Source organism: Pseudomonas shirazica (assembly GCF_015168335.1).
In the GTDB taxonomy this organism is placed as follows: Bacteria; Pseudomonadota; Gammaproteobacteria; order Pseudomonadales; family Pseudomonadaceae; genus Aquipseudomonas; species Aquipseudomonas asiatica.
Window position 1 is genome coordinate 1985462 of sequence record NZ_CP063456.1, and the last position, 57671, is coordinate 2043132.

General features: G+C 65.2%; 44 protein-coding genes and 1 pseudogene (2 of these 45 running past the window's edge). 20 read left to right on the plus strand and 25 right to left on the minus strand.

Annotated features, from left to right (window positions below):
- From IMX18_RS09185 to IMX18_RS09210, 6 genes are all read right to left on the minus strand, one after another.
- Positions 1-335: the 5' end (the start) of an amino acid ABC transporter ATP-binding protein gene (locus IMX18_RS09185; protein WP_013972988.1), read on the minus strand. Its footprint begins 448 nt before the window's first position; the window shows 335 of its 783 coding nt (coding positions 1-335); the start codon lies at positions 333-335; the stop codon falls past the left edge of the window.
- 22 nt (positions 336-357) lie between these two features.
- Positions 358-1602 (minus strand): NAD(P)/FAD-dependent oxidoreductase, encoded by a 1245-nt coding sequence (locus IMX18_RS09190; RefSeq protein WP_102083637.1) that lies wholly within the window; start codon positions 1600-1602, stop codon positions 358-360.
- A gap of 16 nt (positions 1603-1618) precedes the next feature.
- Positions 1619-2329, minus strand: coding sequence for an ABC transporter permease (locus IMX18_RS09195; RefSeq protein WP_054573559.1), 711 nt, complete (start codon positions 2327-2329; stop codon positions 1619-1621).
- Positions 2326-3045: an ABC transporter permease gene (locus IMX18_RS09200; protein WP_054573558.1), complete on the minus strand. Its 720-nt coding sequence runs from the start codon at positions 3043-3045 to the stop codon at positions 2326-2328. Before IMX18_RS09200 ends, IMX18_RS09195 begins: the two co-directional genes overlap by 4 nt.
- A gap of 171 nt (positions 3046-3216) precedes the next feature.
- The gene (locus tag IMX18_RS09205) at positions 3217-3969 is read right to left on the minus strand and encodes a transporter substrate-binding domain-containing protein (RefSeq protein ID WP_085720654.1); all 753 of its coding nucleotides are present in this window, start codon (positions 3967-3969) and stop codon (positions 3217-3219) included.
- A 22-nt stretch (positions 3970-3991) separates the two neighbouring features.
- On the minus strand, positions 3992-4864 hold the full coding sequence (locus tag IMX18_RS09210; protein ID WP_015270693.1) for a MurR/RpiR family transcriptional regulator: 873 nt from the start codon (positions 4862-4864) through the stop codon (positions 3992-3994).
- A 143-nt stretch (positions 4865-5007) separates the two neighbouring features.
- Here IMX18_RS09210 and IMX18_RS09215 point away from each other — a divergent pair, with 143 nt between their 5' ends.
- The 9 genes from IMX18_RS09215 (at position 5008) to IMX18_RS09255 (ending at position 21575) form a co-directional block, all read left to right on the plus strand.
- The gene (locus IMX18_RS09215) at positions 5008-6033 is read left to right on the plus strand and encodes an Ldh family oxidoreductase (protein WP_015270692.1); all 1026 of its coding nucleotides are present in this window, start codon (positions 5008-5010) and stop codon (positions 6031-6033) included.
- Between the two features lie 225 nt (positions 6034-6258).
- Positions 6259-7455, plus strand: a complete 1197-nt coding sequence (locus IMX18_RS09220; RefSeq protein WP_015270691.1) for an amino acid aminotransferase — start codon at positions 6259-6261, stop codon at positions 7453-7455.
- A gap of 345 nt (positions 7456-7800) precedes the next feature.
- The gene (locus tag IMX18_RS09225) at positions 7801-9081 is read left to right on the plus strand and encodes a serine/threonine transporter (protein WP_061304985.1); all 1281 of its coding nucleotides are present in this window, start codon (positions 7801-7803) and stop codon (positions 9079-9081) included.
- 164 nt (positions 9082-9245) lie between these two features.
- The gene (tpx, locus tag IMX18_RS09230) at positions 9246-9746 is read left to right on the plus strand and encodes a thiol peroxidase (protein ID WP_015270689.1); all 501 of its coding nucleotides are present in this window, start codon (positions 9246-9248) and stop codon (positions 9744-9746) included.
- A 463-nt stretch (positions 9747-10209) separates the two neighbouring features.
- Positions 10210-11532: an MdtA/MuxA family multidrug efflux RND transporter periplasmic adaptor subunit gene (locus IMX18_RS09235; protein ID WP_015270688.1), complete on the plus strand. Its 1323-nt coding sequence runs from the start codon at positions 10210-10212 to the stop codon at positions 11530-11532.
- Positions 11529-14627: an MdtB/MuxB family multidrug efflux RND transporter permease subunit gene (locus tag IMX18_RS09240; protein WP_013972978.1), complete on the plus strand. Its 3099-nt coding sequence runs from the start codon at positions 11529-11531 to the stop codon at positions 14625-14627. The genes IMX18_RS09235 and IMX18_RS09240 overlap by 4 nt, the downstream gene beginning before the upstream one ends.
- Positions 14624-17731, plus strand: coding sequence for an efflux RND transporter permease subunit (locus IMX18_RS09245; protein WP_015270687.1), 3108 nt, complete (start codon positions 14624-14626; stop codon positions 17729-17731). The genes IMX18_RS09240 and IMX18_RS09245 overlap by 4 nt, the downstream gene beginning before the upstream one ends.
- Positions 17728-19215 (plus strand): efflux transporter outer membrane subunit, encoded by a 1488-nt coding sequence (locus IMX18_RS09250; RefSeq protein ID WP_217190132.1) that lies wholly within the window; start codon positions 17728-17730, stop codon positions 19213-19215. The genes IMX18_RS09245 and IMX18_RS09250 overlap by 4 nt, the downstream gene beginning before the upstream one ends.
- Positions 19216-19484: 269 nt before the next feature.
- Positions 19485-21575, plus strand: a complete 2091-nt coding sequence (locus tag IMX18_RS09255; protein WP_015270685.1) for a putative bifunctional diguanylate cyclase/phosphodiesterase — start codon at positions 19485-19487, stop codon at positions 21573-21575.
- Here IMX18_RS09255 and IMX18_RS09260 read toward each other — a convergent pair.
- Both IMX18_RS09260 and IMX18_RS09265 read right to left on the minus strand, forming a co-directional pair.
- A complete protein-coding gene (locus tag IMX18_RS09260; protein WP_013972974.1) occupies positions 21572-21832 on the minus strand; it encodes a DUF1652 domain-containing protein in 261 nt (86 codons plus the stop codon). The two genes, IMX18_RS09255 and IMX18_RS09260, sit on opposite strands and share 4 nt — an antisense overlap.
- 274 nt (positions 21833-22106) lie before the next feature.
- Positions 22107-22754 carry a DUF1345 domain-containing protein gene (locus IMX18_RS09265; protein WP_015270684.1) on the minus strand — a complete coding sequence of 216 codons (648 nt, stop codon included), beginning with the start codon at positions 22752-22754 and terminating at the stop codon, positions 22107-22109.
- 301 nt (positions 22755-23055) lie between these two features.
- Here IMX18_RS09265 and pgm point away from each other — a divergent pair, with 301 nt between their 5' ends.
- From pgm to IMX18_RS09285, 4 genes are all read left to right on the plus strand, one after another.
- A complete protein-coding gene (gene pgm / locus IMX18_RS09270) occupies positions 23056-24693 on the plus strand; it encodes a phosphoglucomutase (alpha-D-glucose-1,6-bisphosphate-dependent) (protein WP_217190131.1) in 1638 nt (545 codons plus the stop codon).
- A 78-nt stretch (positions 24694-24771) separates the two neighbouring features.
- Entirely contained in the window at positions 24772-25284 is a 513-nt protein-coding gene (locus IMX18_RS09275; protein ID WP_015270682.1) for a sigma-70 family RNA polymerase sigma factor, read from the plus strand.
- Positions 25281-26225 carry a FecR domain-containing protein gene (locus IMX18_RS09280; protein WP_100413480.1) on the plus strand — a complete coding sequence of 315 codons (945 nt, stop codon included), beginning with the start codon at positions 25281-25283 and terminating at the stop codon, positions 26223-26225. Before IMX18_RS09275 ends, IMX18_RS09280 begins: the two co-directional genes overlap by 4 nt.
- 66 nt (positions 26226-26291) lie before the next feature.
- The gene (locus IMX18_RS09285) at positions 26292-28697 is read left to right on the plus strand and encodes a TonB-dependent receptor (RefSeq protein WP_100413481.1); all 2406 of its coding nucleotides are present in this window, start codon (positions 26292-26294) and stop codon (positions 28695-28697) included.
- Between the two features lie 100 nt (positions 28698-28797).
- On the opposite strand, the gene IMX18_RS09290 is transcribed toward IMX18_RS09285, so the two are convergent.
- Both IMX18_RS09290 and IMX18_RS09295 read right to left on the minus strand, forming a co-directional pair.
- The gene (locus IMX18_RS09290) at positions 28798-29214 is read right to left on the minus strand and encodes a RidA family protein (protein ID WP_015270679.1); all 417 of its coding nucleotides are present in this window, start codon (positions 29212-29214) and stop codon (positions 28798-28800) included.
- A complete protein-coding gene (locus IMX18_RS09295) occupies positions 29214-30533 on the minus strand; it encodes a flavin-containing monooxygenase (RefSeq protein ID WP_015270678.1) in 1320 nt (439 codons plus the stop codon). The genes IMX18_RS09290 and IMX18_RS09295 overlap by 1 nt, the downstream gene beginning before the upstream one ends.
- Positions 30534-30906: 373 nt before the next feature.
- On the opposite strand from IMX18_RS09295, the gene IMX18_RS09300 reads away from it, so the two are divergent.
- Together IMX18_RS09300 and argE are read left to right on the plus strand one after the other, a co-directional pair.
- Entirely contained in the window at positions 30907-31584 is a 678-nt protein-coding gene (locus tag IMX18_RS09300; protein ID WP_013972966.1) for a DUF1028 domain-containing protein, read from the plus strand.
- A complete protein-coding gene (gene argE / locus IMX18_RS09305; RefSeq protein WP_100413482.1) occupies positions 31577-32737 on the plus strand; it encodes an acetylornithine deacetylase in 1161 nt (386 codons plus the stop codon). The genes IMX18_RS09300 and argE overlap by 8 nt, the downstream gene beginning before the upstream one ends.
- Before the next feature lie 324 nt (positions 32738-33061).
- Here the strand turns inward: argE and IMX18_RS09310 are convergent, their stop codons facing one another.
- The 3 genes from IMX18_RS09310 to IMX18_RS09320 form a co-directional block, all read right to left on the minus strand.
- Complete coding sequence (locus IMX18_RS09310) at positions 33062-34330, minus strand: carbohydrate porin (RefSeq protein ID WP_191472570.1); 1269 nt, start codon at positions 34328-34330, stop codon at positions 33062-33064.
- Positions 34331-34456: 126 nt separating this feature from the next.
- On the minus strand, positions 34457-36874 hold the full coding sequence (locus IMX18_RS09315) for a glucose/quinate/shikimate family membrane-bound PQQ-dependent dehydrogenase (RefSeq protein WP_024087275.1): 2418 nt from the start codon (positions 36872-36874) through the stop codon (positions 34457-34459).
- Between the two features lie 243 nt (positions 36875-37117).
- The gene (locus IMX18_RS09320) at positions 37118-37468 is read right to left on the minus strand and encodes a cupin domain-containing protein (protein ID WP_015270673.1); all 351 of its coding nucleotides are present in this window, start codon (positions 37466-37468) and stop codon (positions 37118-37120) included.
- Between the two features lie 117 nt (positions 37469-37585).
- Here IMX18_RS09320 and IMX18_RS09325 point away from each other — a divergent pair, with 117 nt between their 5' ends.
- Together IMX18_RS09325 and IMX18_RS09330 are read left to right on the plus strand one after the other, a co-directional pair.
- Positions 37586-38491: a LysR family transcriptional regulator gene (locus IMX18_RS09325; protein ID WP_054573545.1), complete on the plus strand. Its 906-nt coding sequence runs from the start codon at positions 37586-37588 to the stop codon at positions 38489-38491.
- A gap of 105 nt (positions 38492-38596) precedes the next feature.
- Positions 38597-39796 carry an MFS transporter gene (locus tag IMX18_RS09330; protein ID WP_054573544.1) on the plus strand — a complete coding sequence of 400 codons (1200 nt, stop codon included), beginning with the start codon at positions 38597-38599 and terminating at the stop codon, positions 39794-39796.
- A gap of 170 nt (positions 39797-39966) precedes the next feature.
- Here the strand turns inward: IMX18_RS09330 and IMX18_RS09335 are convergent, their stop codons facing one another.
- A complete protein-coding gene (locus tag IMX18_RS09335; RefSeq protein WP_004376275.1) occupies positions 39967-40578 on the minus strand; it encodes a LysE family translocator in 612 nt (203 codons plus the stop codon).
- A gap of 106 nt (positions 40579-40684) precedes the next feature.
- Between IMX18_RS09335 and IMX18_RS09340 the strand changes: the two genes are divergently transcribed.
- Entirely contained in the window at positions 40685-41659 is a 975-nt protein-coding gene (locus IMX18_RS09340) for a GlxA family transcriptional regulator (RefSeq protein WP_100413537.1), read from the plus strand.
- A gap of 151 nt (positions 41660-41810) precedes the next feature.
- Here IMX18_RS09340 and IMX18_RS09345 read toward each other — a convergent pair whose 3' ends face one another.
- From IMX18_RS09345 to IMX18_RS28470, 8 genes and pseudogenes are all read right to left on the minus strand, one after another.
- Positions 41811-42662, minus strand: coding sequence for a CAP domain-containing protein (locus IMX18_RS09345; protein WP_015270669.1), 852 nt, complete (start codon positions 42660-42662; stop codon positions 41811-41813).
- Between the two features lie 219 nt (positions 42663-42881).
- The gene (locus tag IMX18_RS09350) at positions 42882-43493 is read right to left on the minus strand and encodes a cell wall hydrolase (RefSeq protein WP_015270668.1); all 612 of its coding nucleotides are present in this window, start codon (positions 43491-43493) and stop codon (positions 42882-42884) included.
- Between the two features lie 35 nt (positions 43494-43528).
- Positions 43529-44446 (minus strand): AEC family transporter, encoded by a 918-nt coding sequence (locus tag IMX18_RS09355; protein WP_191472574.1) that lies wholly within the window; start codon positions 44444-44446, stop codon positions 43529-43531.
- 251 nt (positions 44447-44697) lie between these two features.
- On the minus strand, positions 44698-45561 hold the full coding sequence (locus IMX18_RS09360; protein WP_015270667.1) for a LysR family transcriptional regulator: 864 nt from the start codon (positions 45559-45561) through the stop codon (positions 44698-44700).
- Between the two features lie 108 nt (positions 45562-45669).
- Positions 45670-46518: an ABC transporter permease gene (locus tag IMX18_RS09365; RefSeq protein ID WP_015270666.1), complete on the minus strand. Its 849-nt coding sequence runs from the start codon at positions 46516-46518 to the stop codon at positions 45670-45672.
- Positions 46515-47531: an ABC transporter substrate-binding protein gene (locus tag IMX18_RS09370; RefSeq protein WP_217190130.1), complete on the minus strand. Its 1017-nt coding sequence runs from the start codon at positions 47529-47531 to the stop codon at positions 46515-46517. Before IMX18_RS09370 ends, IMX18_RS09365 begins: the two co-directional genes overlap by 4 nt.
- Positions 47532-47636: 105 nt before the next feature.
- Positions 47637-48392: a methyl-accepting chemotaxis protein gene (locus tag IMX18_RS28465; RefSeq protein WP_371034575.1), complete on the minus strand. Its 756-nt coding sequence runs from the start codon at positions 48390-48392 to the stop codon at positions 47637-47639.
- A 150-nt stretch (positions 48393-48542) separates the two neighbouring features.
- Positions 48543-49781: pseudogene (locus IMX18_RS28470) on the minus strand (methyl-accepting chemotaxis protein); the annotation flags it as partial.
- Between the two features lie 512 nt (positions 49782-50293).
- Here IMX18_RS28470 and IMX18_RS09380 point away from each other — a divergent pair.
- A complete protein-coding gene (locus tag IMX18_RS09380) occupies positions 50294-51613 on the plus strand; it encodes a Na+/H+ antiporter family protein (RefSeq protein ID WP_013972950.1) in 1320 nt (439 codons plus the stop codon).
- A 13-nt stretch (positions 51614-51626) separates the two neighbouring features.
- Here the strand turns inward: IMX18_RS09380 and IMX18_RS09385 are convergent, their stop codons facing one another.
- The 3 genes from IMX18_RS09385 to IMX18_RS09395 form a co-directional block, all read right to left on the minus strand.
- Positions 51627-52634: a FecR family protein gene (locus IMX18_RS09385; protein ID WP_217190129.1), complete on the minus strand. Its 1008-nt coding sequence runs from the start codon at positions 52632-52634 to the stop codon at positions 51627-51629.
- 268 nt (positions 52635-52902) lie between these two features.
- Entirely contained in the window at positions 52903-54672 is a 1770-nt protein-coding gene (locus IMX18_RS09390; protein WP_015270662.1) for an acyl-CoA dehydrogenase C-terminal domain-containing protein, read from the minus strand.
- Between the two features lie 135 nt (positions 54673-54807).
- Positions 54808-56430 (minus strand): acyl-CoA synthetase, encoded by a 1623-nt coding sequence (locus IMX18_RS09395; RefSeq protein WP_015270661.1) that lies wholly within the window; start codon positions 56428-56430, stop codon positions 54808-54810.
- A 194-nt stretch (positions 56431-56624) separates the two neighbouring features.
- Between IMX18_RS09395 and IMX18_RS09400 the strand changes: the two genes are divergently transcribed.
- Positions 56625-57671, plus strand: partial view of a sensor histidine kinase gene (locus tag IMX18_RS09400; RefSeq protein ID WP_217190128.1) — the 5' portion only. 360 nt of this gene lie beyond the right edge of the window; 1047 of the gene's 1407 nt are visible here — the first part of the coding sequence; its start codon is at positions 56625-56627; the stop codon falls past the right edge of the window.

Here is a 57671-nt window from a genome sequence, read left to right on the forward strand (position 1 = left end):
CTCATGTGCGGGAACAGGTTGAAGTGCTGGAACACCATGCCGATGTCGCTGCGCACCTGCGCCGCTTCGCGGGTGGTGGCCGCCAGGTCGATGCCATCCACCTTGATGCTGCCCTGCTGGGCCACTTCCAGGCGGTTGATGCAACGGATCAGGGTCGACTTGCCCGAGCCGGACGGCCCGCACAGCACGATGCGTTCGCCTTCGCGCACCTGCAGGTCGATGTCGCGCAGCACGTGGAACGCGCCGTAGTGCTTGTTCAGGCCTTCGATGCGGATCAGCACCGGGCGCGGGTCGGGTTCGGGGGCAAGGGTGGCAAGGCTCAGTGGTGCGGTCATCTTGTTGTTCTCCCGCAGGGGTTCAGTCGAAACGGGTCGCGCTGTAGGGCGCGGGGTCGGTGAAGGGGCGTTCGCCGGTGACCAGTTCGGCCACCAGCCGGCCGCTGACCGGGCCCAGGGTGAGGCCGTGGTGGGCGTGGCCGAAGTTGAACCACAGCCCTGGGTGGCGCGGCGCCGGGCCGATCACCGGGCGCATGTCGGGCAGGCACGGGCGGCGGCCCAGCCACGGGGTGTCGTCCAGGCGCTCACCCAGGGCCGGGAACAGCTTGCGCGCCAGGGCTTCGCAACGGCCCAGCTGGATCTGGTTGCCCGGCGCGCTGCTGGCGTCGAACTCGATGCCGGTGGTCAGGCGCACGCCGCGGGCCATTGGCGCCAGCACGTAGCCGCCCTGGGTGTCGCAGATGGAATGCTCCAGTTGCGCGCCGTCACGGGTGCTGTAGTGCATGTGGTAGCCACGCTTGATCGCCAGCGGGATCTGGTAGCCAAGGCCGCTGAACAGGTCGGCTGACTGCGGGCCGAGGCAGGCCACCACCTCGTCGGCGGTGATCGGGCCGCGGCGGCTGTCGACCCGCCATTGGCCGTCGACCTGGCGCAGGCTGCGCGCATCGCCATGCAGGAACTGCCCGCCGCGCTGCGTGAACAGGGTGGCGTAGCCGCGGGTGAGGGCGCCGGGGTTGTTCACGGTCTTGGGGTCGAGCCAGTGAATGCCGCCGACCACGCTGGCGTCCAGCTGGTGCTCGCGGGCCTGCAACTGCCCGCATTCGAGGATTTCGAACTGCAGGCCATATCGGCTCAGGCCCTTGGCGTCGGCCTTGGCCTGCTCGAACAGCGCCGGGTCACGGAACACTTCGATCCAGCCTTTGGCCTGCACCAGCCCTTCCAGGCCTGCGGCAGCAATGAATGCGTCGTGCTCTTCGACGCAGCGTTGCACCAGTGGCAGCATATCGGCGGCGGCCCCGGCCAGGCGCCCGGGGGCAGACTGGCGCCAGTAGCGCCACAGCCAGGGTGCGGCCTTGGGCAGGTGCAGCAGGCTGTAGCGCACATCGGGCTGGCGGTTCAGGCCGTAGCGCAGCAGCGCGCCCAGTTGCCGCGGGAAGGCATAGGGGATCACGCTGGAGCGCTCGATCAGCCCGGCGTTGCCGTGGCTGGTGCCGCTGCCCGGTTCGTCGCGGTCGATCAGGATCACCTGGCGCCCGCGGGCCTGCAGGTGCAGCGCGGTGCTGACGCCGACGATGCCGGCGCCGAGGACAAGGGTCTGGCAATGCATGGAACGTATCCTTCGGTCAGTTCAGGTGGCGGCCCAGGCGGGCTTCCAGGTGTTTCAGCAGGCGCCGCACCAGTTCGACGATCAGCAGGTAGAGCACGGCGGCCCACAGGTAGATCTGGAAGTCGAAACTGCGCGAGAAGGCCAGTTTGGTCACGCCCATCAGGTCGTAGATGGTCACCAGCGAGGCGATCGCGCTGGCCTTGATCATCAGGATCAGTTCGTTGCCCAGCGGGCCGATGGCCACCAGCAGCGACTGCGGCAGGATCACCTTGAAAAAGGTGGTCGAGCGCTTCAGGTTCAGCGCCCGCGCCGCCTCATGCTGGCCGGGGGCGACGGCCATCAGGCTGCCGCGGAAGATCTCGGCCTGGTAGGCGGCGGTGTTCAGGGTGAACGCCAGCAGGGTGCAGAACCACGCCTCGCGGAAGAACCACCACAGGCCGACGTCCTGCCAGAAGCCTTTGAGCGAACCCAGGCCGTAATACAGAAGGAACAGCTGGGCCAGCAGCGGCGAGCCGCGGAAGAAGTACACATAGCCGGCGGCCATGCGCTGCAGCAGCAGGCTGCGCGACATGCGCGCCAGGGCCAGCAACAGGCCGAGCACCGCACCCAGGCTGAAGGAAATCGCCACCAGCTTGGCCGTTACCAGCAGGCCATCGAGGAAGCGCGGGCCGTAGCGTTCCAGCAGGTCGGGGTCGAGTATCAGCGCCAGCAGTTGTTCGAAGCTCATGCGCGTGCTCCTTGCAGGTGGCGGTTGCTGCGCCGTTCGATGAAGGCGAACACGCGCCCGGAAATGGCGGCGAACAGCAGGTAGCCCAGGCAGGCGACGCCATAGAAGAACATCGGCTCCTTGGTCACGCTGACGGCCAGGTTGGTCTGGCGCATCAGGTCGACCAGCGAGATGGTGGAGACCAGCGAGGTGTCCTTGAGCAGCGACAGCCAGTTGTTGGACAGGCCGGGCAGGGCGATGCGGGTCAATTGCGGCAGCAGCACCTTGAAGAAGCCGGTGCGCTTGCTCAGGCCCAACGCCGAGCAGGCTTCCAGCTGGCCCTTGGGCAGGGTCTTGAAGGCTGCCAGCCAGATCTCGCTGGAGAACGCGGCGAACACCAGGCTGAAGGCGATCATCGCGGCGAGGAAGGTATTGATCAGGAACTCACCCTGGTAGCCCATGGCTGCGAGAGTCTTCTGTGCGGCGATCTGGCAGCCGTAATAGATGATCAGCAGCGTCAGCAGTTCGGGCAGGCCACGGAACACGGTGGAGAAGGTGGTGGCCCAGGCTCGCGGCAAGCGCTTGCGCGAGCGTGCTGCAAGGGCGACGACCAGGCCCAGCGGCAGGCCGATGGGCAGGCAGGCCAGGGCCAGGGAAACAGTGACCAGGGCGCCGGCCAGCAACGCCTGGCCCCAGCCTCCACTGGCGAAGGACAGCAAGGATAATTGATCGAGCATGACAAACCCCTAGGATGGGCAATGCGGACTCTTTGTAGGAGCGGCCTTGTGTCGCGAAAGGGCTGCTTAGCAGCCCCAGGATCTATGCCGCAGCAGGGATTGCCGGGGCCGCCTTGCGGCCCTGTCGCGACACAAGGCCGCTCCTACAGAAATTGCGCAGTTTCCTGAAGATCAGTTGTAGATATCGAAAGCGAAGTACTTGCTGGCGATCTTCTGGTAGGTGCCGTTGGCCACGATCTGTTGCAGCGCGGTGTTCAGGCGTTGGCGCAGGGCTTCGTCGTCCTTGCGCACGGCAATGGCGGCATCGGCCTTGGTGTCGGCCACGTCACCGAGGATCTTGCAGCAGTCCCCGCCGTTCTTGGTCATCCACTCATGCAGCGGGAATTTGTCGGCAATCACCCCGTCCAGGCGGCCCGCGGCCAGGTCGGCGTTGGCTTCGTCCATGGTCGGGTACAGTTTCACGTCGGCACCGGCCTTGGCGTAGACGTCTTCGGCGTAGATGGCCTGGGTGGAGGACGACTGGGCGCCAACGGTGTAGCCGTCGAAGTTGGTCTGGGCGTCGGTGATCTTGCTGTCCTTGGCCACGGCGACAGTCAGCGGGGTGCGGTAGTAGTGGTCGGTGAAGGCGATTTTCTTGCGCCGTTCTTCGGTATTGATCATCGACGCGACCACTGCGTCGTACTTGCGTGCCATCAGCGCCGGGATGATGCCTTCCCAGTCCTGGGCCACCAGCGTGCACTCGACTTTCATCTGCTCGCACAGGGCATGGGTGATGTCGATGTCGAAGCCGTGCAACTGGTTATTGGCGTCGACATAGTTGAAGGGCGGGTAGGCGCCCTCGGTGGCGAAGCGCAGGGTTTCGGCACTGGCGGCACCCGACAGCAGCAGGGCACACGCACCCACCAAGGCCATGGTCTTTTTCATCTCGCACCTCATTGCACTCTTGCTATTGTTGTTTTCCCGTCGACCACGAGGTGTAGCCGACGAATTCGTTATGTAGAGCGGCAGTTGCTTCCAAGCGCTTTTCAACATCCGGCCCGAGCTTCTTGCAGACCTCGTTGACCATCAGGTGCACCCACGACAGCATGGTCGAGGTGGACTCCCAGAACAGGTTGAACTCGGTGGGGATGCGGAACACCTCGTCGGCGTTGGCATCGGCCCAGTCACAGAAGGTGTCGGTCACCAGGGTGACCGCTATGCCAGCCTCGCGCGCCTTCTGGCACAACAGCAGGGCATGGCGGGAATAACGGCGGGCTTCGAACACCACCAGGGCGCTGTCTTCGGCGCGGCCCAGCAATACTTCGCCAAAGTGCCCGGCACTCATATCCACCAGCTGCACGCCATCGCGCAGGTACTGCAGCAGGTGGCTCATGCACATGGCGATGCCACGCTCGGTCTGGAAGCCGGCGATGAACACCCGCTGCCTGCTTGCCAGGCGCTGGGCGACGCTGTGCCAGGCGCTGCTCTGGCGATACTCGTGCACGCGCACCAGGGCGGCGATTTCCAGCTCCAGGCTGCCGGCGTTGTCGCTGGCGTCCTGGTTCTGGCGGTAATCTTGCAGGCGGTCGCCCACCAGCCACGGGCCATCGCCCAGGTCGTTTTGCAGGTCTTGCTTCAACGCCTTGAGATGGGCATAACCCAATGAGCGGCAGAAACGGCCGACGCTGGATTCGCTGACGCCCAGCTTGGCGGCAATGCTGGCCGAGGTCTGGAACGGCAGTTCCTGCAGATTGGCGAGCATGTAGGTGGCGATCTTGCGGCCCGAAGCAGCGGCCCCTTCGAGGCTGTTTTCCAGGCGTTGCTTGATCGGTTGGCTCATGCTGCGGCTCCAGGGGTAAGGCTTGCGAAAGAAAATGGCTGTTTTCTGTCATCAAGTCAACATTTGACAGATAGCTGTCACATGCAGGAAAGTTTTTGTCGTTGCAACGCTGTAGCCATTCCAATTCCAACAAGGAGCTTCAGATGTCCGCACCTTCCACCAGCACCGTCGTGCGTGTGCCTTTTACCGAGCTGCAGGGCCTGTTGCAGAGCATTTTCCAGCGCCATGGCTGCAGCGAAAGCGTGGCCCGGGTGCTGGCCCACAACTGCGCCAGCGCCCAGCGCGATGGTGCCCATAGCCATGGGGTGTTCCGCATGCCCGGCTATGTTTCGACATTGGCCAGCGGCTGGGTCGATGGCCAGGCCACGCCGAAGGTCAGCGACGTGGCGCCCGGTTATGTTCGCGTCGATGCCGCAGGCGGCTTCGCCCAGCCGGCGCTGGCGGCGGCCCGTGAGCTTCTGGTGGCGAAGGCGCGCAACGCTGGCATCGCCGTGCTGGCGATCCACAACTCGCACCACTTCGCCGCGCTGTGGCCGGATGTGGAGCCTTTCGCCGACGAAGGCCTGGTAGCCCTGAGCGTGGTCAACAGCATGACCTGCGTGGTGCCGCACGGCGCCCGCAAGCCGCTGTTCGGCACCAACCCCATCGCCTTTGCCGCACCTTGCGCCGAACATGACCCGATCGTCTTCGACATGGCCACCAGCGCCATGGCCCATGGCGACGTGCAGATTGCCGCGCGTGCTGGCCAGCAATTGCCGCAGGGCATGGGTGTGGATGCCAATGGCGAGCCGACCACCGACCCCAAGGCGATTCTGGAAGGCGGCGCCTTGCTGCCATTTGGCGGGCACAAGGGCTCGGCCTTGTCGATGATGGTCGAGTTGCTGGCGGCGGCGCTGACCGGCGGGCATTTCTCCTGGGAGTTCGACTGGTCGGGGCACCCGGGGGCGAAGACGCCGTGGACCGGGCAGTTGATCATCGTCATCGACCCGAACAAGGCCGAGGGCGAGCGGTTTGCCCAGCGCAGCCGCGAACTGGTCGAGCAGATGCAGGCGGTAGGGCTGACGCGCATGCCGGGCGAGCGGCGTTACCGCGAGCGCGAGGTGGCCGAGGAGGAGGGGGTGGCGTTGACCGAGCAGGAATTGCAAGGCCTGAAAGAGCTGCTTGGCTGACCCGGCCTCTTCGCGGGCGCGCCCGCTCCCACAGTGATAGCACCGCCCTTGAGACCTGTGCAGTACCTGTGGGAGCGGGCATGCCCGCGAAGAATCCAGCACCAATCCTCAGCCATGCAATGTTGCATAGACAACCTTGCACAATAGTTGATGTTCCTGAGCCCGCACTCCGGGTATGCTCAGGGCTGCCTTTTCGAACTGTCCTGATCCAAGGAGCTGCACGCTGTGTTCAAACATGTCGATGCCTATGCCGGCGACCCGATCCTCTCGTTGATGGAAACCTTCAAGGCCGACCCGCGCGCCGACAAGGTCAACCTGAGTATCGGCCTGTACTACGATGAGGCCGGCGTGGTGCCGCAACTGGCGGCTGTGGATGCGGTGGAGAAACGCATCGCCGGCCAGGACCACGAAGCCTCTCTGTACCTGCCGATGGAAGGCCTGGCCAGCTACCGCCAGGCGATCCAGGCGCTGCTGTTCGGTGCCGATCACCCGGCTGTTACCGGCGGGCGTGTGGCCACCGTGCAGACCGTAGGCGGTTCCGGCGCCCTCAAAGTCGGCGCCGACTTCCTCAAGCGCTACTTCCCGCAGTCCGAAGTCTGGGTCAGCAACCCGACCTGGGACAACCACCGCGCCATCTTCGAAGGCGCCGGCTTCAAGGTGCACACCTACCCGTACTTCGACCAGGCCACCCGTGGCGTGGACTTCGACGGCATGCTGGCCACCTTGCAGACCCTGCCGGCCAACAGCGTGGTGCTGCTGCACCCGTGCTGCCACAACCCCACCGGCGCCGACCTGGAACAGCACCAGTGGCAACAGGTGGTTGAAGTGGTCAAGGCACGCCAACTGATCCCGTTCCTCGACATCGCCTACCAGGGCTTCGCCGAAGGCCTGGTGGAAGACGCCTACGCCATCCGCGAAATGGCCCGCGCCGGCGTGCCGTGCCTGGTCAGCAACTCGTTCTCGAAGATCTTCTCGCTGTACGGCGAGCGTGTCGGCGGCCTGTCGGTGGTCTGCGACGATGAAGCCACTGCCCAGAGCGTGCTCGGCCAGCTGAAGGCTACCGTGCGCCGCAACTACTCCAGCCCGCCCAACTTCGGCGCCCAGCTGGTTGCTGGCGTGCTCGGCGATGCCGCCCTCAATGCCCAGTGGGCCGAGGAAGTCGAAGTGATGCGCAAACGTATCCTCGACATGCGCCAGGCGCTGGTCGATGCCCTGGCCGTGCTGCTGCCAGGCCAGGACTTCCAGTTCTTCCTGCGCCAGCGCGGCATGTTCAGCTACACCGGCTTCAGCGTCGAGCAGGTGCGCCGCCTGCGTGACGAGTTCGGCGTGTACCTGATCGACAGCGGCCGCGTATGCATGTCCGGCCTGCGCCCGGCCAACCTGCAACGGGTTGCCGAAGCCTTCGCCGCCGTCCAGAAGTAACACCGTACCAGGCCGCTTCTGTGGGGCGCGGCCTTTGTAGGAGCGGCCTTGTGTCGCGAAAGGGGGCGCAGCGCCCCCAACGTTTGCAACTTCGCCGCGAATATTGCCGGGGCCGCTTTGCGGCCCTTTCGCGACACAAGGCCGCTCCTACACCTGTCAAATCCCTCCTCCAGTCCACGGGCACAACCCGCTTGTAAAGACAAGTGCAACCGCTCCTCGGAAAAGGGCTTCGCAAGTGCAACCTTTCCGTGCACAATCGCGCTCCCTTTTTCGGTTGAGTTGGGCGAAACGTCTATTTCGCCATTCTCAGCCTGTTGCAGTCTTGCGAGTGGAGCTTCACCCGGAATGAATGAGCAGGCCCCAAGCGTTGAACAACGCTTTGCAGAATCGACCCCCGCCACCCTCGGCAGCTGGTCGCGTCACGACACCACCTGGATGCTGGGCCTGTTCGGCACAGCGATCGGCGCCGGAACCCTGTTCCTGCCGATCAACGCCGGCCTTGGCGGCTTCTGGCCGTTGCTGATCCTGGCCATGCTGGCCTTCCCTATGACCTATTTCGCTCACCGCGGGCTGACCCGTTTCGTCCTTTCCGGGCGCAATGACGGCGATATCACCGAAGTGGTCAAGGAGCACTTCGGCATTACCGCCGGCGCCTCGATCACCGTGCTGTACTTCTTCGCGATCTTCCCGATCCTGCTTATCTATAGCGTGGCGCTGACCAACACCGTGTCCAGCTTCATGGAGCACCAGCTTCACATGCAGCCGCCGCCACGGGCCATCCTGTCGTTCGTGCTGATCCTCGGCCTGCTGGCCATCGTGCGCTGCGGGGAGCAGGCCACGGTCAAGGTCATGAGCCTGCTGGTCTACCCGTTCATCGTCGCCCTGGCATTGCTGGGCCTGTACCTGGTGCCGCACTGGACCGGTGGCATTCTCGACAGCGCCACCCAGGTACCACCAGCTTCGGCCTTCCTGCACACCCTGTGGCTGGCGATTCCGGTGATGGTGTTCTCGTTCAACCACTCGCCGATCATCTCCGCCTTTGCCGTCGACCAGAAGCGCCGCTACGGCGAGCATGCCGATGAGCGTAGCGGCCAGATCCTGCGCCGTGCCCACCTGCTGATGGTGGTGATGGTGCTGTTCTTCGTGTTCAGCTGCGTGCTCACCCTGAGCAGCGCCCAGCTGGCCGAGGCCAAGGCGCAGAACCTGTCGATCCTGTCGTACCTGGCCAACCATTTCAGCAACCCGACCATCGCGTTCGCTGCACCGCTGATCGCCTTCGTGGCCATTGCCAAGTCGTTCCTCGGCCACTACATCGGCGCCAGCGAAGGCCTGAAGGGCATCATCACCAAGGCTGGTGCACGCCCGGCGGGCAAGACCCTGGACCGGGTGGTTGCCGCGCTGATGCTGGTGGTGTGCTGGATTGTCGCCACCCTCAACCCGAGCATCCTCGGCATGATCGAGTCGCTCGGTGGCCCGATCCTCGCCGTGTTGCTGTTCCTGATGCCGATGTACGCCATTCGCCGCGTGCCATCCATGCGCAAGTACAGCGGTGCTGCCTCCAACGTGTTCGTGGTAGTGGTCGGCTTGGTTGCGCTGACCTCGGTGGTATACGGCCTGCTGGGCTGATACGTCATCCGCAAAAGTAATGCCCGGGGCGCTTGTAGCCACCCGGGCATTTTTTTGTCCACAAGAATTGTCCGGTAATAGAACAATTTCACTGTCCCCATAGGCACCCGGCCGCCTTCATGCTTAACTCAGTGTCCTTTTCAAACCCGCATAAGGATTTCGTCATGGCTCAAGTGACTCTCAAAGGCAACCCGGTTCAGGTCAACGGCGAGCTGCCGAAAACCGGCGCCCAGGCTCCGGCTTTCTCCCTGGTCGGTGAAGGCCTGGCTGACAAGTCGCTGAAAGACTTCGCCGGCAAGCGCAAGGTGCTGAACATCTTCCCGAGCGTCGACACCCCGACCTGCGCTACCTCCGTGCGCAAGTTCAACGCCCAGGCCAACGATGTGGCCAACACAGTGGTGCTGTGCATCTCCGCCGACCTGCCGTTCGCCCAGGCACGCTTCTGCGGCGCCGAAGGCCTGGACAACGTGAAGAACCTGTCGACCCTGCGTGGCCGCGAGTTCCTCGAAAACTACGGCGTGGCCATCGCCGATGGCCCGCTGGCCGGCCTGGCTGCCCGTGCCGTGGTGGTGCTGGACGAAAACGACAAGGTGCTGCACAGCGAGCTGGTTGGCGAAATCGCTGATGAGCCGAACTACGACGCAGCTCTGGCTGTGCTGAAGTAAGAGTTGTGTGGGGCAGGGCGGGCGTCGATCGCCTGTGCCGGCCTCTTCGCAGGTAAACCCGCTCCCACCGGTACTGCACAATGCTTCAGGACTGCGCGGTACCTATGTAGGAGCAGCCTTGTGCTGCGAAGAGGCCATTACTGCCACAGAGTCTCTTTTGCCGTGCCGGCCCCTTCGCAGCACAAGGCTGCTCCTACAGGTAGTGCACTGCACCTGTGGGAGCGGGTTTACCCGCGAAGGGGCCGGCACAGGCAGCCGAAACCCTTCAGCCCGCCACCCACCGCTCCAGGCAACACCCTGTAAACGGCCCGGAACGCTTTCCGGGCCGTTTTCATTTAAAGTTCAACCCCTTGGCAACGTCAGGCAAAGGTAAACCTCTGGTAAAGGCGCTTTGCTAAAACGATGCCAGTGCTTATCGTTCATTCTCCCCAAGCCGTCATTCCGAACAAGGTTCGTTCAACCCATGCAAGTGTCCAATTCCCGCTCCCCTCGTCGCTGGCTCGTCGGCCTGCTGATCCTGCTGCTGGTGGCTGCACTGGCCTGGTGGCTGTGGCCCGCAGCGACGCCTGCGCATAAAGAAGCCGGTGGCGGGCGCGGTGGCAAGGGCATGGGCATGATGGGCGGTCGCCCGGGCTTCGGCGGCTCCAGCGACCCGGTGCCGGTGCGCGTCGAGCCGGTGCGGGTGGGCGACTTCCCGCTGTACTACAAGGCCCTGGGCACAGTCACCGCCACCAACACCGTCAACGTGCGCAGCCGCGTGGCTGGCGAGCTGGTCAAGATCCACTTCAAGGAAGGCCAGCAGGTCAAGGCCGGCGACCTGCTCGCCGAAATCGACCCGCGCCCGTACCGCATTGCCCTGCAGCAGGCCGAGGGCACCCTGGCGCAGAACCAGGCGCAACTGAAGAACGCCCAGGTCGACCTGGCCCGCTATAAAGGCCTGTACGCCGAAGACAGCATCGCCAAGCAAACCCTCGACACCGCCGAAGCGCAGGTGGCACAGTTCCAGGGGCTGGTGAAGACCAACCAGGCGCAGGTCAATGACGCCCGCCTGAACCTGGACTTCACCCAGATCCGCGCGCCGATCAACGGCCGCGTAGGCCTGCGCCAGCTCGACCTGGGCAACCTGGTGGCGGCCAACGACACCACCGCGCTGGTGGTGATCACGCAGACCGAGCCGATCAGCGTTGCCTTCACCCTGCCGGAAACCGAGTTGAGCACCGTGCTGGAACGCTACCGCAGCGGCGCCAGTCTGCCGGTCGAGGCCTGGGACCGCAGTGACAGCAAGCTGCAGTCCACCGGCGTGCTGGGCAGCATCGACAACCAGATCGACACCACCACCGGCACCCTCAAGTTCAAGGGCCGCTTCGAGAACAAGGACCTGGCCCTGTTCCCCAACCAGTTCGTCAACGTGCGCCTGCTGGCCGACACCCTCAAGCAGGTGACCATGGCCCCGGCGGCGGCCATCCAGTTCGGCAATGACGGCTCCTTCGCCTATGTGGTCAATGACCAGAACACGGTCAACATCCGCAAGCTCAAGGTCGGCGCCAGCGACGGCGAGAACAGCGTCATTCTCGAGGGCCTCAAGGCCGGCGACCGCCTGGTGCTGGAAGGCACCGACCGCCTGCGCGAAGGCACCAAGGTGGAAGTTGTCGAAGACAGCTCGCAGGTGCCGACCACCCCGGGCCAGCACCTGCAAGGCCAGGAAGGCAAGGGTTCGGCAAGCACTGGCGATGTGCAGCCCGGTGAAGCACAGCCTGGTAGCGCAGCAGGCAAGGCGGGCGCATGAACCTCTCGCGTCTGTTCATCCTGCGGCCGGTTGCCACCACGCTGAGCATGCTGGCCATCGTCCTGGCCGGCCTGATCGCCTACAAGCTGTTGCCGGTTTCCGCGTTGCCGCAGGTGGATTACCCGACCATCCGGGTCATGACCCTGTACCCAGGCGCCAGCCCGCAGGTCATGACCAGCGCGGTTACCGCGCCGCTCGAACGTCAGTTCGGCCAGATGCCAGGCCTGGAGCAGATGGCCTCGACCAGCTCCGGCGGCGCCTCGGTGCTGACCTTGCGCTTCAACCTCGACATGAACATGGACGTTGCCGAGCAACAGGTGCAGGCCGCGATCAACGCCGCCAGCAACCTGCTGCCCAGCGACCTTCCGGCGCCGCCGGTGTACAACAAGGTCAACCCGGCCGACACCCCGGTGCTGACCCTGGCCATCTCCAGCAAGACCATGCCGCTGCCCAAGCTCAACGACCTGGTCGATACCCGTGTGGCACAGAAGCTCGCACAGATCAGCGGTGTTGGCATGGTCAGCATCGCCGGTGGCCAGCGCCAGGCGGTGCGGATCAAGGTCAACGTCGATGCCCTGGCCGCCAACGGCCTGAACCTGGAGGACGTACGCACCCTGATCGGCGCTTCCAACGTCAACCAGCCCAAGGGCAACTTCGACGGCCCGACCCGGGTGTCGATGCTCGACGCCAACGACCAGCTGCGTTCCCCTGAGGAATACGCCAACCTGATCCTGGCCTACAACAATGGCGCGCCTCTGCGTCTGAAGGATGTTGCAGAAATCGTCGACGGCGCCGAAAACGAGCGCCTGGCTGCCTGGGCCAACGAAAACCACGCCGTGCTGTTGAACATCCAGCGCCAGCCGGGCGCCAACGTCATCGAAGTGGTCGACCGCATCAAGGCCCTGCTGCCGTCGATCACCGACAACCTGCCGGCCGGCCTCGATGTGTCGGTGCTCACCGACCGCACCCAGACCATCCGCGCCGCGGTCAAGGACGTGCAGCACGAACTGCTGATCGCCATCGCCCTGGTGGTAATGGTCACGTTCGTCTTCCTGCGCCGTTTCAGCGCCACGCTCATCCCGTCGATCGCCGTACCGTTGTCGCTGATCGGCACCTTCGGCGTGATGTACCTGGCCGGTTTCTCGGTCAACAACCTGACCCTGATGGCCCTGACCATCGCCACCGGTTTCGTGGTCGACGACGCCATCGTCATGCTGGAGAACATCTCCCGGCACATCGAGGAGGGCGAGACGCCCATGCAGGCGGCGCTCAAGGGCGCCCGGCAAATCGGCTTCACCCTGATCTCGCTGACCTTCTCGCTGATTGCGGTACTGATCCCGCTGCTGTTCATGGCCGATGTGGTCGGCCGCCTGTTCCGCGAGTTCGCCATCACCCTGGCGGTGGCCATCCTGATTTCCCTGGTGGTATCGCTGACCCTCACGCCGATGATGTGCGCGCGCCTGCTCAAGCGCGAGCCCAGGGAAGAGGAACAGGGCCGGTTCTACCGCGCCAGTGGCGCCTGGATCGACTGGCTGATCAGGCACTACGGTAGCGCCCTGCAGTGGGTGCTCAAGCGCCAGCCGTTGACGCTGCTGGTGGCCGTGGCCAGCCTGGCGCTCACCGTATTCCTGTACATGGTGGTGCCCAAGGGCTTCTTCCCGGTACAGGACACCGGGGTGATCCAGGGCATTTCCGAAGCGCCGCAGTCCACCTCGTTCGCCGCCATGAGCGAACGCCAGCAGGCGCTGAGCAAGGTGATCCTGCAGGACCCGGCGGTGCAGAGCCTGTCGTCCTACATTGGCGTCGATGGCGACAACGCCACGCTCAACAGCGGCCGCCTGCTGATCAACCTCAAACCCCATGGCGAGCGTGATGTCACTGCCAGCGAGGTGATCAACCGCCTGCAGCCACAAGTCGATCGGCTGGTGGGCATCCGCCTGTTCATGCAGCCGGTGCAGGACCTGAGCATCGAGGACCGGGTCAGCCGGACCCAGTACCAGTTCAGCCTCTCGTCGCCCGACGCCGACCTGCTGGCGCAGTGGAGCGGCAAGCTGGTGCAGGCGCTGCAGCAGCGCCCGGAACTGGCCGACGTGGCCAGCGACCTGCAGGACAAGGGCCTGCAGGTGTACCTGGTGATCGACCGCGACATGGCCGGGCGCCTGGGCATCAGCGTGTCGCAAATCACCAACGCCCTGTATGACGCCTTCGGCCAGCGTCAGATCTCGACCATCTACACCCAGGCCAGCCAGTACCGCGTGGTGCTGCAGTCGCAGGATGCGGCGGTGATCGGCCCGCAGGCGCTGGAGTCGATCCACGTCAAGGCCACCGATGGCGGCCAGGTGCGCCTGTCGGCGCTGGCACGCATCGAGCAGCGCCAGGCCCAGCTGGCCATTTCCCACATTGGCCAGTTCCCGGCGGTGACCTTGTCGTTCAACCTGGCCCACGGCGCTTCGCTGGGCAAGGCGGTGCAGGTGATCGAGCAGGTGCAGAAGGACATCGGCATGCCGCTGGGCGTGCAGACTCGCTTCCAGGGCGCGGCGGAGGCCTTCCAGGCATCGCTGTCGAGCACCTTGCTGTTGATCCTGGCGGCGGTGGTGACCATGTACATCGTGCTGGGCGTGCTGTACGAGAGCTACATCCACCCGGTGACCATCCTTTCGACCCTGCCGTCGGCAGCGGTCGGCGCCTTGCTGGCCTTGCTCATCAGCGGCAACGACCTGGGCATGATCGCCATCATCGGCATCATCCTGCTGATCGGCATCGTCAAGAAGAACGCGATCATGATGATCGACTTCGCCCTCGAGGCCGAGCGCCAGCAGGGCATGAGCCCGCGCGATGCCATCTACCAGGCGGCGCTGCTGCGCTTCCGGCCGATCCTGATGACTACCCTGGCCGCGCTGTTCGGCGCCGTGCCGCTGATGCTCGCCACCGGTTCCGGTGCCGAGCTGCGCCAGCCGCTGGGCCTGGTGATGGTCGGCGGGTTGCTGGTCAGCCAGGTGCTGACGCTGTTCACCACCCCGGTCATCTACCTGTACTTCGACCGCCTGGCCCGCCGCTGGCGCCCGGCCACTGACGTGAAGCAGGCCGAGGCATGAACCTGTCCGGTCCTTTCATCCGTCGCCCGGTGGCGACGATGCTGTTGAGCCTGGCGATCATGCTGCTGGGCGGGGTCAGCTTCGGTCTGCTGCCGGTGGCTCCGCTGCCACAGATGGACTTCCCGGTAATCGTGGTGTCGGCCAACCTGTCAGGCGCCAGCCCGGAAGTGATGGCCTCCACCGTGGCCACGCCGCTGGAGCGCAAGCTGGGCAGCATTGCCGGCGTGACCACCCTGACCAGCAGCTCCAACCAAGGCTCCACACGGGTGATCATCGGCTTCGAGATGGGCCGCGACATCGACGGTGCGGCGCGCGAGGTGCAGGCGGCGATCAACGCCACCCGCAACCTGTTGCCCAGCGGTATGCGCAGCATGCCCACCTACAAGAAGATCAACCCGTCGCAGGCACCGATCATGGTGCTGTCGCTGACTTCGGACGTGCTGCAGAAGGGCCAGCTGTACGACCTGGCCGACACCATCCTGTCGCAGAGCCTGGCCCAGGTGCCCGGGGTAGGGGAGGTGCAGATCGGTGGCAGTTCGCTGCCGGCGGTGCGCATTGCTGTCGAGCCGCAATTGCTCAACCAGTACGGCCTGTCGCTGGATGAAGTACGTACTGCCGTGTCCAACGCCAACCAGCGCCGGCCGATGGGCTTTGTCGAGGACGCCGAGCGCAACTGGCAGGTGCGCGCCAATGACCAGCTGGAAAGCGCCAAGGACTACGAGCCTGTGGTGATCCGCCAGCAGAACGGCACCATCCTGCGCCTTTCCGACGTGGCGACCATCACCGACGGTGTCGAGAACCGCTACAACAGCGGCTTCTTCAATGACCAGAGCGCGGTGCTGCTGGTGGTCAACCGCCAGACAGGCGCCAACATCATTGAAACGGTCGACCAGATCAAGGCGCAGTTGCCGGCCCTGCAGTCGCTGCTGCCGGCCAGCGTGCAACTGAACGTGGCCATGGACCGTTCGCCAGTGATCAAGGCCACCCTCAAGGAAGCCGAGCACACCCTGCTGATCGCCGTGGTGCTGGTGATCCTGGTGGTCTACCTGTTCCTCGGCAGCCTGCGGGCGTCGCTGATCCCCAGCCTGGCGGTGCCGGTGTCACTGGTGGGCACTTTCGCGGTCATGTACCTGTGCGGGTTCTCGCTCAACAACCTGTCGCTGATGGCGCTGATCCTCGCCACCGGCCTGGTGGTGGACGATGCCATCGTGGTGCTGGAGAACATATCCCGGCACATCGAGGACGGCCAACCACCTATGAAAGCGGCCTTCCTGGGCGCCAAGGAAGTGGGTTTCACCTTGCTGTCGATGAACGTGTCGCTGGTGGCGGTATTCGTCTCCATCCTGTTCATGGGTGGCATCGTGCGCAACCTGTTCCAGGAGTTCTCCATCACCCTGGCGGCGGCGATCATCGTGTCGCTGGTGGTGTCGCTGACCCTCACGCCGATGCTGTGCGCCCGCTGGCTCAAACCGCACCAGGCCGAGCCGACACGTCTGCAGCGCTGGAGCGAACAGTTGCACCAGCGCATGGTCGATGCCTATGACCGCAGCCTGGGCTGGGCCTTGCGCCACAAACGCCTGACGCTGATCAGCCTGCTGGCCACCATCGGCATCAACATCGCCCTGTACGTGGTGGTGCCGAAGACGCTGATGCCGCAGCAGGATACCGGCCAGCTGATAGGCTTCATCCGTGGCGACGATGGCCTGTCGTTCAGCGTCATGCAACCGAAAATGGAAATCTACCGCCGCGCCTTGCTGGCCGACCCGGCAGTGCAGAGCGTTGCCGGCTTCATCGGTGGCAACAGCGGGACCAACAATGCCTTTGTGCTGGTGCGCCTGAAGCCGATCAGCGAGCGCAAGCTCGACGCCCAGAAGGTGATCGAACGCCTGCGCAAGGAAATGCCCAAGGTACCCGGCGGGCGCCTGTTCCTGATGGCCGACCAGGACCTGCAACTGGGCGGTGGTGGCCGTGACCAGACCTCTTCGCAGTACCTGTACTCCCTGCAGAGCGGAGACCTGGCGGCCCTGCGCGAATGGTTCCCGAAAGTGGTGGCGGCGCTGCGTGCACTGCCGCAACTGACTGCCATCGACGCCCGCGACGGTGCCGGCACCCAGCAGGTGACCCTGGTGGTCGACCGTGACCAGGCCAAGCGCCTGGGCATCGACATGGACATGGTCACCACGGTGCTGAACAACGCCTACAGCCAGCGGCAGATCTCCACCATCTACGACAGCCTCAACCAGTACCAGGTAGTGCTCGAGATCAACCCGAAGTACGCCTGGGACCCGAGCACCCTCGAGCAGGTACAGGTGATTACCGCCGACGGTGCCCGCGTACCGCTGTCGACCATCGCCCACTACGAGAACAGCCTGGCCAACGACCGGGTCAGCCACGAAGGCCAGTTCGCCGCCGAAAGCATCGCCTTCGACGTCGCCGAAGGCTACAGCCCCGACCAGGCCATGGCGGCGCTGGAGCGTGCGGTGGCCAAGCTGGGCTTGCCCGAGGAAGTGATTGCCAAGCTTGGTGGTACCGCCGATGCCTTCGCCAAGACCCAGGAAGGCCAGCCGCTGATGATCCTTGGCGCGCTGGTGCTGGTCTACCTGGTGCTGGGCATTCTCTACGAAAGCTACATTCACCCGCTGACCATCCTCTCGACACTGCCCTCGGCCGGCGTGGGTGCCTTGCTGGCGCTGTACGTCACCGGCGGCGAGTTCAGCCTGATCTCGCTGCTGGGGCTGTTCCTGCTGATCGGCGTGGTGAAGAAGAACGCCATCCTGATGATCGACCTGGCCTTGCAGCTGGAGCGCCACCAGGGCCTGACACCGGAAGAGTCGATCCGCCGGGCCTGCCTGCTGCGCCTGCGGCCGATCCTGATGACGACCCTGGCGGCCATTCTCGGTGCCTTGCCGCTGCTGCTGAGCCGCGCCGAAGGCGCGGAAATGCGCCAGCCTCTGGGCCTGACCATCATTGGCGGCCTGGTGTTCAGCCAGGTCCTCACCCTTTACACGACACCGGTGGTCTACCTGTACCTGGACCGCCTGCGTCACCGTTTCAACCGTTGGCGTGGCGTGCGCACCGACGCCGCCCTGGAAACCCCGCTATGACTTTTGCCCAGACCCCACTTCACCGTGCCCTGCAGACGCTGACCCGTGGGCGTGGCTCGCGCCTGCTCGGCGCCGGGTTGTGCGTCGCCTTGCTCAGCGCCTGCACCCTGAGCCCGGACTACCACCGCCCGGAACTGAGCAGCACGGCGCAGTTCAAGCACGCCGAAGGCTGGACCCAGGCCACGCCGTCCGATGCCATCGCCCGCGGCGCCTGGTGGGAAATCTACGGCGATGCCGGGCTCAATGCACTGGTCGAAGAGCTCAACCGCAGCAACCAGACCGTGGCCCAATCGGAGGCCCAGTACCGCCAGGCCCAGGCGCTGGTGCGCAGCAGCCGGGCGGCACTGTTCCCCAGCCTGGACCTGAGCGTCAGCAAGAACCGCTCGGCCCAGGGCACCGGTAGCTCCAGCTCGAGCCTGTCCAACAACAGCAGCGGCATTCGCAACACCTACAACGCCCAGCTCGGCGTCAGCTGGGAAATCGACCTGTGGGGCAAGCTGCGCGAGACCCTGAACGCCAACGAAGCCAGTGCCGAAGCCAGCCTGGCCGACCTGGCCTCGATCCGCCTCAGCCAGCAGTCGGAACTGGTGCAGAACTACCTGCAGTTGCGGGTGATCGACGAGCAGAAACGCCTGTTGGAAGCCACCGTGGCAGCGTATGAACGTTCCCTGCGGATGAACGAAAACCAGTATCGCGCTGGCGTCGCCGGCCCGGATGCAGTGGCCCAGGCGCGTACCCAGCTCAAGAGCACCCAGGCCGACCTGATCGACCTGGTCTGGCAGCGTGCACAGTTCGAGAACGCCATTGCCGTGTTGCTGGGCAAGGCCCCGGCGGACTTCGCCCTGGCTGACAGCAAATCCATTCCGGCGCTGCCGCAAATTCCGGTGGCCTTGCCCTCGCAGTTGCTGGAGCGACGCCCGGACATCGCTGCGGCCGAGCGCAACGTGATGGCTGCCAACGCCAACATCGGCGTGTCGCGGGCGGCGTACTTCCCGGACCTGAGCCTGAGCATGAGTGGCGGTTACTCCAGCAGCAGCTTCAGCAACTGGATCGAACTGCCCAACCGCTACTGGTCGGTGGGCCCGCAGCTGGCGCTGACCTTGTTCGACGCCGGCAAGCGCAGTGCCGAGGTGGACCGCACGGTGGCGGTGTATGACCAGACCGTGGCGCAGTACCGCCAGACCGTGCTCGACGGGTTCAAGGAAGTGGAAAACCTGCTGGTGCAGTTGAAGGTGTATGGCGATGAGGCGGTGGTGCGCCAGGAGGCACTGGATGCTGCCCGCGAGTCGCTGCGCCTGACCGAGAACCAGTACCGCGCCGGGCTGATCGGCTACCTGGATGTGGTCAACGTGCAGACCACGGCGCTGAGCAACGAGCGCAGTGTGTTGAACCTGCTGCAAGGGCGCCTGGTGGCCAGCGTGCAGCTGGTTGCTGCCCTGGGTGGTGGTTGGGATGCCGGGCAAGCCTTCGCCGAGCAGGATTGAAGCGACCCGCAGACGCGTACCTCTGTAGGAGCGGCCTTGTGTCGCGATCGGGCCGCAGAGCGGCCCCAGAACTTTGTGTACAAGCACAGATCGCTGGGGCCGCTTCGCAGCCCGATCGCGACACAAGGCCGCTCCTACAGCTACCGCGCATGCGTCCAGGCCCTCGCAGTCTTTGGATCCATTCCCATTCGCAAAAACCCCGTGCGTTTCGCCTGACCTTGAGTACAATCATCAGCTTTTCCGGGCCTCCCGCCCCGCTGGAACTCTCGATGCTGACCGGTAGCTACTCCTCTTCGCTGGTGTTGATTTCGCTGTGCGTGGCGATCCTGGCGTCCTATACCGCCCTTGACCTGACCGGCCGCATCGCCACGGCCAAAGGCCGGGCTGCCTGGCTGTGGATGGGGGGTGGCGCGCTGGCGATGGGCATCGGCGTATGGTCGATGCATTTCATCGGCATGCTCGCCTTCAGCCTGCCCATCGACCTGGGCTACGACCTTGCCCTGACCGCGTTCTCGCTGCTGATCGCCGTCTTGTCTTCAGGCTTTGCCTTGTGGCTGGTCAGCCAGCCGAGCCTGCCCTGGCTGCAGTTGGGGTTTGGTGCGCTGATCATGGGCGCCGGCATCGCCTGTATGCATTACACCGGTATGGCCGCGCTGCGCATGCTGCCGGGCATCGACTATGACCCCACGCTGTTCGGGGCCTCGCTGCTGATTGCGGTGGGCGCCTCGGCAGCGGCCTTGTGGATCGCCTTCCGCCTCCGCGCGCACACGCCCTATGTGCGGCAGATTCGCGGCCTGGCGGCGGTGGTGATGGGCGTTGCCATCGTCGGCATGCACTACACCGGCATGGCCGCGGCGAACTTCCCCGAAGGCAGCTTCTGCGGTGCGCTGGCAGCGGGAGGCCTGCAAGGCGACGGTCTGGTCTACCTGGTGCTGATCACCACGCTGGCGGTACTCGCGGTGGCCTTGCTCACCTCGGTACTGGATGCCCGGCTGGAGGCGCGTACCGCCGAGCTGGCCCGCTCGCTGACGCTGGCAAATCAGGAACTGACCCAGCTGGCCCTGCACGACACGCTCACCGACCTGCCCAACCGTACGTTGCTGGCCGACCGCATCGAGCAGGCCATTGCCAAGGTAGCGGAGCAGGGCGGCTGCTTTGCCCTGATGTTCATCGACCTGGACGGCTTCAAGCCCGTCAACGATGCCTTCGGCCACCACATCGGCGACTTGCTGCTCAAGGCTGTGGCGGCGCGCCTGCGCGGGCACCTGCACAGCCAGGACACGCTGGCGCGCATCGGCGGCGACGAATTCGTGCTGCTGGTGGAGCTGCGCGAGCCGAACGATGCCATGGATGTGGCGGTCAAGCAGGTCAACCTGGTGTCACGGCCATTCCGCGTGGCCGAGCATGACCTGCAGCTGACAGCGAGCCTGGGCATCGTCCTGTACCCGGGCAATGGCCTGGACCAGCATGAGCTGCTGCGCAATGCCGACGCTGCCATGTATCACGCCAAGAGCGCCGGCAAGAATGGCTACAGCTTCTTCGACGCGTCGATGAACAGCAACGCCCGCCAGCAACTGCAGCTACTGCAGGACCTGCGCCAGGCCCTGGAGCAGCGCCAGTTCCGCCTGCACTACCAGCCCAAGTTCGACGCCCAGAATTGCCAGCCGATCGGTGCCGAGGCCTTGCTGCGCTGGGAGCACCCTCAGCAGGGCCTGTTGCTGCCCGACCGTTTCATCGGCCTGGCAGAAAAGACCGGCCTGATCATCCCCATTGGCGAATGGGTGCTCATCGAGGCCTGCCGCCAGATGCGCCAGTGGCTGGACCAGGGGCACCACGGCTGGCGCATGGCGGTGAACCTGTCGGCCATCCAGTTCTGCCATGCCGGGCTGGTCGAGAGCGTGGCCCGGGCCCTGCAGCAGAACAGCCTGCCGGCCAACTGCCTGACCCTGGAAATTACCGAAACCACCGCCATGCACGACGCCGATGCCAGCCTGACGGTGCTGCAACGGTTGTCCGACATGGGCGTGGACCTGTCCATCGATGACTTTGGCACCGGTTATTCCAGCCTGATGTACCTCAAGCGCCTGCCGGCCAACGAGCTGAAGATCGACCGCGGTTTCGTGCGCGACCTGGAGCAGGACAGCGACGATGCGGCGATCGTTTCGGCTATCGTGGCGCTGGGCCAGGCGCTGGGCCTGCGCATCGTTGCTGAAGGGGTGGAGACTGACAGGCAGCAGGACTTCCTGACCCGCCTGGGCTGCGATTCGCTGCAAGGCTACCTGCTGGGCCAGCCGGTGCCGGCCGAGCAGTTCATGGGCAAGTTGCAGGCCATGCGCCAGGAAAGCACCGCAGCGGGCTAGACCGCGTCGCGCAAGGTGAAGGCGGGCATGAAGGTATCCATCTCCGCCTCGACGGCCTCGATGATGCGCTCTACGTCGGCGGCGGCCATGATTGCCGAGCAGGGAATGCCTGCGATCGCCAGCAGGGTTTCGCCGGTGGCGCGGTCGAACAGCCGCGCGACCATGCTGCGTGGCGCATCCATGCTGGCTTCGAAGCCCAGCGGGTGGAAATGCCAGCGCATCACCTGGCAGGCGTTGGGGAACGTCATCTTGTTCATGCCAGCCTCCTTGTCCCTACCTGGACGTGGTGAGCGGGTGGCCACATCGATGCGGCCGCCGGGAAGGTAACCATAGCACCTGTCACGCACTATTCTCGGCGGCCAATAAGACAAATTCACTGATGCATGACAGACGTCACAGCTTTGTCTTGGACGGCATTTTGCGCAGGCCCGCAAGGCAAACGTTTTCCTGGCATGTTGACGGCAGATAACCCGCCAGGTGCTGCCAATTTGATCGAATTTGCCGCGCGATGTTTTCGGACGAGCGGTGTGATCAGCCGAGCAACCCGGCAGCGATGTTGATGGTGAATCCCAGGATCGCCGTGTTGAATACGAACCCCACTAGTGAATGTGCCAGCACTACCCGCCGCAACTCCCGCCCGGCGATGCCCACGTCGGAGGTTTGTACCGCCACGCTGATGGTGAACGAGAAGTAGTGGAAGTCCCAGTAATCGGGGTTGCGTTCGCCATCGGCGAAGCGCAGCGGCGGTTCGTGGTTTTGTCCGGTATAGAACAGCCGCGCATAGTGCAGGCTGAAAATGCAGCCGATCAACAGCCAGGAGCCGGCCACGGTCAGGCCGGTGTAGAGGTAGTGCACGACCAGCGCCGTGCCTTGCAGGCCACGGCTGGACACCAGTTGCAGGGTGACGGCGGCGAGGCTGGCGATGGCGGCGATGCACACGGTGAGCAGGACCAGGCCGGCGTTTTCGTCTTCGACGCGGGCGACCTTGCGTACCTTTTCCGCATTGGCGCTCAAGGTCAGGTAGAGCACCAGCAGCAGGTACAGCCATACGCCAAGGTTCCAACCGGCGAGGATGTGCTGCACGCTGTCGCTGGCGGGGATCAGCCAGGCGCCGAGCAGGCCGACCAAAGTGGCGATGCTCAGGCGCGGGTGGGTGTGGGTCAGGCGGTGGAAAGCCATGGGGTCTCTTTTGCAGGGTGCATGGCTTTTACTCTAGACCGTCATGAGGCAGATGAGCGGCATGCGCGGTCCATGTAGGAGCGGCCTTGTGCCGCGAAAGGGCCGCAAAGCGGCCCCGACAATTCCTGGAGGTGCGAAGATCCTGGGGGCGCTTCGCACCCCTATCGCGACACAAGGCCGCTCCTACAAAAAGCGGGCTACGTGGCCTGATGTTTCTTTGCTGCCGCCCATCGCACGGCATTGCAACTCTCAGTACACTGCACGCTCCAACACCAACATCCGTTGAACTCGAGGTTTCTGCATGACGCTCAGTCCTTTGGCAGGCAAGCCGGCTCCGGCCAGCGTGCTGGTCGATATTCCCCGACTGCTCACCGCCTACTACACCGGCCGCCCCGACGCTGCCGTGGCGGCCCAGCGGGTGGCCTTCGGCACCTCTGGGCACCGGGGCACTTCGCTTGAATTGAGTTTCAACGAGTACCACGTTCTGGCCATTACCCAGGCCATCTGCCTGTATCGCCAGGAGAAGGGCATCGATGGCCCGTTGTTCATCGGCGCCGACACCCACGCACTGTCGGCACCGGCTACCGCCAGCGCCCTGGAAGTGCTGGCTGCCAATGGCGTGCAGGTAATGCTGTCCAAGGACGACGAATACACGCCAACACCAGCGGTTTCCCATGCCATCCTCTGCCATAACCGTGGCCGCGAGCAGGGCCTGGCCGACGGCATCGTCATCACCCCGTCGCACAACCCGCCGCAAAGCGGTGGCTTCAAATACAACCCGCCCAATGGCGGCCCGGCCGACAGTGACGTGACCAAGTGGATCGAGGCCAAGGCCAACGAACTGCTGGCTGCTGACCTGGCGGGCGTCAAGCGCATGGACCATGCCCAGGCGCTGCAGGCATCCACCACCCAGCGTCACGACTACGTGAGCAACTACGTGGCCGACCTGGAAAACGTCATCGACTTCGACGTCATCCGCGCTGCCAAGCTGCGCCTGGGCGTCGACCCGCTGGGCGGGGCAGGGGTGCGCTACTGGTCGGCGATCGCCAAGCATTACCAGCTCGACCTGGAAGTGGTGAACACCGAGGTCGACCCGACCTTCCGCTTCATGACTGTCGACTGGGACGGCCAGATCCGCATGGACCCGTCTTCGCCCTATGCCATGCAGGGCCTGATCGGCCTGCGCGAACGCTTCGACGTGGCCTTCGCCTGCGACCCGGACCACGATCGCCATGGCATCGTCACCCCCGATGGCCTGCTGCAGCCGAACAACTACCTGGCCGTGGCCATCGACTACCTGTACCGCCACCGCCCGCAATGGCGCAGCGATGCCGCCGTCGGCAAGACCGTGGTGTCCAGTGGCCTGATCGATCGCGTCACCCAGCGCCTGGGCCGTGAACTGTACGAAGTACCGGTGGGCTTCAAGTTCTTCGCCCAGGGCCTGTTCGACGGCACGCTGGGCTTTGGTGGCGAGGAAAGTGCGGGGGCTTCGTTCCTGCGCCGCGATGGCTCGGTCTGGGCCACCGACAAGGACGGGCTGATCCCGGCCTTGCTGGCTGCCGAGATGACCGCCCGCATCGGGCGCAACCCGAGCCAGGCCTACGCCGACCTGACCGAGGCACTGGGCAAGCCGTTCGCCACCCGTGTCGAAGCCAAGGCCGATGCCCGGCAGAAGGCTTTGCTGAGCAAGCTGGCGCCGGAGCAGGTGAAGTCGACCGAGCTGGCGGGTGAGCCGATCGTGCAGATCCTCAGCCATGCGCCGGGCAACGGCCAGGCGATCGGCGGGCTGAAGGTGATGACCGCCAATGGCTGGTTCGCCGCGCGCCCTTCGGGCACCGAGGATATCTACAAGATCTACGCCGAAAGCTTCATCGACGAGGCGCACCTGCAGCGCCTGGTGCAGGAAGCGCAAGTGCTGGTGGATGCGGCGATTGCCTGACTGGTAACAAACCGCTTGGTTCTGTGGTGCGCTGTAAATTAGAATTAATCTTATTTACACCACCGCAGGGCCTTCCCCATGATCGACGCCGCGCCGCCACCGGAGCATAGCCTGCCTGCCCTGTACCGGGAACACCGCGGCTGGCTGGAAACCTGGCTGCGGCGGCGCATGGGCAATGCCTGGGATGCCGCCGACCTCAGCCAGGATACCTTCCTGCGTATCCTGGCCAGCGCCCAGCCGCTGGCAGACATTCGCGAACCGCGTGCCTACCTGCTGACCGTGGGCAAGCGCCTGCTGAGCAACTTCCACCAGCGGCGTAGCCTGGAACAAGCCTACCTCGATGCACTGGCGCAGTTGCCCGAGCAGCATGTGCCCTCGCCAGAGCAGCGTTGGGTACTGCTGGAAACCCTGCAAGCCCTCGACGAGTTGCTCGACGGCCTCAAGGTGCCGGTACGCAAGGCCTTTCTCTGGAGCCAGCTGGAGGGCCTGGGCTATGCCGAGATCGGCAAGCGCCTGGGCGTTTGCGAGCGCTCGGTCAAACGCTACATGGCGCAGGCCTACGAGCATTGCCTGCTGGCCGAACTGCAATGACCAGCCATTCCCCCGAAACCCGCGAGGCACTGCAGGCCGCCGCGCGCTGGCTGGCACTGGTGGACTCTGGCGCTGCCAGCGAGGGTGACCTGCAGCGCCTGGAACAATGGCGCACCAGCAGCACCTTGCACGAACACGCCTGGCAAAAGGCACTGCTGTTGCGCCAGCGCTTTTCCGCGCTACCCGGCGCATTGGCCATGGCCACCCTGGACCGCCCGGATACCGGCCGCCGGGCGCTGCTCAAGCAGGCCCTGGGCGTGGCTGCATTGTTGCCGGCGGCCTGGCTGGCAAGCCGCGAACTGCCGCTGGAGGCCTGGGCCGCCGACATGCACACCGCGGTCGGGGAGCGCCGGCAGGTGCTGCTGAGCGATGGCACATTCGTGCAGTTGAACACCGACAGTGCGGTGGATATCGACCTGGGCGCGCGTCGCCTGACATTGCTGCGTGGCGAAGTGGCAGTCAGGTTGCCCGGCAACCTGAGCCTGACGTTGCAGGTGCCCTATGGCCAGGTCGCGCTGGATGCTGGCGAGGTGTGCTTGCGCCTGGTCGATCAGGCTTGCCGGGTATCGGTGCTCAAGGGCGCGGCCAACCTGCAGCCGCGGCAAGGCCCGGCGCTGCTGCTGCAGGCCGGGCAGCAGGCCAGCCTGCAAGTGGCCGGGGTTGGCCCTGTCACCGGCCTGGACGCATGGCTGCTGGGCTGGCGCGAAGGGGTACTGCGGCTGGAGGATCGCCCCTTGGGCGAGCTGCTGCACGAGCTGCGCAGGTACCGCCCCGGCGTGCTGCGCTGGGCGCCCGAACTGGAGGCCCTGCGCGTGACCGGTACGTTCCGCCTCGACGACACCGACCGGGTGCTGGCCTTGCTCGCCGCCAGCCTGCCGTTGCAGGTGCACACGCGCACGCGTTACTGGGTGAGCCTGGTCGCGCGGGAAAATCGCGCATGAGGCTGTCCCCTTTTTTTCGCTCACCGGTCATTACCGGTAGGAGCAAATAAAGGGGAGCCTTGTTCAATGCCTGTTGTCATGTCCAGCCGCCTGCGCCCACTGGCGCGTGCGGCACATCCGTTGTTCGCCATGAGCCTGTTGTTGTGTACACCGGCCTGGGCCGATGAACCTGCCCGGCGCAGCTATCAGGTGCCAGCCGCCAGCCTGGGTGCGGCACTTACCCAGTTTGCCGACCAGGCCGGGGTCAGCCTGTCGCTGGACCCGGCGCTGGTCAACGGCCGGCAGAGCAATGGCCTGTCCGGCAGCTACAGCGTCGACGAAGGCTTCACCCAGCTGCTGCGCGGCAGCGGCCTGCAGTTGCTGCCGGTGGGCGAGGGCGCTTTCACATTGATGCCGGCACCCCAGGCGGGTGGTGCGCTTGAAATCGCCCCGACCAGCATCGTCGGTGGCCTGGCCGCAGGCAACGAAACGCAACCCTATGCCGGTGGCCAGGTGGCCCGTCAGGGTTCACAGGGCCTGCTCGGCACGCGCGACTTCATGGAAACCCCGTTCAGCATCACCAGCTACACCAGCGAACTGGTGAAGAACCAGCAGGCGCGAACCTTGGGCGAGCTGATCGCCAGCGACCCATCGGTACGCGCCACCAACCCGGCGGGTGGGCGCTTCGAGCAGTTCACCATTCGCGGCTTCAGCCTGTTCAACAGTGATGTGGCCTACAACGGCCTGTACGGCATCCTGCCGACCTACTCGATCGACATGGAAATGGCTGACCGGGTCGACATCATCAAAGGCCCCAGCCAGCTGATCAACGGCATTTCGCCGCGAGGCAGTGTCGGCGGCGGCATCAATGTGCAGCCCAAGCGAGCCGGCGACCAGCCGCTCACCGAGTTTACCGGCAGCTATGCCTCGGCCGGCCAGGCAGGCGGTGCGGTGGACGTTGGTCGGCGCTTTGGCGAAGGCCAGCAGTTCGGCGTGCGCTTCAATGGCGTGAAACAGGCGGGCGATACCGAATGGGACCACCAGCGAGTCGAACGTGAAATGGCGGTGTTGGGCCTGGACTTTCGTGGCGAGCGCCTGCGGCTTTCGGCGGACCTTGGCCATACCGAGCGCGATACCGATGCACCGCAGGAGCGGGTGCTGGTCGGTGCCAACGCCAAGGTGCCGGATGCCAACGACGTACGCCACAATTACGCCCAGGCCTGGAGCAAGGCGCGCACCAACGACACCTTCGGTGCGCTGCATGCCGAGTACGATATCAGCGAGTCGCTGCTGGCCTATGGCGCGGTCGGCGCGCGCAAGAGCAACCATGACTTCCTGCGCCACAACGTGTCGATCAGCAACGATGCCGGCGACTTCACCGTGCAGCCGCGCGACTTCACCCGGGATGAAACCGTGCGTACCGCCATGGCCGGCGTGCGCAACTGGTTCCATACCGGGCCGGTCAGCCACGAGCTGAACCTGGCCGCCACCTACTTCTACATGGACTTCACCAACGGCGGCGCCCGCTATGCCTCGGCGCCCAGCAACCTCTACCACCCGGTGGCCACGCCGACACCGGGCACGCCAACCCGCATCGATCCTGAGGTGTACACGGAAAACCGCTTTTCCGGCGTGGCCCTGGCCGACACCCTGGGCTTCTTCGACGACCGCCTGCTGCTGACCCTTGGGGCGCGCTGGCAGCGGGTGCAGGTGGATGACTGGAGCGACGGCATCAAGGGGGATACCGCCTACGATGAAGAGAAGGTGTCGCCCTCGGGCGGCGTGCTGCTCAAGGTTACCGACCAGCTGTCGTTGTATGCCAACTACATGGAGGGCCTGAGCCAGGGCAAGATTGCGCCGTCGACATCGGTCAACGAAGACCAGATCTTCCCGCCGTTCACCAGCCGCCAGGTCGAGGTGGGGGCCAAGTACGACCTGGGCCAGGTCGCCTTTACCGCCAGTGCCTTCCGCATCCGCCAGCCCGCCTATGAAACCAACCCCATATCGCGGGTGTTCGGCCCCAATGGCAAGCGCGACAACCGCGGTATCGAACTGAGCGTGTTCGGCGAGCCCGTGCAAGGCGTGCGTGTGCTGGGCGGGGTGATGTATATCGACAGCGAACTGACCGACACCATCGGTGGCGCCTACGATGGCAACCGCGCGCCGGCCACGCCCGAGTACAACGTCAACCTCGGCGCAGAATGGGATGTGCCTGGGGTGAACGGCCTGACCCTGACGGCGCGGGGCATCCACTCGAGCTCGCAGTACCTGGACCAGAACAACAGCAAGCAGATCGAAGGCTGGGAGCGTTACGACGTGGGTGCGCGTTATGCGTTCAAGGTGAATTCCGCCCAGGTTACCTTGCGTGCCAGTGTCGAGAACGTGCTGGACGACCGCTACTGGAGTTCGGCCGGGGCCTCGGATGACAGCGAGCCGGGGCTGACGCTGTCTACGCCGCGTACCTACCTGCTGTCGGCGACAGTGGGTTTCTAGCCCATTTTAAAAGTGGGTGCGTTCCGTTGCGCATCAATCCTGGGGCCGCGTTGCGGCCCTTTCGCGACACAAGGCCGCTCCTACAGGTTGAACCGATCGGTCAGACCGAATCAGGCACCACGGCGATCACATCGATCTCCATCAGCCACTCGGCCTGGGCCAACCCGGCCACCACTAGCCCGGTGGAAATCGGGAACACGCCCTTGAGCCACTTGCCTACCTCCTTGTACACCGGCTCGCGGAAGCGCGGGTCGGTGATGTAGGTGGTGGTCTTGACGATGTGCGACAGGTCCGAGCCGGCTTCTTCGAGCAGTTGCTTGACGTTCTTCATTGCCTGTTCGGCCTGCGCCCGTGGGTCACCCAGGCCCACCAGGTTGCCTTCGAAGTCGGTGCCGACCTGGCCGCGCACGTAGATGGTGTTGCCGGCGCGCACCGCCTGGCACAGGTCGTTGTCCAGGGTCTGGTTGGGGTAGGTGGCCTTGGTGTTGAACATGCGGATGCGGGTATGAGTAGGCATCAGTGGGCTCCGAGGGTGCTGACGTTGCTGATCTTGGGTTGCTGCTGCTCATCCGCTGCGCGTTGTTCGCGGTCGCGGTAGGCGGCATAGGTGCGTTGCGTGGCGATGTGGCCGGCGACGTGCTTGGCGTCGTGCCACACGCCCCAGATGAACGACGAGCCACGACGCGACAGCCACGGCAGGCCAAGGAAGTACACACCCGGCTCGCGGGCCACGCCGCGTTGGTGCTGGGGCTTGCCGTTGGCGTCGAAGGTGTCTACCTGCAGCCAGCTGAAGTCGACACCGTAACCGGTGGCCCAGATGATGCTGGTGACGCCGGCCTTGGCCAGGTCCAGTTGCTGCAGCGGGTTGCGCATGCACTCAGGGTCGGCCAGGCGTTTGCGGGCTTCGGGCTCTTCCGGCAGGTCCAGGCCGTTGCGTTCGATGTAGGCATCGGCGGCATCCAGCAGGGCCAGGTAGTTTTCGTCGCCGCGGTTGATGTTCTCGACCAGGTTGTCCTGGAAGCGCGCCACGCCGTTCTCGAACGACTGGGTCAGGCCGACCAGGGTCATGCCCTGGTGGGCGAGGGCGCGGAAGTCCACGGTGTGGCCGCCACGGGCGCCACTGACGGCAATGGTCACGTGCTCGCGGCCAGGCTTGGCGATTTCCGCATCCCACTCACCCAGCACGCCCAGCCACCAGCAGAAGTCGCGGTTGCGGTAAGCGCGTGGCGGGCGATCGTGGGCGCCGACCGAGAGGTACACCTGGCGCCCGGCACGCATCAGTTCTTCGGCGATCTGCACGCCGGAGGAGCCGGCGCCGACCACCAGCACAGCGCCTTCTGGCAACTGCTCGGGGTTGTAATAGGCCGCGGAGTGGATCTGGTGCAGGTTGCTGTCTTTCGGCGCGATGGCCGGGATTACCGGTTTCTGGAACGGGCCGGTGGCGGCGACCACGCGGTTGGCGCGAATCACGCCTTCATTGGTTTCGATGGTAAAACCGGGGCGGTCGCTGTTGCGCAGCACTTTCTTCACTTCGATGCCGGTGCGTACGGGCAGGTTGTACTTGCGTACGTACTGCTCGAAGTAGTCGGCCACCTGGTCCTTGCCGGCGAAGGCGTCGGCGTCGAGGTTGAATTCCAGCCCCGGGAAGCGGTCGTGCCAGACCGGGCCGTTGGCCACCAGCGAGTCCCAGCGACCGGTGCGCCAGGCCTCGGCGATACGCTTGCGCTCCAGCACCAGGTGCGGCACGCCAAGCTTGCTCAGGTGTTCGCTCATGGCCACGCCGGCCTGGCCGGCGCCGACGACGAGGGTGTCGATTTCGAGGTTGTTCAGTGTCATGTCCGAGCCCTTGTTCAGGCGGTTTTTGTCAGGTCGGTTTGGAGGACCGCCGTTGCCTGGGGCCAGACTAGGGATGCCGTGGAAATGGCGAAAATAGTATTTAGCTGGGGCTTGCCGATAAAACGGCGAAGGCCCTGGATTCTGTGGCTTGCGAGTTGGACGCCAAGGGACCGCGCGCGCTGTGCCGACAGGAATAATTGGCCCGAAACAGATGTAGGAGCAGCCTTGTGCTGCGAAGCGCCGCGCGGGCGGCGCTCGATCTCAGCCAGAGCAAAGTTTTTTCCTGCCTAACCCCTCGGAAAAAGGTCGTTTCGCCGGCCGAAAGGTTCAACCCAGAATGCCGTGTATCGCACAGCACAACAGGAACCATGACATGACTTTTTCCATCATCGGTCGTTGCCAGGAAACCGGCCAGGTCGGTATCGCCATCAGCTCTTCGAGCATCGCCGTGGGCGCCCGCTGCCCGTGGGTACGTGCCGGTGTGGGCGCGGTCGCCACCCAGAACATCACCTTGCCAGCGCTGGGCCCGCAGATTCTCGATGCCCTGGAACAGGGCCAGTTGCCGCCTGCCGCTGCGCTGGACCGGGTGCTGAGCGCCAACGGCTGGAGCGAGTATCGCCAGCTCACGGTGATCGACAGCCATGGCCAGGTCGCGCTGTTCACTGGCAAGGAAGCCCTGGGCACCCACCACGCCGTGGCCGGTGAACAATGTGCGGCGGCAGGCAACCTGTTGGCCTCGACCCAGGTGATCGAGGCGATGGTGCAGGCCTTTGAACAAGCCGGCGGGCATCTGGCCGACCGCCTGCTGGCGGCCATGCACGCGGCGATGGCCGCAGGCGGCGAGGCGGGGCCTGTGCACTCGGCGGCGTTGAAGATTGCCGGCGAACTGACCTGGCCACTGGTGGACCTGCGTGTGGACTGGGCCGAAGCAGACCCGATCGGTGTGCTCGATGGCCTGTGGCAGGCATATCGGCCGCAGATGCAGGACTACGTCACCCGCGCCCTCAACCCGACTGCCGCGCCAAGCTACGGGGTGCCGGGCGATGAGTGAATTTGCCAGTCGCGCGCTGCTGGCCAGGCTGATCGGCTTTGCCACGGTCAGCCGGGATTCCAATCTCGAACTGATCAGCTTCATCCGCGACTACCTGGCCGAGCTGGGGGTGGAAAGCGAACTGTTCCATAACCCGGAAGGCACCAAGGCCAACCTGTTCGCCACCATCGGCCCCCGGGATGTTGGCGGCGTGGTGCTGTCCGGGCATACCGATGTGGTGCCGGTGGACGGCCAGGCCTGGACAGTCGAGCCGTTTGCCCTGAGTGAACGCGACGGGCGCCTGTACGGCCGCGGCACGGCCGACATGAAGGGTTTCATCGCTTCGGTGCTGGCGGCTGTACCCGCGTTTCTCGCCCAGTCGTTGCGCATGCCGGTGCACCTGGCGTTCTCCTACGACGAGGAAGTCGGCTGCCTGGGGGTGCGCTCGATGCTGGCCGCGCTCGAGCAGCGCCCGCACAAGCCACGGTTGTGCCTGATTGGCGAACCCACCGAACTCAAGCCGGTGCTGGGGCACAAGGGCAAGCTGGCGATGCGTTGCCAGGTACATGGCGCGGCCTGCCACTCGGCGTACGCGCCGTATGGGGTGAATGCCATCGAGTATGCGGCGAAGCTGATCGGCAAGCTGGGTGATATCGGTGATGCCCTGGCGTTGCCGGAGCATCACGACGAGCGCTTCGACCCACCGTTCTCCACTGTGCAGACCGGTGTGATCAAAGGGGGCAGGGCGCTGAACATCGTGCCGGCGGAATGCGAATTCGATTTCGAAGTGCGGGCCTTGCCTGGGTTCGAGGCGCAGGCAGTGGCCGACCAGTTGCAAACCTATGCCGAGGCCGAACTGCTGCCGCGCATGCGCAAGGTCAATGCCGCCAGCGCCATTCGCCTGCAGCCGTTGAGTGCATATCCGGGGCTGGCCACGCCAGCGGATAGCGAGGCGGCTGGCCTGGTGGCGTTGCTCAGTGGCTCGGATGAGTTCGGTACCGTGGCGTTTGGTACCGAAGGTGGGCTGTTCGATCAGGCGGGCATCCCGACTGTGGTGTGTGGGCCTGGGAGCATGGACCAGGGGCACAAGCCGGATGAGTTCGTCAGTGTCGAGCAGTTGCGGGGGTGTGATGCCATGTTGCTGAGGTTGGTGGATTACCTCAGGCAGGGTTGATTGCGCAGGCTTCTTCGCGGGCACGCCCGCTCCCACAGGTACAGCACCGCCAGGCCAGCCGGCGATATACCTGTGGGAGATTGCCCAGCCCTTTGGGCTGCGCTGTCGCGCAGAGAACCAATATCGCTCGTCTGACGCGTCCTTTGTAGGAGCAGCCTTGTGCTGCGAAGAGGCCGGTACAGCCAATAGACAGGCTTTGTCAGCCCCGGCCTCTTCGCAGCACAAGGCTGCTCCTACAGAGCCTCGCCGAACCAATGAGTCATGTGTTGTTCTATGAGCGCGGGCGTGCCCGCGAAGGGCTGCAGAGCAGCCCCAATCAAGGTTTCAGAAGGTAGCCTTGACCTGCATGCCAACCACCAGCGCGTTGTCGATGTCCTTCCCGGAGAACGCGCCCGGCTCGATGATGTACTGCACATCCGGGCGCAGGTTCAGCCACGGCGTGGCCTGGTAGCCATAGCTCAGCTCGACCAGCTGCTCGGCGCTGTCGATATCGGGGAACTGCTGCCCGGCATCGAACGCGGCATCTTCCAGCACGTCGCGGCTACGCGGGTTGGGTACGGCACGGCCATAGCCCAGGGCCACAGTATCCTTCGGGCGACCAGCGAACGGCTTGTACAGCACCACGCCGGCGCCATACCACTTGGTGAATGGCGAGGCGGCCTTGCTCGACGCCGAGTACTGGCCGAAGGCATGCAGGCTGCGGCCCGGCAAGCCCTGGTCGTTCCACACCGCCTGGTCGACCAGCAGGTAGTGGCCGCCACGGCCGGACACTTCCTCGTCGCTGCCGATGCGCTTCACGTCGGAGCTGTCGTAGTAGTAGCCCAGTTTGTACTCGCCAGGCAGCTCGCCCTGCAGCTTATAGACCAGCTCTACCGGTACCACGGTGCCGGTGGTGTGCTTGGGGCCCAGGTGCCAGGCGCGGCTGGAGTTGCCGTTGCTTTCCGGGTCGACGTTGAACGCCGCCACACGCAGTTGCCAGGATGGCGACAGGTCGTACTTCACCCGTACGCCCAGGTGGGCATTGGGGTAATTGGTCCAGCCACTGCCGCCAGACATGTTCAGCGGGTGACCGCAGAAGCCGGCGTTCATGAAGTTGCACAGGATGCCACTGTCCAGGCCGCCGAGGTCGTTGCCCATGGCCATGTAGCCGAGCTTGACGTTGAGCGCCGGGGTGAACAGGGTACGCTCGTAGCTCAGCTCGGTCAGGCGGGTGTACAGGCCACCGAAGTTTTCCTGGATCGGCAGGCGGTTGCCCACCAGGTCTTCCGAGGCGCTGTTGCCGCGGCGGTCGTTGATGGTCAGCTGGACCTTGCCGCCGTTGTCCAGGCCATACAGTTTCGACAGGTCGAACTGCACGCCCAGTTTCAGGTTTTGCGAGTAGCGCGCCGAGCGGTGCAGACCACCGTGGGCGTTGTAGGCGGTTTCGCCGCTGTAGTCGCCGGTGAACCTGACGCCGTCTTCTTCCAGCTGGTGACGCAGGCCGCCCCAGTCACCGGTCATGGTGCTGCGTGTCATCAGGTCGCCGTCGGCCAGGGCGGTGCTGCTGGCGAGGGCCAGCAGCAGGGTGGGGGTGATGCGAATTACGGATGGCATTGCTGAATCTCAGGTTGTTTTTCAGGGGCTCATCGCCGGCAAGCCAGCTCCCACAGGTCTGCGCTGCCTTTGCAGGTGGCACGATCCTGTGGGAGCTGGCTTGCCGGCGATGAAGGCGACGCGGTCTTACGGCAGAGCGTAAGAAATCACGTAGTCGCCACGGTCAGTCGACTGGCGCGCGCCGCCAGCCGTGACCACCACGTACTGCTTGCCGGTTTTCGGCGAAACGTAGGTCATCGGGCCGCCCTGGCTGCCCACTGGCAGGCGAGCCTTCCAGATTTCGTTGCCGTTGCTGCTGTCGTAGGCGCGCAGGTAGAAGTCCTGGGTGCCGGCGATGAACACCAGGCCACCCTGGGTCGACAGGGTGCCGCCGAGGGTCGGCAGGCCGATCTTGATCGGCAGGTGCATGCGGATGCCGAGCGGGCCGGTGTCCTCGACAGTACCCACAGGTACCTGCCACGCCACCTGGCGGGTCTTCATGTCGATGGCGGTCAGGGTGCCGAATGGCGGCGCTTGGCACGGGATGCCGGCCACCGACAGGAAGCGGTTCTTGTTCACTGCATACGGGGTGCCCTTGAGCGGTACTGCACCCATGCCGGTGTTCAGCGCTTCGCCACCGGAAGCGGCACCGCCCTTGTTCTGCGACGGGATCATCTGGATCCACAGGCCCAGGCGCATGTCGTTGACGAAGATGAAACCATGTACCGGGTCGGTGGAAATGCTGCCCCAGTTCATGCCACCCAGCGAACCCGGGAAGCTCAGCGACAGGTCGGTGCCCGGGGCGGTGTACAGGCCGTCGTAGCGCATTTTCTTGAAGTCGATGCGGCACAGCAGCTGGTCGTACGGGGTTGCGCCCCACATGTCCGATTCGGTCAGGGTCTGCGCGCCGATCTGCGGCATGCCCACCGACTTCGGCTGGGTTGGCGAGTACGGCTCGTTGGGAATGTTGCTTGGCTTGACCGGTACTTCGTCGACCTGGGTCAGCGGCTTGCCGGTGGCGCGGTCGAGCACGTAGATCTGCCCGGCCTTGGTGCCGATTACCACTGCAGGTACCGACTGGCCGTCGTCCTTGGTGAAATCGATCAGGCTCGGCTGCATCGGCAGGTCGAAGTCCCACAGGTCGTTGTGCACGGTCTGGAACACCCACTTCTGGTTGCCGGTGGTGGCGTCCAGCGCCAGTACCGAAGCGCCATAGGTGTGGTCCAGCTTGCTGCGTTCGACACCGTAGATGTCGGTGGACGACGAGCCCATCGGCAGGAACACGGTATTCATCGCCGGGTCGTAGGACATCGGGGCCCAGCTGTTGGGGGTGCTGCGCACATAGGTGCTGTCGCCCTGCGGTGCCTGGCGATCTTCCGGGTTGCCGGGGTCGAAGGCCCAGCGCATTTCACCCGTGATCACGTCGAAACCACGGATCACGCCGCCTGGCATGTCGGTCTGGACGTTGTCGGCGACGCGGCCGCCGACCACCACGGTGGTACCGGCCATCAGTGGGGCCGAGGACAGCTGGTAGTAGGAGTCCGGCACATCGCCCAGGCCGGCCTTGAGGTCGACCTGGCCGTTGTTGCCGAAGCCCTGGCAGAACTCGCCGGTGTCGGCGTCGACGGCAATCAGGCGGCCATCGATGGTGTTGGTCAGCAGGCGACGCTGGCAGTTGGCACCGGCCGGTACGCTGGCCGCGGTGATTGGCGAGCTGTTCGGCTGGGTCGGCTGGGCGATGGCGGCAGTGGCGTCGAAGTAGGCCATGCCACGGCAACGCTGCCAGACCTTGGACTGGGCGTTGATCGCGTTCTTCCACAGCTCTTTGCCGGTGTCGGCATCAAGGGCGATCAGGTTGTTGTGCGGGGTGCAGATGAACACCTTGTTGCCGACCTGCAGCGGGGTCAGCTGGTCTTCGGCGCCGTTGCCGTCGCTGAGCGCCACGTCACCGGTGCGGTAGGTCCAGGCCACTTTCAGCTTGTTGACGTTGTCGCGGTTGATCTGGTCCAGCGCGGCGAAGCGGCTGCCACCTTCGGTGTTGCCGTAGTGAGCCCAGTCCTTCTGCGCCTTGCCGGCCTCGACCGGGGTCATGCCCGGGCCTTTGCCGGTGGGGGCGACGCTTGGGTGGGCGACGAACATGTTGCCGGCGGCGATCACCAGCAGCACGGCCATCACCCCGGCAACGCCATAGGCACCGCGGCCGGCGCTGGTGCCATTGGCACGGGCCAGCAGCGGGTAGACCAGTGCCACCACCATGCCGATTGCGCCGAACATGAACAGGCGCGAGAACAGCGGCCAGAACACCAGGCCTGCGTCGATCAGCGCCCAGATGGCAGTGCCGACCAGGAACGCCGCGTACAGCCAGGCGCCAGCCGGCTTGCGGCGAGCGATGAGAACGCCGGCGATGGCCATGGCCAGGCCGCCGATCAGGAAGTACCAGGAACCGCCCAGGCCGGCCAGCTTGACGCCGCCCGCAGCCAGGAGGAGGCCGAGCAGGGCGATGATCACGCCCAGGCCGACCAGGATGATGTTTGTGGCGCCAGAGGCGCGCGGTGTTTCTTTCATGCCAGGGATCTCAGCAGGTGGAATGCGCGCAGTGTAATCTCTTAGCTTGCTAATTAACAAGTTGGTACATAATTTTGTGGGGCGGATTGTCGCAGTGCTGAACTCTGCAAGGTGTGGCTAAAAGTCTAGATCATGCGATTAAAATTGCATTCTACGAGGTGTTCGTGCTGATTCATGGAGCGGGCACTCAGGCTTTGCTTGAGTCTGAAGGTCGGCGGTGTGCTCCTACAGGCGGCCACCGTTTCATGTCGGCCACGGAGTGCCGCTGCTGTAGAACACCGCGAGCCAGATGGTGGCGGTGCCGGGGGCGGTCCATTCCACGCGGTGGCGGTAATGCGGCGGGATGTCCAGGCAATCGCCCGGCGCCAGCAGGCGGGTATGGCTCTCGTGCTCGAAGCGCAGGCCGGCGGCGCCACTGAGCAGCACGATCCATTCGCCCTCGGCCTGGTCGTACCAGAAACCGGGCGGGCTGGCCTGGCCGCTGGAAACGATACGCTCAACACGCACACCCGGGCGGCTGAGCAGTTGGTCGACCCGTTCGGAGCTGGTTGGGTCGCAAGGGGGCAGGGCAGTCAGCAGGTTGGTCGGGATCATGGAAAACCTCGCTTGGAAGGGGGTAGTTCCACTATGGACGCAATTGCCGCGCGCCGCGCTTCTTGACCGGCCCCGCTGTTTGTAAGAACTTTCCGGGATTTGGAAGACGGGCAACAAATGGACAAACTCCTGGCGATGAAAATGTTCGTGGCCACCGTCGATGCCCAAGGCTTTTCTGCCGCCGCACGCCAGCTTGGGCTGGCGACATCGTCGGTGACGCGCCTGGTCGATGCCCTGGAAGCGGCGTTGGGCGCCACCTTGCTCAACCGCTCCACGCGCCAGGTCAGCCTGACCGAGGCCGGCGCCCGTTATTACGAGCGCGCGCGGGGTATTTTCGAGGCCCTGGACGAGGCCGATGCCAGTGTCGCCGACCGGGGCGAGGAGCCTGTCGGTGTGCTGCGCCTGTGCTTGCCGGTGGAGTTCGGCAGGCGGGTCATCGCCCCGCACCTGGGGCCGTTCCTGGCGCAACATCCGGCTCTGGAGCTGGACATCGACCTCAGCGACCGCCTGGATGACCTGCTTGACGGGCGCTATGACCTGTCGATCCGCCTGGGCGACCCCTCGCCCAATGACGAGCTGGTATGCCGCCAGCTGGGTCGCTTCCAGCGTTGGCTGGTGGCCAGCCCGGGCTACCTGGCCGGGCGTGACCCGCTGGAGCATCCGCGGCAGCTGCTCGAGCACGCCTGCCTGCGCTTTCGCTACGGGCAGAAAGGCCGCCCCTGGCGCCTGGCCCGTGGGCAGGACAGTCTGGAACTGGACGTGAGCGGGCCGTTGCGCAGCGCCAATGCCGACATGCTGCGCGAAACCGCGCTGGCGGGCAGCGGCATCGCGCTGCTGGCCGACTGGCTGGTGCGTGAGGATGTGGCGGCCGGGCGCCTGCAGCGGCTGTTCCCCGATTGGCAGGCCAGCCCTGGCGCGGCCAATGACAGCATCAACGCCCTGTACCTGCCCAACCATCGTGGTTCGCGGCGGGTGAACGCCTTTATCGACTTTTGCGAAAATTTGCTGCAGCGCAGCACCTAGTGTTGCGCAGTGCGCAAAGCCCTGTTGCGCCAGCGCTGGATTCTCGCCAGGAGTGCGTCTGGGTAAGGTGGCCGGCATATTCCAGCCATCGCCGAGGACACTCGCATGAATCCCTCCCTTGCCGCCGCGCAGCCTGCCGCCACCGGCCTCAGCCGGGCCCTGGTCGCCCTGCTGGCGTTCTGCTGCGGCGCGATCGTCGCCAATATCTACTACGCCCAGCCCATCGTCGGCCTGATCGCCCCGGACCTGGGGCTGTCCACCGAGCATGCCAGCCTCATCGTTTCGCTCACGCAGCTTGGCTATGCCTTGGGCCTGCTGTTGCTGGTACCGCTGGCCGACCTGTTGGAAAACCGCCGCTTGATGGTGGCTACCGCCGTGCTGGCCTGCGTCAGCCTGCTGCTGGCGGGCACCAGCAGCAGCGGCCAGGGCCAGCTGTTCCTCGGCTATGCACTGCTGATCGGTTTCAGTTCCGTGGCGGTGCAGATGCTCATTCCGCTGGCGGCGCACCTGGCGCCGGAGCAGCAGCGTGGGCGGGTGGTCGGCAACATCATGGGCGGCCTGCTGCTGGGTATCCTGCTGGCGCGGCCGTTGTCCAGCCTGGTGGCCGACTACTTCGGCTGGCGTGCGGTGTTCATTGGCGCTGCCGGGGTGATGCTGGCGATCATCCTGCTGCTGGCCCTGACCTTGCCGCGGCGGGTGCCCGAGCACAAGGCCAGCTATGCCGGGCTGATGCTGTCGCTGCTCACGCTGCTGCGCCGTTATCCCTTGCTGCGCCAGCGCTCGCTGTACCAGGCGTTGATGTTCGCGGCGTTCAGCCTGTACTGGACGGCGGCGCCGATGGCCCTGGCAACCGAGCATGGCCTGTCGCAGAGCCAGATCGCGGTATTCGCCCTGGTGGGCGCGGTAGGCGCCGTCGCCGCACCCATGGCCGGCCGCCTGGCCGATGCCGGGCATGCCCGGGCCGGTTCGCTGTTGGCGTTGTTACTGGCACCGGTGGCACTGTTGCTGGGGCTGACCGTGCCGGGCTACAGCGTGATCGGCCTGGGGCTGACTGGCGTGCTGCTGGATTTTGCGGTGCAGATGAACATGGTCATCGGCCAGCGTGAAGTGTACGCGCTGGACCCGGCCAGCCGCGGGCGGCTGAACGCGGTGTACATGACCAGCATCTTCCTGGGTGGGGCGCTGGGTTCGGCGGTGGCCAGTGCGGTGTTCAGCCAGTTCGGCTGGCAGGGTGTGGCGCTGGTGGGGGCGGGGTTGCCGGGCGTGGCCTTGATCATCTTCCTGGCCAAAGCGCGCCGGGGTTGAATGCGAGCCCACAGGTTGTCGCGATCCCTGTAGGAGCGGCCTTGTGTCGCGATGGGGCGCGCAGCGGCCCCGGGATATCGGCTTCGCTGCTGATATTGCCGGGGCTGCGTTGCAGCCCTTTCGCGACACAAGGCCGCTCCTACAGGGATCGCGACAGCCTTTGCGTAGTGCTACCGCCCAAGCGGCAACGCCACACCAATCAAGGCAAACAGGCTGCCGCAGCAGCGGTTGAAGCCCTTGCCGCCCTTGGCCAGCCATGGCCGGATGCGAAACGCCAGGCGTGCCAACAGGTATTCGACCAGGAACTCGACACTGGCAAAGGTCGCCGCCATCACCACGAACTGCAGCAGCAACCCACGCTGCGGGTCGATGAACTGCGGCAGGAAAGCGCCGTAGAACAGCAGCACCTTGGGGTTGGCCATGGCCGACAGCAGGCCCTGGCGGAACAGGCCGGCATTGCCCAGCCGCGCACTTTGCGCGGTCAGTTCCAGGTGCAGGCCCGGGCTGCGCCACAGCTGGATACCCAGCCAGACCAGATAGGCGCCACCCACCCACTTGAGCACGCTCAGCACCGAGGCCGAGGCCTGCAGCAATGCGCTGAGGCCGAACATGGCCAAGGCAATCAGGGCGCTGAAGCCAAACACCCCGCCGATGATGGTGAACAACGTCCGGCGTGCGCCATACAGGGCGCCGTGGGTCAGGGCCAGCAGGCTGTTGGGGCCTGGGGTCAGCGACAGGCCGATGCTCGCCAGCAGGTAGATGAGCCAGGTGTCGAGTGCCATGGTGGGGAATGCCTTGTTGATGGAGAGGGCGCCAGTCTATGGCGCCGACCTTGGCCGGCAAGGGTATGATCCGGACATTGAATGGTCGTTTCTGGACGCGATGCCAATGCTGCCCGACATCCGCTTGCTGATCTTGCCGTTACCGGATTTTGCCCTGCTGCCGTTCGGCGCCTTTCTCGACAAGTTGCGTTTCAGCGCCGACGACGAGGACTACAGCCAGCAGCGCTACTGCAGCTGGACCGTGGCAGGGCTGACACTCGACCCGGTGCCTTCGAGCAGTGGCGCGGTGGTGCAGGTCGAGGCCGTCGCTGGCCAGCTCGAGCTGGCCAGTTTCGACTACCTGGTGGTGTTCGGCGGGCGCAACGCGATGGCCACTGCCGCGCTGGCGCCTCGCTACCGGGCCTTGCTGAGGCAGGCTGGCAAGGCTGGCGTCAAGCTGGTTGGGGTCGACAATGGCGCCTTCCTGTTGGCCGCCTGCGGGTTGCTGCAGGGGCACAAGGTGGTGGTGCACTGGCGACACGAAGCCGAATTCCGTGCGGCCTTCCCGCATTTGCAGGTGCTGAGTGAGCAGCTGTATTGCATCGACGGTAGCCGCATCACCTGCGCCGGCGGCACCGCGGCCATCGACCTGGCCGTCGCGCTGTTGTCACGCGCCTGCGGGAGGGCCAGGGCGCTGAAGGGCCTGGCCGACATGCTGGTGGATGAAACCCGCGATAGCCGCCATGCCTTGCGCTCGTTGGAGCTGGGGGCCGGGCAGGGGCGGCAGGTGCAGCGTGCGCAGGCGTTGATGCGTCATCACCTGGGTACGCCGTTGACCGCGGAGCAGTTGGCGGCTGAGCTGGGCATCAGCCGGCGCCAGCTGGACCGGCAGTTTCACGCCAGCCATGGCATGAGCGCCAAGGCCTGGTGGCTGGAGATGCGCCTGCAACAGGCGCGCTGGCGTTTGCTCAATTCCAGCCACAGCCTGGCGCAGATTGCCGATGAAGTGGGCCTGGGCGATGCCAGTTACCTGGGCAAGTGCGTGCGGCGACGGTTTGGTTGCACGGCCCAAGCGTTGCGTGACCGCAATATCTCGCCCTGAAGCCCGGCGCGCACTCTGTAGGAGCGGCCTTGTGTCGCGAAAGGGCCGCAAAGCGGCCCCGGCAATTTTGTGGCGATGCCGATATCCTGGGGGCGCTTCGCACCCCTTTCGCGACACAAGGCCGCTCCTACATAAAGCGCGTCAGCCGGGCTTACTGCGGCGTCCCGAACAACCCCGTCCAGTAAATCCCCGCATCACTCTTCGGGTCCACTGCATACGCAGCGCCCAGCTCGCGGAAGTCCGGGTTCATCAGCGTCGCGCAATGCCCCGGGCTATCCAGCCAGCCATCGACCACCTTGCGCGCGGTGTCACGCCCGGCGGCGATGTTTTCGCCGATCTGCTGGTACAGGTAACCGGCCAACTCTGCCCGGTCCCCGGGGGTGCGGCCATCCTTGTCGATGTGGTCGAAGAAATTCTGGTTGGCCATGGCCCGGGTGTGGTTGGCGGCAACCCCGGCCAGCACCGTGCTCCAGCTCAACGCAGGGGCGGCGGCGAAGGGCTGGCCACCGCATTGGCGCGGTACCTTGCGCGCGGCATTGATCTCCTGCAGCACCTTCTGTCCCTCGGCCTGCCAGTCGCCCAGGCGACCACTGAGCAGCGGCCGGGCCAGCACGATGCGCCAGTCGCGGCCTTCCTGGCTGACGCCGATATCGACGAACTGCGGGTCGAGCACCACCTGGCAGAAGCTCTCTTCGATGGCATGCATGGCAGCGCGCGCATCACGTGGCCCCGACAGGCTGATGGCCTGCACGTTGACCATCGGGTAGGCGGCGCGGGTCATGGCTTGCTGCAGGTCGCGGGTGCCCTCTGGCGACAGTGCCAGGCGGGTATCGCTGTTGAGCGGCGGCAGTTCCAACGACGCTTCGCCACCGCAGGGCTGGGCCTTGCTGCGGTAGGCATTGATCGAATCGATCAGTTGCGCTTCTTCGCCGGTGGCAGCCATGGCCCCGGCCGAGACGACCAGGCCCAGCGACAAGGCGGCAACGGATGACAGGACGCGCATGTGGATCTCCCTATGACTGGCAGCGTCGTGGTTCGCGCTGCTCATCCTACACAAGCCCGGGGCTTTTGGCCCGGGCTCGTGCGAAGCAATGAAAACGCCAACATTCTTTGCTGGCGGCAAAAGAGGGAGTAGACCACTGTTCATCTGAAAAGTGCGAATAGTTGGTAATCATTCCTATCGAACCACGCTGTCTGCCGGTTTGCTGGCGCCCGGCGGCTATCAGCGCGCCACCGCCTGGTTCGGTTTGTAGAACAGAAAATGCCTGGTCTGCGCCGTCCGGCGGTAGGCTTTGGCCCAGTCCGGGCGCACGTTGCGGTCATGGAAGTACAAGGCACCCCCGGTGCGGTCTCTCAATTGCTGGTTGAGCGCCTTGCGCGCGATTTCCTTGGCAATGTCGTAGCGTTGCGCTTCTTCGACCTGGTCCGGGCGCCCGTCGCACCACCAGGAGAACTGGCAGGCCTTGCTTTCCACCCCCTGCTTGACCACGCCGCAGATGGTATCCGGGAAGCCATCGTGGCCCAGGCGGTTGAGCACGACGTTGGCCACGGCGGCCATGTCTTCTGCGTCGGCACCCTTGGCTTCCCAGTAGATGGTGCGGGCCAGGCAGGTGATGCTGTCATCCAGCGGCGCCTGGCCGGCCGGGTCCACTGCTTGCGCTTCGCCGGGTGTGAGGGTCTCGGCCTTTTTCGGGGGGGGTGTGTCATTCACCACTTTTTCCTCGAGTACCTCGGCCTTGTCCTCGGCGACGGCAGCCTTGGCCGGGTCGGCCGCGTGCAAGGGGCCTGCGAGCAGGGCCGAAACCAGGCCGATCACCATCCACGAAAGGCGCATGATGCAAGCTCCCGAACTGTGGGCTGGTTCACAGTCTAGCCAAGCGCAAGCATCAGCACCAAAGGCAGGGTGGCGGCAGCCAACACGGTCTGCAGGGCGATGATGGTGGCCATCAGCGGTGCGTTACCGCCCATTTGCCGGGCCATCACATAGGAAGATGACGCGGTCGGCAGTGCCTGGAACAGCACCGCCACCACCGCTGCCTGGCCACCCAGGCCAAGCAGGCGGCACAAGCCCCAGGTGGTCAACGGCATGACCAGGAACTTGAATGCCGACGCCGCCATCAGCGGGCGCACCTGCTGGCCCAGGCGGGCGCCACCCAGGGCTGCGCCGACGCACAGCAGGCCCAGCGGCAGGGCGGCCTGGCCCAGGGCCTTGACCGTGGGTTCGATACCCGCTGGCAAGCCCAGCCCACTGGCGCGCAGCAGCAATCCGCCGGCGCAACCGACGATCAAGGGGTTGGCGAAGATGGCCCGCAACACCGTGGCCGGTGAGCTATGGCGGGCGCTGAAGCGGGCGAAAACCAGCACACAAAGCAGGTTGACCAGTGGCACGATGGCGGCGTTGGCCACCGCTGCCAGGGCAATGCCGGCGCTGCCGTAGATACCCGCTGCAAGGGTGGCGCCGATGTAGTTGTTGAAGCGGATGCCGCCCTGGAACACCGAGGTGAAGTCGGCACCGTCGTGGTTCATGGCGCCCTGGTACAGCACCAGCAGCACGGCCCCGGCCAGGGTCGAGAGCATCAGCACGCCAACCATGCCCAGCACCGGCACGCCATCGAGGTTGGCGGTGGCCAGGCCATGGAAAAACAGCGACGGCAGCAGTACGTAATAGCTCAGGCGCTCGGCGCCGGGCCAGAAGTTATCGGCGAGAAAGCCGCGCAGGCGCAGGAAAGTGCCCAGGGCAATCAGCAGGATGATCGGCAGCAGGGTAGTCAGCAGCAGGTGGAGCATGATCGACGTTCCGTGGTCGGGTACGGAGCACAGACTACGGGTGCGGATCGATCTGTAAAAACGTTGTTTTCTGCACTGACCATTGAGGAAAAATGCATGGTTGAAGTCGACACTGGCTCTTGTAGGAGCGGCCTTGTGTCGCGAAAGGGGAGCGAAGCGCCCCCAGGATATCGGCATCGCCACAAAATTGCCGGGGCCGCTTTGCGGCCCTTTCGCGACACAAGGCCGCTCCTACAAGGCCCTGCGAACCTTCACGCCTCCAGCGCAGTCTTCAGCACCGCGCTCAAATGCCGCCGCTGGCTCTTCTCATGCTCCAGCAACACCACGCGCCGGGTCAGCTGTGGTTCGCCAAATGGCAGGCAGGTAGCCGGTGGCAAGCGTTGCAGGTCGTCATCGGCCATGGGGATGATTGCCACGCCCAGGCCCATCACCGCCATGCGCGCCAGCGCTTCCTGGCTGTCCAGTTCCATCTGCTCGCTCACCTGCAGATGCTGGCGGCGCAGCTCCTGCTCGATCTGCCGCCCGGCCCAGGCACGCTTGTCGAAGCGCAGGAACGGCTGGCTGGCCAGCAACTGCGGCACGCTTAGCCCGGCCAGGTCGGGGCTGGCGATCGCCCAGAAGCGGTCTTCGAACAACGGCGTGAAGTCCAGGCTTTGCGGGTAGGGGCTGACCGGCTCGGTGGTGATCGCCGCATCGAGCTCGCCGTCTTCCACCCGTCGCGCCAGTTCCGCCGACATGCCGGAGGCCACGCTGACATGCAGCTGCGGATGGTGCGCCTTGATCCACACCAGCGCTTTGGGCAGGCGCCGCGCCAGCACCGTGTGGATCGCCCCCAGGCGCAGGCGGCCGCGCAGGCTCGGGCCGCTGGCCAGGGCGTCGGCCAGTTCGTCATAGCTAGCCAGGATGGTCTCGGCGCGGGCCACCGCCAACTGGCCGGCTTCGGTCAGCGAGACCTGCCTGCGGCTGCGGTCGAACAAGCTCACCTGCAGTTCGTCTTCGAGGGTCTTGATGTGCAGGCTCACCGCCGAAGGGGTAAGGCTGAGCAGGTCGGCGGCACGGGCGAAGGTGCCGTGGCGGGCGATGGTCACCAGAGTGCGCAGGGCTTTGAGGGACATGCGGGTGTGGTCCGGTTTCAAGCTGACAGAGCTGCATTGTCAGGCCCGGCCCTTTCGCAGCACAAGGCTGCTCCTACAGCGAGTCGAGGCTGGTAGAGGCAATATTTCTCAGCGCACACCACGCCCATAGGCCTGGCTGATCCGATCGATCACCATGGCCAAGGCGACGATCGCCAGCCCGGCCTCGACGCCTTGGCCGACATTCAGCGTCTGGATCCCCGACAGCACGTCCTCGCCCAGCCCGCGGGCGCCAATCATCGAAGCCACCACCACCATCGACAGGGCCATCATCACCGACTGGTTGAGCCCGGCCATGATGCTCGGCAGCGCCAGCGGCAGGGCGATGCGCCGCAACCGCTGCCAGCGGCTGGCGCCAAGACCATGGGCGGCTTGCAGCAGCGAAGGGTCGATCTGGCTCAGGCCCAGTTCGGTCAGCCGCACCAGCGGTGGCAGGGCATAGATCAGTGTGGCGAACACGGCGGGCACCTTGCCCAGGCCGAACAGCATCAGCACCGGGATCAGGTAAACGAAGGCCGGCAATGTCTGCATCACATCCAGTACCGGCAACAGCAAGCGCTTCGCCAGCGGCCGGGCAGCCAGCAGGATGCCCAGCGGCACGCCCACCAGCACGCAGAGGCCGGTACTGACCAGCACCAACGCCATGGTCTGCAGCAGTTTGTCCCACAACCCGAGCATGCCGATCAGGGCCAGCAGCGCCACCAGTACCGCGCTGCGCAGCACGCTGCGGCTGGCATGCCAGGCAAGCAGGCCGATCAGCAACAGCAGCAGCCACCACGGCAGCAGGCGCAGCAGGGTTTCCAGGCCGACCAGCAGTTGCAGCAACTGGTCCGAGACGCTGCGCAGGTGATCGCCGTAATGCAGTACCAGCCAGTCGACCAGGCGGTTGACGCTGTCGGCAAAGGAGAATTGCAGGGCCTCGGGGAAGCCGCCGCTCACAGGCTGGCCTCGACCTTGGTGGCAATGTCCGCAGGCAACCAGGCTTTCCACACCTCGCGGTTATCGCGCAGGAAGGTGAGGGCCGCGTCGCGGGGCGGCGTTCGCTTTTCGCTCATGTCGGCCAGTGCCTTGTTCAGTCGGTCGATGGGCAGATCGACCCGCTCGAACACGCTCACCAGCTCCGGGTAGCCCTCGCGAAAGGCCTTGGATACGCCAATCGACAACTTGGCCGGCAGCGAGCTGCTGCCCTTGGGCTCGGGGTTGCCGGCATCGGTGAGGGTGGCCCAGGCCTGGGCATCGAACGGCGGCTCTTGCAGGCGTATGAGCTTGTAACGCCCCATCAAAGGGGTCGGGTTCCAGTAGTAGAACAGCACCGGCTGGCCACGGCGGATGGCCGAGCCGATTTCGGCATCCATTGCAGCCCCGGAGCCACTGCGGAAGTTGGTATAGAGATCATTCAGCCCGTAGGCCTTGAGTTTCTGGGTGTTGACGGTTTCGGATGTCCACCCGCTGGGGCTATTCAGAAAGCGCCCTTTACCGGGGGACTCGGGGTCGCGGAACACCTGCGGGTAACGTTTCAGGTCCTCGACGCTGCGCAATTGCGGCGCCACGGCTTTCAGCTTGCGCGCGTCATCGCCCTCGATCACGTAGGCCGGTACCCACCAGCCTTCTTCGGCGTTCTTGACCGTGTCGCCCAAGGCGAACACCTGGCCGGCCTGTTCTGCCTTGACCCAGGCAGGGCTGCGCCCGGCCCATTCCTCGGCGATTACTTGCAGGTCGTTGCGTGCGAGCGCCACTTCCATGCTGACCGTACTGCCGGGCAGGGTGTCGGTGGGGTAGCCATAACCGCGCTCGACGATCAGGCGCAGGATCTCGGTGGTGAGTGCGCCGCTTTCCCAGCCGATGGCACCAAAGCGGATGGGCGTGGTGCGTTCTGCGGAGGCGGCGCTGTCGGTGCTGGCCAGGCCGACGGCGAGCAGCAGGCCGGCCAGCAGCGTCGGAATCTTTTTCATGGGGCCTCTTGGAGTGACGCTACTGAGTTGCCGCAAGTGTAGACGACCGGCTCCAGGCCCGGCAGGAAGGCCGCTGCACGCGATTGGCAGCGGCCTGCAAGCGACTCAGACGCGGAACTGGTCCATCAGCGCCTGTTGCTGGTTGGCCAGGCTGTTCAGCGACTGGCTTACCCGCGCCGACTCGTTGGCCTGCCCCGACAGCGATTCGGTGACATCACGGATGGTCGCCACGTTGCTGTTGATCTCCTCGGCCACTGCGCTCTGCTCCTCGGCGGCCGAGGCGATCTGCAGGTTCATGTCGGTGATCACCGTCACTGCCTGGCCGATGCGCTGCAGCGCGGTGACTGCCTGGCCAACCTGCTGCACGCCGCTCTGGGCCTGGCGGTGGCTGTTGTCCATGGCCCCGACCACTTCGCGGGTGCCGTTCTGCAAGGCCTCGATCACCTGGCGGGTTTCTTCCACCGATTCCTGGGTACGCTGGGCCAGGTTGCGCACCTCGTCCGCGACCACGGCAAAGCCACGGCCGGCTTCACCGGCGCGGGCCGCCTCGATGGCGGCGTTGAGCGCCAGCAAGTTGGTCTGTTCGGCGATCGAGCGGATCACCTCCAGCACCGAACCGATCTTCTCGCTGTTCTGCGCCAGGCCCTCCACTTCGCTCATGGCGTTGCTCATGTCGGCGGCCAGGGCATCGATGCTGTGGGTGGTGCGGTCGATCACCGCCAGGCCTTCGCGGGTGGCCTGGTCGGCATCGCGGGCGGCCTGCGCGGCCTGGGCGGCGCTGCGGGCGACGTCCTGGGCGGTGGCACTCATTTCGTGCGAGGCAGTGGCAACCTGGTCGACCTGGCGGTACTGCTGCTCCATGCCGGCGCTGGTCTGGGTGGCAATTGCCGAAGACTGGTCGGCGGTGCCACGGGCGGCCTGCACCGAGCGTTTGACCTCGGCGATGGTCGGCTGCAGCTTGTCGAGGAAGCGGTTGAACCAGCCGGCCAGTTCGCCCAGTTCGTCCTGCTTCTGGTAGGTCAGGCGGCGGGTCAGGTCACCTTCGCCGCTGGCAATGTCCTTGAGCATGCTTGCCACGCCGAGGATCGGCCGGGTAACGCCGCGGGCCATCAGCCACACCATCAGCAGGCCGGCGATCGCCGCCGCCAGGCCCAGGCCAAGTTCCAGCAGGGTGCCGCTGGTGTTCAGCGCGTCCAGTTCCTGTTTCAGCGCTTCGGCCGGCCCGGTCAGGGCGTTTTCCGGCACATCCAGCAGCACGCCCCAGGGCTGGGCATCCGGAATCGGCTGGAAGGCGGCCAGCACCTTCAGGCGCTGCTGGTCGTGCACGATGGTCATCTTGCCGTCGGCCAGCTTGCGCACCAGTTCGGCACCCTTGGCGGTGTCGACCTGGTCGAAGCGCTGGGCCAGCTTGCTGGCATCGGCGCTGTAGCCGGCCAGCAGGCCGACCGGGCTGAGGATGCCGACCGTGGTGCGGCCTTCGTACAGGCTGCGGCTGGCCTCCTGGCTCAGGGCCTGCAGGCTGTTGAGGTTGATGTCGATGGACAGGGTGGCGATCACCTTGCCGTCGACTGCCAGCGGGAAGACGATGCTGGTCATCAGCACTTGCTGGCCATCGATGTCGTAGAAGTAGGGCTCCACCACGCACACCTTGCCGGATGTGCGCGGGCACACCCACCAGGTATTGGCTGGCTGGCCGCTGGGGCCGATCTCGGTGTTGGCCATGTCATGTTCGGGCAGGGCCATGGCCGTCAGCTGGCCGACACGCGGCTGCGACCAGTACAGGGCGAAGCGCCCGGTTTCGTTGCTGCCCAGTTCTGCCTTGCCGGCGAACAGGCTGTCCTTGTTGTCCAGGGCGTTGGGCTCGAATACCAGCGACAGGCCGAGCAGTTCAGGGTTGGCCTGCAGGGCGGCGCGCACCTGGCGGGTCATGTCCTCGCGCAGGTCGAAGGCATCGAGAAAGCGCTTTTCCGCCTGCTCGCGCAGGAACAGCACCTGGCGGGCGAAACCGGCGCCGTACTGGTAGGCGTCCATGAACTGGCGGCGGATGTTCAGCGCCTGCACCTCGCCCTGCGACTCGATGCGCGACTGGGCCGATTCGGTCAGCATCTGCATGCTGCTGGCCTTGACCAGGTCCGAGCTGTGGTCCATGCGATACAGCGACAGGCCGACGAGCAGGGTGACGATGCCGGCCAGGCAGAGACCGGCGAGCAGGGTGATCTTCCACTGGATGGAAAGTTGTCGCAAAGGCATGGGGCGTATCCCTTTTTTTGGACAGTAAGGGTTATGGCTTTGGGGCTGGGCGGGGTTGAGAGGTGCCTGGCTGGAGATGTGTGTCGTCTGTGAGATCGAGCGCCGCCCGCGCGGCGCTTCGCAGCACAAGGCTGCTCCTACATCTGTTTCGGGCCAGTAACGCTTGCGCCAGCGCGTGCGACCGCCTTGTTTGTCCGACACGATATCGAGATGGACGCCAAGGGGCCGAGCGCCTCCACCTCAGGAATAACTGGCCCGAAACAGATGTAGGAGCAGCCTTGTGCTGCGAAGCGCCGCGCGGGCGGCGCTCGATCTCACAGGCGACAGAAATCTCCAGCCAGGCATCTCCCAGCCTTCCCACCATATCGGCCCATCCCATTTTTTCTTTATTCAAACATTCAATTTAAATTTCAGCCCTCCGTGTAATCCGCCGCAACATGGCGCTTTTGACATCTGCTGCCCACTGCTTCACAGTGCGCGCTTTTTTTCTGTCGCAATGAGGTAAGCCAACCATGAATGCAGTGATCGCCGCGGTCGGCATCATGCTGATACTCAGCCTGTCCCGCGTGCACGTGGTCATCGCCCTGATCGTCGGGGCCCTGGCCGGTGGGCTGGTGGGGGGGCTGGGCATCGAAGGTACGCTCAAGGCCTTCAACGGCGGCCTCGGCGGCGGGGCCACGGTAGCCCTGTCCTATGCACTGCTGGGCGCGTTTGCCGTGGCCATCGCCAAGTCCGGCCTGGCCCATGCCTTGGCCGACCGCGCCCTGGCCATGATCGACCGCCAGGGCCATGCCAGTGGCGGCAAGGTCAAATGGTTGCTGGTGGGCCTGATGCTGGTGGTGGCAGTGTCGTCGCAGAACATCCTGCCTATCCACATCGCCTTCATTCCCTTGCTGGTGCCACCGCTGCTGTACGTGCTGACCCGCCTGCGCATCGACCGCCGGCTGATCGCCTGCGTGATCACCTTTGGCCTGATAACCCCGTACATGTTCCTGCCGGTGGGCTTTGGCAACATCTTCCTCAATGAAATCCTGCTGGCCAACGTCGCCCGCGCGGGTGTCGACGTGAGTGGCGTGAATGTCACCCACGCCATGGCCATCCCGGCCGCTGGCATGCTGGCTGGCCTGTTGCTGGCGGTATTCGTCAGCTACCGCAAGAAGCGTGACTACGACCTGGCGCGCATCGAGCAGGTGGAGCAGGTGAGCGTGCAGTACAACCCGCTGACCCTGCTGGTGGCCGGGCTGGCGATTGCCTCGGCGTTCATCGTCCAGTTGTGGCTGGACTCGATGATCATCGGCGCCATGGTCGGCTTCCTGATCTTCTCGCTGTCGGGCATCGTGCGCTGGAAGGACACTGACGACCTGTTCACCGAAGGCATGAAGATGATGGCCATGATCGGCTTCATCATGATTGCCGCCTCAGGCTTTGCCGACGTGATGAAGGCCACCGGTGAGGTGAACAGCCTGGTGGAAACCTCGGCGCAGTGGATCGACCACAGCAAGGGCGTCGGTGCCTTGCTGATGCTGCTGGTGGGCCTGCTGGTGACCATGGGCATCGGCTCGTCGTTCTCCACCGTGCCGATTCTGGCCGCGATCTTCGTGCCGCTCTGCGTGCAGCTGGGCTTCGACCCGCTGGCCACCGTGTGCATCGTTGGTACCGCCGGTGCCCTGGGCGACGCAGGCTCGCCTGCCTCGGACTCGACCCTGGGCCCGACCTCGGGGTTGAACGTGGATGGCCAGCACCACCATATCTGGGACACCGTGGTGCCTACCTTCATCCACTACAACCTGCCATTGCTGGCGTTCGGCTGGTTGGCGGCGATGACGCTGTAAGACGGGGAGGGCGTCAGCCCTTGTCGGGCGGCGGCGAGATGCGGTTGAGCACGGTGCTGCCGTCCTTGCTGCGGGTCAGGTAGACCGGCAGCACCTTGGGCAGGTTGTTGACCAGGCGCCCCACCTCACGGGTGTTGTAGATACCGCTGATGCGGATGCGGCCGGTGCTGGCGTCGGCCAGCAGCAGCGGTGCGTCGAGGTAGCGGTTGATTATCGGCAGGGCCTGTTCCAGGCTCAGGTTGTCGAGCACCAGCTTGCCGTCGCGCCAGGCCAGGCTGTTGCCGTAGTCCTCGCTCTGCTCCAGTTGCGGCTCGAAGTCGCCCTTGTGATAGCTGGCCTGCATACCAGGGCCCAGGCGGTAGCCACCGGTGCTGCCGTCGCTGGATACCAGTACCGAACCTTCCACCAGGGTGACCTTGACCTGGTCCTGGTACTTCCACACGTTGAACTGGGTGCCGGTGACGCGGGTCTGGCCACGACCGGCATGCACGATGAACGGGTGGCTGCTGTCGTGCTGCACCTTGAAGAACGCCTCGCCACGTTTGAGCGTGACCTGGCGCTGGTCCTTGTAGTTGAGGTAGGTGAGCTCGGTGTTGAGGTTGAGCTGCACCGTGCTGCCGTCGCTCAGCTGCACGGTCTGCATGTGCGCGCCAGCTTCGAAGTGCTGGTAGCGATTGGGCAGCCAGCCTTGTTCCCAGCCCACCCAGCCGGCCAGCGGCAGCACTGCCAGGGCGATCGCGGCGGCGGATGCCAGCGGCCGCCAGTTGCGCTGGCGCGCGGCCTTTTGCAGCGGCGGGTTGAAGTCGATGACGGTGGCATTGCGCGGCAGCAGGTCTGCGGTTTGCCAGATTTCCAGCATTGCCTGGTATTCCTCGGCATGCCGCGGGTCGGCCGCCAGCCAGCGGGCGAACGCCTCGCGCTCGGCCACCGAGCAATCTTCGGCGTGCAGGCGCATGCACCAGTGCGCGGAGGCGTCGGTGATGGCATCGTCTGGGCTGGGATTGAGGCGGTCGTGGTTCATTGCGGCTCCGGGTTTTGCGCATTCTACCCTTGCTGGAGGGCTCCCGAGAACCGAGGTAATGGCGAATGACTATCAGTTGTGCCGGTTTTCGTCGGATTGGTGATGGTTTTTCAGCGTTTGAGAACCCTTCGCGCAGGTAAATTCAGGCTGAAATCGTTGGGGCTGCCTTGCAGCCCATCGCGACACAAGGCCGCTCCTACAGGGGAACGCGATTCCATGTAGGAGCGGCCTTGTGTCGCGATGGGGCGCAAAGCGCCCCCATGGTCTCTCAGAACTGCGCCGCCTCCAAACCATAAAGGCTGCCACTACCCGCCCGGATACTGGCCTCCAGCCCCAACCCGCGCGGCAAGACCCGCTGGAAGAAGAACTCCGCACACGCAAGCTTGGCCCCATGAAACGCGGCATCCTCGTCACGCTTGGCCAACGCCACCGCCGCCATACGCGCCCACATGTAGGCATACGCAGTCAGCCCGAACAGCTGCAGGTATTCCACCGCCACCGCGCTGACCAGGTTGGCATCCTCGCCGGCACGCGCCCGCAGCCAGGCGCTGGTCGCCTCCAGCCGCGCCAGGCTCGCTTGCAGGGCTTCACGGTGCAGCGGCGCATCCACGCTGAAGGCCCGCACCTCGGCGGCAAAGCCGGCCAGCGCCTGGCCACCGTCGGCCAGCACCTTGCGCCCGAGCAGGTCGAGGGCCTGTATGCCGTTGGTGCCTTCATAGATCTGCGCGATGCGCACATCGCGCACACGCTGCTCCTGGCCCCATTCGCGAATGTAGCCATGGCCGCCATACACCTGCTGGCCGAGCACACAGCTTTCCAGGCCGTTGTCGGTGAAGAACGCCTTGGCCACCGGCGTCAGCAGCGCCACCAGGCGCTGCGCATGTTCGCGCTCGCCGGCGTCTTCGGCGTAGCGCGCCAGGTCCAGCTGCTGGCCGACGTAGGCGGCAAACGCCCGGCCACCTTCGGTGAGGGTGCGCATGGTCAGCAACATGCGCCGCACATCGCCATGGTGGATGATCGGGTCGGCAACCTTGTCCTGTGCCTGCGGGCCGCTGGCGGCGCGGCTTTGCAGGCGCTCGTTGGCGTAGCGGGCGGCGCTCTGGTAGGACGCCTCGGCACAGCCGATGCCCTGGATGCCGATGGACAGGCGCTCGTAGTTCATCATGGTGAACATCGCCGCCAGGCCCTTGTTCGGCTCGCCGACCAGGTAGCCGACGGCACCATCGAAGTTCATCACACAGGTGGCCGAGGCCTTGATGCCCATCTTGTGTTCGATCGAGCCGCAATGGGCGGCGTTGCGCGCCCCCAGGCGGCCATCGGCCTCGACCAGGTACTTGGGCACCAGGAACAGCGAGATGCCCTTGGCGCCGGTGGGCGCATCCGGCAGTTTGGCCAGCACCAGGTGGACGATGTTCTCGGTCAGGTCCTGTTCGCCGCCGGTGATGAAGATCTTGCTGCCGCTGATGCGATAGCTGCCGTCGGCCTGGGGCTCGGCGCGGCTGCGGATCAGCCCAAGGTCGGTGCCGGCATGGGGTTCGGTGAGGCACATGGTGCCAGCCCAGCGGCCTTCGTACAGGGGCGGCAGGTAGGTGGCCTTGAGTGTTTCGCTGGCGTGGGCATCGATCGCCAGGCAGCTGCCGGCGCTCAATGCCGAATACAGGCTGAAGCTGCAGTCGGCGGCGTAGAGCATTTCTTCGAACAGCACACCGAGCATTTTCGGCATGCCCATGCCGCCATGTTCAGGATTGCCGCCCAGGCCGACCCAACCGCCTTCACGGTAGGTGTGCCAGGCCTCGCGGAAGCCGTCGGGTGTAGTGACTTCACCAGCGGTGAAGCGCACGCCTTGCTCGTCACCGTTGCGGCTGAGCGGGGCAATCAGCTGGCCGGTGACTTTGGCTGCTTCCTCGAGGATGGCATCGGCGGTATCGGCGTCGATGCGCTCGGCCAGGGCGGGCAGGCGGGCCCACAGGGCCGGGGCGTTGAACACGTCATGCAGGACGAAGCGCATGTCGCGCAGGGGGGCGGAGTAGGTAGTCATCGGGGGCTCTTGGAATAATGGAAACATGGGCTGGCCTCTTCGCGGGCATGCCCGCTCCCACAGGTAAAGCACAGGGTGCGAGGCCGGTGCGGTCCCTGTGGGAGCGGGCATGCCCGCGAAGAGGCCACCACTGGATCAGAGGGCTTTGGCCCGGTCGCGCAGCACGTACTTCTGGATCTTGCCGGTGGAGGTCTTGGGCAGTTCGCCGAACACCACGGTCTTCGGCACCTTGAACCCGGCCAGGTGCTCGCGGCACCAGCTGGTGATGTCGGCTTCGCGGGTGTCTTCGCGGCCCGGCTTGAGGGCAATGAATGCGCACGGGGTTTCCCCCCACTTTTCATCCGGGCGCGCCACCACCGCGGCTTCCAGTACCGCCGGGTGCTTGTACAGGGCGTCCTCGACCTCGATGGTGGAAATGTTCTCGCCACCGGAAATGATGATGTCCTTGAGCCGGTCCTTGATCTCGACATAGCCGTCGGTATGCCACACGGCCAGGTCACCGGTATGGAACCAGCCGCCCCGGAAGGCTTCGGCGGTAGCCTCGGGGTTCTTCAGGTAGCCCTTCATCACCGTGTTGCCCCGCATGAAGATCTCGCCCAGGGTGTTGCCGTCGCGCGGTACCGGCTCGAGGGTTTGCGGGTCGGCGACCATCAGGCCGTCGAGGGTCGGGTAGCGCACGCCCTGGCGGGACTTGATCCGTGCCCGCTCTTCCAGCGACAGTTCATCCCATTCGTCATGCCAGGCACACACGGTCACCGGGCCGTAGACTTCGGTCAGGCCGTAGGTGTGGGTGACCTGGATGCCCATCTCTTCCACTGCGCCGATGACCTTTGCAGGTGGCGCGGCGCCGGCGACCATGGCCTGCACCGGGTGCTCGATGGCCGCCTTGGCTGCCTCGGGCATGTTGACCAGGGCGTTGAGCACGATCGGCGCGCCGCACAGGTGGCTGACCCGGTGCTCGCGGATCAGGGTCAGGATCTTCTGCGGGTCGACCCGGCGCAGGAACACATGGGTGCCGGCCAGCGCGGTGATGGTCCATGGGTAGCACCAGCCATTGCAGTGGAACATCGGCAGGGTCCACAGGTACACCGGGCGATGGCCCATGCCCCAGACCATCTGGTTGCCCAGGGCGTTCAGGTAAGCGCCACGGTGGTGGTAGACCACGCCCTTGGGGTTGCCGGTGGTGCCGGAGGTGTAGTTGAGCGAGATCGCCTGCCACTCGTCATCGGGCCATTCCCAGGCAAAGTCCGGGTCGCCTTCGGCGAGGAACGCTTCATAATCCAGTTCGCTGACCGCACGGCCTTCGCCGTACTCCGGGTCATCCACATCCACCACCAATGGCGGGTGCTCGAGCAAGGCCAGGGCAGCCTCGATGACCGTGTGGAACTCGCGGTCGGTGATCAGTACCTTGGCCTCGCCATGCTGCAGCATGAAGGCGATGGCCTCGGCGTCCAGGCGTACGTTCAGGGTATTGAGCACGGCGCCGGTCATGGGCACGCCAAAATGGGCTTCGAGCATGGCCGGAATGTTGGGCAACATCACCGCTACGGTGTCGCCACGGCCGATACCCCGGCCCACCAGGGCGCTGGCCAGGCGCCGACAGCGTTGGTAGGTCTGCTGCCAGTTACGGCGGATGGCACCGTGGATCACCGCCGGATAATCGCCATATACGGCAGCGGTGCGTTCGATGAAACTCAGCGGGGTGAGGGCGACATGGTTGACGGCAGCGGGCATCAGGCCCTGGGCATAGATCGACATGCGGTAATCCTGTAGAGGAGGCAGGCACAACCTGTGCGCTTGACCCCCGGTGGCTGATTGTTAGCTCTGTTCAGGGTGCAGGGAGGCGGACGGTGGGCCGCTCCCCTTGTCGCAGTTTTACGCGAGTCGCTATGGTATTAGGAATATCGACTATAGCAATATAGTAAAACTACTATAACAACGAGCCGCCTACCGTGGACAACACTGCCTATCCCTTGCTCGCCAAGGACCCGCAACCCAGCCTGATGCTGGCCGGCGACGCCAGGCCGCTGGCACTCAACCCGGCGCTGCAGGCCTGGGTCGATGAAGGCCCGGCACTGGCCAGCTGGCTGCCGGGCAACTGCGCCGCCCTGGTGCGCGCCTGCCTGCGCCAGCGCCGGGCGATCGCCGATGTCGAGGTGCAGGTCGGTGAACGCATCGTGCTGTGGAGCTTCATCCCTGACGACCAGGGCCAGCAGGTGCTGGCGCGTGGCCGCGACGCCAGCGACGAGCGTCATGGCGCACGCGAGGCCAGCCGCGCCCGGCGCCTGTACCGGCTGATCATCGAGAACACCACCGACCTGATCTCCCGGCATAGCCCCGATGGCCGTTTTCTCGATGCTTCGCCGGCAGCATTCCGCCTGCTTGGCCTGTGGCCCGAGCAACTGCGCGGCATGGCCGTACATACCCTGCTGCACCCGCGCGAGCGCCGCCAGGTGCTGCGCCAGGCCGCCGCCGCCCTGGACCAGGACGGCTACCACACCATGACCTGCCGAGTGCGCCAGGCCGCAGGCGGCTACCGCTGGTTCGAAATCGCCAGCCGGGCCATCCGCGAAACCTACACCGGCACGGTGGTGGAGGTGGTCAGCGTGTCTCGCGACATCACCCTGCGCATCGAGGCCCAGGAAAGCCTGGCGCACAGTGCCCGGCTGGCCACCTTGGGCGAGCTGGCTTCGGGCATTGCCCACGAGATCAACCAGCCGTTGTCCGCGGTGGTCAACTATGCCAACGCAAGCCAGCGTTACCTGCTGGGCCTGGAGCGCGACCCGCAGGCCCGAGAGCGGGTAGGGCAGGGCCTGCAGCGCATCAGCGAACAGGCCACCCATGCCGCCGAAGTGATCCGCCGCCTGCGCGCCTTCCTGCGCAAGGGGCCGCGCCGCCTGCAGGCTCTGGACGTGGCCGAGGTGGCCGGCGAAGCCATGCGCCTGTGCGCCTGGGAAGCCGCGCGTGACCAGGTGGTGGTCGAGTTGCGCATGAGCGCG

Coding starts and splice junctions, on each gene's coding strand:
- IMX18_RS09325 (WP_054573545.1), top strand. CDS start 37,586: ATGGACAAACTCCTGGCGATGAAAATGTTCGTGGCCACCGTCGATGCC.
- IMX18_RS09195 (WP_054573559.1), bottom strand. CDS start 2,329: ATGAGCTTCGAACAACTGCTGGCGCTGATACTCGACCCCGACCTGCTG.
- IMX18_RS09330 (WP_054573544.1), top strand. CDS start 38,597: ATGAATCCCTCCCTTGCCGCCGCGCAGCCTGCCGCCACCGGCCTCAGC.
- IMX18_RS09335 (WP_004376275.1), bottom strand. CDS start 40,578: ATGGCACTCGACACCTGGCTCATCTACCTGCTGGCGAGCATCGGCCTG.
- IMX18_RS09350 (WP_015270668.1), bottom strand. CDS start 43,493: ATGCGCCTTTCGTGGATGGTGATCGGCCTGGTTTCGGCCCTGCTCGCA.
- IMX18_RS09385 (WP_217190129.1), bottom strand. CDS start 52,634: ATGAACCACGACCGCCTCAATCCCAGCCCAGACGATGCCATCACCGAC.
- IMX18_RS09345 (WP_015270669.1), bottom strand. CDS start 42,662: ATGCGCGTCCTGTCATCCGTTGCCGCCTTGTCGCTGGGCCTGGTCGTC.
- IMX18_RS09310 (WP_191472570.1), bottom strand. CDS start 34,330: ATGCCATCCGTAATTCGCATCACCCCCACCCTGCTGCTGGCCCTCGCC.
- IMX18_RS09250 (WP_217190132.1), top strand. CDS start 17,728: ATGACTTTTGCCCAGACCCCACTTCACCGTGCCCTGCAGACGCTGACC.
- IMX18_RS09360 (WP_015270667.1), bottom strand. CDS start 45,561: ATGTCCCTCAAAGCCCTGCGCACTCTGGTGACCATCGCCCGCCACGGC.
- IMX18_RS09380 (WP_013972950.1), top strand. CDS start 50,294: ATGAATGCAGTGATCGCCGCGGTCGGCATCATGCTGATACTCAGCCTG.
- pgm (WP_217190131.1), top strand. CDS start 23,056: ATGACGCTCAGTCCTTTGGCAGGCAAGCCGGCTCCGGCCAGCGTGCTG.
- IMX18_RS09205 (WP_085720654.1), bottom strand. CDS start 3,969: ATGAAAAAGACCATGGCCTTGGTGGGTGCGTGTGCCCTGCTGCTGTCG.
- IMX18_RS09315 (WP_024087275.1), bottom strand. CDS start 36,874: ATGAAAGAAACACCGCGCGCCTCTGGCGCCACAAACATCATCCTGGTC.
- IMX18_RS09340 (WP_100413537.1), top strand. CDS start 40,685: ATGCTGCCCGACATCCGCTTGCTGATCTTGCCGTTACCGGATTTTGCC.
- IMX18_RS09280 (WP_100413480.1), top strand. CDS start 25,281: ATGACCAGCCATTCCCCCGAAACCCGCGAGGCACTGCAGGCCGCCGCG.
- IMX18_RS09210 (WP_015270693.1), bottom strand. CDS start 4,864: ATGAGCCAACCGATCAAGCAACGCCTGGAAAACAGCCTCGAAGGGGCC.
- IMX18_RS09390 (WP_015270662.1), bottom strand. CDS start 54,672: ATGACTACCTACTCCGCCCCCCTGCGCGACATGCGCTTCGTCCTGCAT.
- IMX18_RS09370 (WP_217190130.1), bottom strand. CDS start 47,531: ATGAAAAAGATTCCGACGCTGCTGGCCGGCCTGCTGCTCGCCGTCGGC.
- IMX18_RS09300 (WP_013972966.1), top strand. CDS start 30,907: ATGACTTTTTCCATCATCGGTCGTTGCCAGGAAACCGGCCAGGTCGGT.
- IMX18_RS09290 (WP_015270679.1), bottom strand. CDS start 29,214: ATGCCTACTCATACCCGCATCCGCATGTTCAACACCAAGGCCACCTAC.
- IMX18_RS09240 (WP_013972978.1), top strand. CDS start 11,529: ATGAACCTCTCGCGTCTGTTCATCCTGCGGCCGGTTGCCACCACGCTG.
- IMX18_RS09295 (WP_015270678.1), bottom strand. CDS start 30,533: ATGACACTGAACAACCTCGAAATCGACACCCTCGTCGTCGGCGCCGGC.
- IMX18_RS09245 (WP_015270687.1), top strand. CDS start 14,624: ATGAACCTGTCCGGTCCTTTCATCCGTCGCCCGGTGGCGACGATGCTG.
- IMX18_RS09190 (WP_102083637.1), bottom strand. CDS start 1,602: ATGCATTGCCAGACCCTTGTCCTCGGCGCCGGCATCGTCGGCGTCAGC.
- IMX18_RS09285 (WP_100413481.1), top strand. CDS start 26,292: ATGCCTGTTGTCATGTCCAGCCGCCTGCGCCCACTGGCGCGTGCGGCA.
- tpx (WP_015270689.1), top strand. CDS start 9,246: ATGGCTCAAGTGACTCTCAAAGGCAACCCGGTTCAGGTCAACGGCGAG.
- argE (WP_100413482.1), top strand. CDS start 31,577: ATGAGTGAATTTGCCAGTCGCGCGCTGCTGGCCAGGCTGATCGGCTTT.
- IMX18_RS28465 (WP_371034575.1), bottom strand. CDS start 48,392: ATGGAGCAGCAGTACCGCCAGGTCGACCAGGTTGCCACTGCCTCGCAC.
- IMX18_RS09320 (WP_015270673.1), bottom strand. CDS start 37,468: ATGATCCCGACCAACCTGCTGACTGCCCTGCCCCCTTGCGACCCAACC.
- IMX18_RS09215 (WP_015270692.1), top strand. CDS start 5,008: ATGTCCGCACCTTCCACCAGCACCGTCGTGCGTGTGCCTTTTACCGAG.
- IMX18_RS09235 (WP_015270688.1), top strand. CDS start 10,210: ATGCAAGTGTCCAATTCCCGCTCCCCTCGTCGCTGGCTCGTCGGCCTG.
- IMX18_RS09265 (WP_015270684.1), bottom strand. CDS start 22,754: ATGGCTTTCCACCGCCTGACCCACACCCACCCGCGCCTGAGCATCGCC.
- IMX18_RS09200 (WP_054573558.1), bottom strand. CDS start 3,045: ATGCTCGATCAATTATCCTTGCTGTCCTTCGCCAGTGGAGGCTGGGGC.
- IMX18_RS09395 (WP_015270661.1), bottom strand. CDS start 56,430: ATGTCGATCTATGCCCAGGGCCTGATGCCCGCTGCCGTCAACCATGTC.
- IMX18_RS09355 (WP_191472574.1), bottom strand. CDS start 44,446: ATGCTCCACCTGCTGCTGACTACCCTGCTGCCGATCATCCTGCTGATT.
- IMX18_RS09275 (WP_015270682.1), top strand. CDS start 24,772: ATGATCGACGCCGCGCCGCCACCGGAGCATAGCCTGCCTGCCCTGTAC.
- IMX18_RS09260 (WP_013972974.1), bottom strand. CDS start 21,832: ATGAACAAGATGACGTTCCCCAACGCCTGCCAGGTGATGCGCTGGCAT.
- IMX18_RS09225 (WP_061304985.1), top strand. CDS start 7,801: ATGAATGAGCAGGCCCCAAGCGTTGAACAACGCTTTGCAGAATCGACC.
- IMX18_RS09255 (WP_015270685.1), top strand. CDS start 19,485: ATGCTGACCGGTAGCTACTCCTCTTCGCTGGTGTTGATTTCGCTGTGC.